This window comes from Achromobacter sp. JD417 (assembly GCF_041879325.1).
Lineage (GTDB): Bacteria > Pseudomonadota > Gammaproteobacteria > Burkholderiales > Burkholderiaceae_B > Achromobacter > Achromobacter mucicolens.
The window spans coordinates 1,475,969-1,533,267 of record NZ_CP087159.1; the positions used below are offsets into that span (position 1 = coordinate 1,475,969).

Annotated in this window: 48 protein-coding genes and 1 pseudogene (2 of these 49 running past the window's edge); 24 read left to right on the forward strand and 25 right to left on the reverse strand. The window is 65.4% G+C overall.

Annotation, left to right across the window (positions count from 1 at the left end; all coding sequences use genetic code 11):
* From LN047_RS06785 to ftsB, 4 genes are all read left to right on the forward strand, one after another.
* Window positions 1-1,164, forward strand: partial view of a CTP synthase gene (locus LN047_RS06785; protein ID WP_056322044.1) — the 3' portion only. 489 nt of this gene lie to the left of the window's left edge; the window shows 1,164 of its 1,653 coding nt (coding positions 490-1,653); the start codon falls outside the window, past its left edge; it ends in the stop codon at window positions 1,162-1,164.
* Window positions 1,165-1,367: 203 nt separating this feature from the next.
* On the forward strand, window positions 1,368-1,652 hold the full coding sequence (locus LN047_RS06790) for a DUF1330 domain-containing protein (protein WP_056322046.1): 285 nt from the start codon (window positions 1,368-1,370) through the stop codon (window positions 1,650-1,652).
* Between the two features lie 4 nt (window positions 1,653-1,656).
* Window positions 1,657-2,943, forward strand: a complete 1,287-nt coding sequence (gene eno, locus LN047_RS06795) for a phosphopyruvate hydratase (RefSeq protein ID WP_062838541.1) — start codon at window positions 1,657-1,659, stop codon at window positions 2,941-2,943.
* A gap of 66 nt (window positions 2,944-3,009) precedes the next feature.
* A complete protein-coding gene (gene ftsB, locus LN047_RS06800) occupies window positions 3,010-3,477 on the forward strand; it encodes a cell division protein FtsB (protein ID WP_062838542.1) in 468 nt (155 codons plus the stop codon).
* A gap of 41 nt (window positions 3,478-3,518) precedes the next feature.
* Here the strand turns inward: ftsB and LN047_RS06805 are convergent, their stop codons facing one another.
* The 14 genes from LN047_RS06805 to LN047_RS06870 form a co-directional block, all read right to left on the reverse strand.
* Entirely contained in the window at window positions 3,519-4,271 is a 753-nt protein-coding gene (locus tag LN047_RS06805) for a pilus assembly protein (RefSeq protein WP_373981382.1), read from the reverse strand.
* A 91-nt stretch (window positions 4,272-4,362) separates the two neighbouring features.
* Entirely contained in the window at window positions 4,363-5,295 is a 933-nt protein-coding gene (hslO, locus tag LN047_RS06810; protein WP_056322057.1) for an Hsp33 family molecular chaperone HslO, read from the reverse strand.
* A 96-nt stretch (window positions 5,296-5,391) separates the two neighbouring features.
* Window positions 5,392-5,913 carry a gamma carbonic anhydrase family protein gene (locus tag LN047_RS06815; RefSeq protein ID WP_373981383.1) on the reverse strand — a complete coding sequence of 174 codons (522 nt, stop codon included), beginning with the start codon at window positions 5,911-5,913 and terminating at the stop codon, window positions 5,392-5,394.
* Between the two features lies 1 nt (window position 5,914).
* Window positions 5,915-7,630: an acyl-CoA synthetase gene (locus LN047_RS06820; RefSeq protein ID WP_373981384.1), complete on the reverse strand. Its 1,716-nt coding sequence runs from the start codon at window positions 7,628-7,630 to the stop codon at window positions 5,915-5,917.
* A gap of 125 nt (window positions 7,631-7,755) precedes the next feature.
* A complete protein-coding gene (locus LN047_RS06825; protein WP_128827694.1) occupies window positions 7,756-8,628 on the reverse strand; it encodes a UDP-2,3-diacylglucosamine diphosphatase in 873 nt (290 codons plus the stop codon).
* A 102-nt stretch (window positions 8,629-8,730) separates the two neighbouring features.
* Window positions 8,731-9,636 carry a DUF2167 domain-containing protein gene (locus tag LN047_RS06830; RefSeq protein ID WP_373981385.1) on the reverse strand — a complete coding sequence of 302 codons (906 nt, stop codon included), beginning with the start codon at window positions 9,634-9,636 and terminating at the stop codon, window positions 8,731-8,733.
* Between the two features lie 142 nt (window positions 9,637-9,778).
* A complete protein-coding gene (locus tag LN047_RS06835) occupies window positions 9,779-10,300 on the reverse strand; it encodes an RDD family protein (protein ID WP_373981386.1) in 522 nt (173 codons plus the stop codon).
* A gap of 269 nt (window positions 10,301-10,569) precedes the next feature.
* Window positions 10,570-10,758, reverse strand: coding sequence for a hypothetical protein (locus LN047_RS06840; RefSeq protein WP_008161862.1), 189 nt, complete (start codon window positions 10,756-10,758; stop codon window positions 10,570-10,572).
* A 200-nt stretch (window positions 10,759-10,958) separates the two neighbouring features.
* The gene (locus LN047_RS06845) at window positions 10,959-12,734 is read right to left on the reverse strand and encodes a THUMP domain-containing protein (RefSeq protein ID WP_373981387.1); all 1,776 of its coding nucleotides are present in this window, start codon (window positions 12,732-12,734) and stop codon (window positions 10,959-10,961) included.
* Window positions 12,735-12,767: 33 nt separating this feature from the next.
* Window positions 12,768-13,196, reverse strand: coding sequence for a CopD family protein (locus LN047_RS06850; protein WP_172802131.1), 429 nt, complete (start codon window positions 13,194-13,196; stop codon window positions 12,768-12,770).
* Window positions 13,197-13,322: 126 nt separating this feature from the next.
* Window positions 13,323-14,774 (reverse strand): bifunctional 2-methylcitrate dehydratase/aconitate hydratase, encoded by a 1,452-nt coding sequence (locus tag LN047_RS06855; protein ID WP_373981388.1) that lies wholly within the window; start codon window positions 14,772-14,774, stop codon window positions 13,323-13,325.
* Window positions 14,775-14,832: 58 nt separating this feature from the next.
* Entirely contained in the window at window positions 14,833-16,026 is a 1,194-nt protein-coding gene (gene prpC, locus LN047_RS06860; protein ID WP_056322074.1) for a 2-methylcitrate synthase, read from the reverse strand.
* Between the two features lie 90 nt (window positions 16,027-16,116).
* Window positions 16,117-17,007: a methylisocitrate lyase gene (gene prpB / locus LN047_RS06865; protein ID WP_056322077.1), complete on the reverse strand. Its 891-nt coding sequence runs from the start codon at window positions 17,005-17,007 to the stop codon at window positions 16,117-16,119.
* Between the two features lie 211 nt (window positions 17,008-17,218).
* Window positions 17,219-18,208, reverse strand: coding sequence for a malate dehydrogenase (locus LN047_RS06870; protein ID WP_373981389.1), 990 nt, complete (start codon window positions 18,206-18,208; stop codon window positions 17,219-17,221).
* A 357-nt stretch (window positions 18,209-18,565) separates the two neighbouring features.
* Here LN047_RS06870 and LN047_RS06875 point away from each other — a divergent pair, with 357 nt between their 5' ends.
* From LN047_RS06875 to LN047_RS06905, 7 genes are all read left to right on the forward strand, one after another.
* Entirely contained in the window at window positions 18,566-19,345 is a 780-nt protein-coding gene (locus LN047_RS06875) for a GntR family transcriptional regulator (RefSeq protein WP_056322083.1), read from the forward strand.
* A gap of 120 nt (window positions 19,346-19,465) precedes the next feature.
* Window positions 19,466-19,879, forward strand: coding sequence for a succinate dehydrogenase, cytochrome b556 subunit (gene sdhC, locus LN047_RS06880; protein ID WP_056322086.1), 414 nt, complete (start codon window positions 19,466-19,468; stop codon window positions 19,877-19,879).
* Window positions 19,880-20,263, forward strand: coding sequence for a succinate dehydrogenase, hydrophobic membrane anchor protein (gene sdhD / locus LN047_RS06885; RefSeq protein WP_056567857.1), 384 nt, complete (start codon window positions 19,880-19,882; stop codon window positions 20,261-20,263).
* A 3-nt stretch (window positions 20,264-20,266) separates the two neighbouring features.
* A complete protein-coding gene (gene sdhA / locus LN047_RS06890) occupies window positions 20,267-22,045 on the forward strand; it encodes a succinate dehydrogenase flavoprotein subunit (RefSeq protein WP_056322092.1) in 1,779 nt (592 codons plus the stop codon).
* A gap of 18 nt (window positions 22,046-22,063) precedes the next feature.
* A complete protein-coding gene (locus LN047_RS06895; protein ID WP_056322095.1) occupies window positions 22,064-22,780 on the forward strand; it encodes a succinate dehydrogenase iron-sulfur subunit in 717 nt (238 codons plus the stop codon).
* Window positions 22,781-22,804: 24 nt separating this feature from the next.
* Entirely contained in the window at window positions 22,805-23,065 is a 261-nt protein-coding gene (locus LN047_RS06900) for a succinate dehydrogenase assembly factor 2 (RefSeq protein ID WP_056322097.1), read from the forward strand.
* Between the two features lie 19 nt (window positions 23,066-23,084).
* Window positions 23,085-24,395, forward strand: a complete 1,311-nt coding sequence (locus tag LN047_RS06905; protein WP_056322100.1) for a citrate synthase — start codon at window positions 23,085-23,087, stop codon at window positions 24,393-24,395.
* A 95-nt stretch (window positions 24,396-24,490) separates the two neighbouring features.
* On the opposite strand, the gene LN047_RS06910 is transcribed toward LN047_RS06905, so the two are convergent.
* The 4 genes from LN047_RS06910 to LN047_RS06925 all read right to left on the reverse strand — a co-directional run bounded on the left by LN047_RS06910 (window position 24,491) and on the right by LN047_RS06925 (window position 29,596).
* Window positions 24,491-25,531 (reverse strand): fimbrial protein, encoded by a 1,041-nt coding sequence (locus LN047_RS06910; RefSeq protein WP_373981390.1) that lies wholly within the window; start codon window positions 25,529-25,531, stop codon window positions 24,491-24,493.
* Window positions 25,531-28,101 carry a fimbria/pilus outer membrane usher protein gene (locus tag LN047_RS06915; protein ID WP_373981391.1) on the reverse strand — a complete coding sequence of 857 codons (2,571 nt, stop codon included), beginning with the start codon at window positions 28,099-28,101 and terminating at the stop codon, window positions 25,531-25,533. The genes LN047_RS06910 and LN047_RS06915 overlap by 1 nt, the downstream gene beginning before the upstream one ends.
* Window positions 28,102-28,239: 138 nt before the next feature.
* The gene (locus LN047_RS06920; protein WP_280003696.1) at window positions 28,240-28,977 is read right to left on the reverse strand and encodes a fimbria/pilus periplasmic chaperone; all 738 of its coding nucleotides are present in this window, start codon (window positions 28,975-28,977) and stop codon (window positions 28,240-28,242) included.
* 79 nt (window positions 28,978-29,056) lie between these two features.
* Window positions 29,057-29,596, reverse strand: coding sequence for a fimbrial protein (locus tag LN047_RS06925; protein ID WP_063952709.1), 540 nt, complete (start codon window positions 29,594-29,596; stop codon window positions 29,057-29,059).
* 170 nt (window positions 29,597-29,766) lie between these two features.
* On the opposite strand from LN047_RS06925, the gene LN047_RS06930 reads away from it, so the two are divergent.
* Window positions 29,767-30,879 (forward strand): hypothetical protein, encoded by a 1,113-nt coding sequence (locus LN047_RS06930; protein WP_373981392.1) that lies wholly within the window; start codon window positions 29,767-29,769, stop codon window positions 30,877-30,879.
* Window positions 30,880-30,889: 10 nt separating this feature from the next.
* On the opposite strand, the gene LN047_RS06935 is transcribed toward LN047_RS06930, so the two are convergent.
* The 3 genes from LN047_RS06935 to mdeB form a co-directional block, all read right to left on the reverse strand.
* Complete coding sequence (locus tag LN047_RS06935; protein ID WP_373981393.1) at window positions 30,890-31,342, reverse strand: DUF2214 family protein; 453 nt, start codon at window positions 31,340-31,342, stop codon at window positions 30,890-30,892.
* Between the two features lie 100 nt (window positions 31,343-31,442).
* Entirely contained in the window at window positions 31,443-33,743 is a 2,301-nt protein-coding gene (locus LN047_RS06940) for an NADP-dependent malic enzyme (protein ID WP_056322119.1), read from the reverse strand.
* Between the two features lie 215 nt (window positions 33,744-33,958).
* Window positions 33,959-36,646, reverse strand: coding sequence for an alpha-ketoglutarate dehydrogenase (gene mdeB / locus LN047_RS06945; protein WP_373981394.1), 2,688 nt, complete (start codon window positions 36,644-36,646; stop codon window positions 33,959-33,961).
* A 212-nt stretch (window positions 36,647-36,858) separates the two neighbouring features.
* Here mdeB and LN047_RS06950 point away from each other — a divergent pair, with 212 nt between their 5' ends.
* Complete coding sequence (locus tag LN047_RS06950) at window positions 36,859-38,910, forward strand: OPT family oligopeptide transporter (RefSeq protein WP_142050218.1); 2,052 nt, start codon at window positions 36,859-36,861, stop codon at window positions 38,908-38,910.
* Here the strand turns inward: LN047_RS06950 and LN047_RS06955 are convergent.
* The 4 genes and pseudogenes from LN047_RS06955 to LN047_RS06970 all read right to left on the reverse strand — a co-directional run bounded on the left by LN047_RS06955 (window position 38,907) and on the right by LN047_RS06970 (window position 43,597).
* On the reverse strand, window positions 38,907-40,133 hold the full coding sequence (locus LN047_RS06955; protein ID WP_373981395.1) for a M20/M25/M40 family metallo-hydrolase: 1,227 nt from the start codon (window positions 40,131-40,133) through the stop codon (window positions 38,907-38,909). The two genes, LN047_RS06950 and LN047_RS06955, sit on opposite strands and share 4 nt — an antisense overlap.
* 4 nt (window positions 40,134-40,137) lie before the next feature.
* Window positions 40,138-41,379 (reverse strand): annotated as a pseudogene (locus LN047_RS06960) (hydantoinase/carbamoylase family amidase); the annotation flags it as partial.
* Window positions 41,380-41,459: 80 nt separating this feature from the next.
* On the reverse strand, window positions 41,460-42,404 hold the full coding sequence (gene puuE / locus LN047_RS06965) for an allantoinase PuuE (RefSeq protein WP_062838558.1): 945 nt from the start codon (window positions 42,402-42,404) through the stop codon (window positions 41,460-41,462).
* Between the two features lie 176 nt (window positions 42,405-42,580).
* Window positions 42,581-43,597 (reverse strand): 1-aminocyclopropane-1-carboxylate deaminase, encoded by a 1,017-nt coding sequence (locus LN047_RS06970; RefSeq protein WP_373981396.1) that lies wholly within the window; start codon window positions 43,595-43,597, stop codon window positions 42,581-42,583.
* Here LN047_RS06970 and LN047_RS06975 point away from each other — a divergent pair.
* The 11 genes from LN047_RS06975 to LN047_RS07025 all read left to right on the forward strand — a co-directional run.
* Entirely contained in the window at window positions 43,596-43,793 is a 198-nt protein-coding gene (locus LN047_RS06975) for a hypothetical protein (protein WP_373981397.1), read from the forward strand. The two genes, LN047_RS06970 and LN047_RS06975, sit on opposite strands and share 2 nt — an antisense overlap.
* On the forward strand, window positions 43,790-44,260 hold the full coding sequence (locus tag LN047_RS06980; protein WP_056322133.1) for an Lrp/AsnC family transcriptional regulator: 471 nt from the start codon (window positions 43,790-43,792) through the stop codon (window positions 44,258-44,260). Before LN047_RS06975 ends, LN047_RS06980 begins: the two co-directional genes overlap by 4 nt.
* Window positions 44,261-44,587: 327 nt before the next feature.
* The gene (locus LN047_RS06985; RefSeq protein ID WP_373981398.1) at window positions 44,588-47,455 is read left to right on the forward strand and encodes a 2-oxoglutarate dehydrogenase E1 component; all 2,868 of its coding nucleotides are present in this window, start codon (window positions 44,588-44,590) and stop codon (window positions 47,453-47,455) included.
* Between the two features lie 103 nt (window positions 47,456-47,558).
* Entirely contained in the window at window positions 47,559-48,794 is a 1,236-nt protein-coding gene (odhB, locus tag LN047_RS06990; RefSeq protein ID WP_056322139.1) for a 2-oxoglutarate dehydrogenase complex dihydrolipoyllysine-residue succinyltransferase, read from the forward strand.
* A gap of 132 nt (window positions 48,795-48,926) precedes the next feature.
* A complete protein-coding gene (gene lpdA, locus LN047_RS06995; RefSeq protein ID WP_180099085.1) occupies window positions 48,927-50,354 on the forward strand; it encodes a dihydrolipoyl dehydrogenase in 1,428 nt (475 codons plus the stop codon).
* Between the two features lie 92 nt (window positions 50,355-50,446).
* Window positions 50,447-51,538: a cell division protein ZapE gene (zapE, locus tag LN047_RS07000; protein WP_142050203.1), complete on the forward strand. Its 1,092-nt coding sequence runs from the start codon at window positions 50,447-50,449 to the stop codon at window positions 51,536-51,538.
* 112 nt (window positions 51,539-51,650) lie between these two features.
* Window positions 51,651-52,184 carry a sigma-70 family RNA polymerase sigma factor gene (locus LN047_RS07005; RefSeq protein ID WP_056322146.1) on the forward strand — a complete coding sequence of 178 codons (534 nt, stop codon included), beginning with the start codon at window positions 51,651-51,653 and terminating at the stop codon, window positions 52,182-52,184.
* Complete coding sequence (locus LN047_RS07010; RefSeq protein WP_373981399.1) at window positions 52,177-53,166, forward strand: FecR domain-containing protein; 990 nt, start codon at window positions 52,177-52,179, stop codon at window positions 53,164-53,166. Before LN047_RS07005 ends, LN047_RS07010 begins: the two co-directional genes overlap by 8 nt.
* An 80-nt stretch (window positions 53,167-53,246) precedes the next feature.
* The gene (locus LN047_RS07015) at window positions 53,247-55,775 is read left to right on the forward strand and encodes a TonB-dependent siderophore receptor (RefSeq protein ID WP_373981400.1); all 2,529 of its coding nucleotides are present in this window, start codon (window positions 53,247-53,249) and stop codon (window positions 55,773-55,775) included.
* A 105-nt stretch (window positions 55,776-55,880) separates the two neighbouring features.
* Window positions 55,881-56,162 (forward strand): DUF3649 domain-containing protein, encoded by a 282-nt coding sequence (locus LN047_RS07020; protein WP_175156310.1) that lies wholly within the window; start codon window positions 55,881-55,883, stop codon window positions 56,160-56,162.
* On the forward strand, window positions 56,159-57,299 hold the 5' portion of the coding sequence (locus tag LN047_RS07025) for a PepSY-associated TM helix domain-containing protein (protein WP_373981401.1). Its footprint extends 548 nt past the window's final position; 1,141 of the gene's 1,689 nt are visible here — the first part of the coding sequence; it begins with the start codon at window positions 56,159-56,161; the stop codon falls past the right edge of the window. The genes LN047_RS07020 and LN047_RS07025 overlap by 4 nt, the downstream gene beginning before the upstream one ends.

Consider the following 57,299-nt stretch of genomic DNA (forward strand, 5'->3'; position numbering starts at 1 on the left):
ATGAGCCTGCGCATGGGCCGCAACAACGCGGCCTTCGTCCATCTGACGCTCGTGCCCTTCATCGCCTCCGCCGGCGAACTGAAGACCAAGCCCACGCAACACTCGGTGCAGAAGCTGCGCGAAATCGGCATCTACCCGAACGCGCTGCTGTGCCGCGCCGACCGCCGCATTCCGGACGACGAGCGCGCCAAGATCTCGTTGTTCTCCAACGTGCCCCTGGACGCGGTCATTTCCGTCTGGGACGCCGACTCCATCTACAAGATCCCGGCCATGCTGCACAAGCAGGGCGTGGACAACATCGTCTGCGAGGCCCTGGGCCTGACCCCGCCGCCGGCCGATCTGTCCATGTGGGACAACCTGGTCGAGGCGCTGGAACACCCCGAGCACCAGCTCACCATCGGCATGGTCGGCAAGTACGTCGACCTGACCGAGTCGTACAAGTCGCTGACCGAAGCCCTGGTTCACGCCGGCATCCACACGCGCTCGAAGATCAACATCGAGTACATCGACTCGGAAGACATCGAAACCCGCGGCACCGATCAGTTGAAGCACCTGGACGCCATTCTGGTTCCGGGCGGCTTCGGCAAGCGCGGCACCGAGGGCAAGATCGCCGCGATCCGCTACGCCCGCGAAAACGGCGTGCCGTACCTGGGCATCTGCCTGGGCATGCAGCTGGCGGTCATCGAATTCGCGCGTCACGTCGCGGGTCTGGGCGGCGCCAACAGCACGGAATTCGATCCCTCCGCGCCGCACCCGGTGGTCGCACTCATCACCGAATGGATGGACCGCGAAGGCAAGGTCGAGAAGCGCGACACGTCGTCCGACATGGGCGGCACCATGCGCAAGGGCGCGCAACGCGTGCCGATCAAGCCCGGCACCCGCGCGCAGGCCATTTATGGCGACGAGGTGAACGAACGTCACCGCCATCGCTACGAGGTCAACAACGTCTACGTGCCGCGCCTCGAAGAAGCCGGCATGGTGATCAGCGCCCGCACGCCGACCGAGAACCTGCCCGAAATGATGGAACTGCCCAATCACCCGTGGTTCGTCGGCGTCCAGTTCCACCCGGAGTTCACGTCCACCCCGCGCGACGGCCACCCGCTGTTCTCCAGCTACATCCGCGCCGCCATCGAGCAGAAGGCTCGCCGCGGCCAGGAGGCCTGATGCGTGTCCGCGGTCCTGAGTTCCGTAAGCGGATCCTCGGGGCCGCGGGCCGATTCCCCAGCGCCGCCCTATACGGCGGCGCTTCTTTCGGATACAACCGATTAGCATCGGATATGCGTCGCCCGTGCGCCTTGCGCGACACTGGCGGCGGCGCCGTATCCGGCGTCAGACCGAAACCAACGCAACTGCTCTGAAGGAACCCCATGAGTGCCTATCTGATCGCCGACGTCAAAGTGACCAAGCCCGCGCAGTACGAGGACTACAAGCGTCTGTCCACGCTCGCCATGCGCGCGTACGATGCCAAGATCCTGGTGCGCGGCGGCGAATCGAAGCACCTCGAGGGGCGTGAACCCGGCCGCACCGTCGTCATGGAATTTCCGTCCATGGCCGCGGCGCAGGCGTTCTACGATTCCTGGCAGTACCGCCGTGCCCGCAATGCCCGCGAAGGCGCGGCCGTCATGAATATGTTTATCGTTCAGGGAATGTAAAGTCATGAGTGCAATCGTCGACATCATCGGCCGCGAGATTCTGGATTCGCGCGGCAACCCCACCGTGGAATGCGATGTGCTGCTGGAATCCGGCGCCATGGGCCGTGCGGCCGTGCCGTCGGGCGCATCCACCGGCGCCCGCGAAGCCATCGAGCTGCGCGACGGCGACAAGGGCCGTTATCTGGGCAAGGGCGTGCTGCGCGCCGTTGAAAACCTCAACACCGAAATCTCCGAAGCCCTGATGGGCCTGGATGCTCAGGAACAGACGTTCGTCGATCGCACGCTGATCGAACTGGACGGCACCGAGTCCAAGGAGCGCCTGGGCGCCAACGCCATCCTGGCCGCCAGCATGGCCGTGGCCCGCGCCGCCGCCGACGAGTCGGGCCTGTCCCTGTACCGCTATTTCGGCGGCAGCGGCCCCATGAGCATGCCCGTCCCGATGATGAACGTCATCAACGGCGGCGCGCACGCCAACAACACGCTTGACCTGCAGGAACTGATGATTCTGCCGGTGGGCGCGGGCAGCTTCCGCGAAGCCCTGCGTTGGGGCGCCGAAGTCTTTCACATGCTCAAGAAGCTGATCCACAGCCAGGGCATGTCGACCGCCGTGGGCGACGAGGGCGGTTTCGCGCCCAACGTGCCCAGCCATGAAGCCGCCATCCAGCTCATCCTGAAGGCCATCACCGAAGCCGGCTACGAGCCGGGCACGCAGATCGCCCTGGGCCTGGACTGCGCCAGCTCCGAGTTCTACCGCGACGGCAAGTACACGCTGGCCGGCGAAGGCGGCATCTCGCTGTCCTCGCAAGAATTCACGAACCTCCTGGCCACGTGGTGCGACAAGTACCCGATCATCTCGATCGAAGACGGCATGGCCGAAAACGACTGGGAAGGCTGGAAGCTCCTGACCGACCAGCTCGGCAAGAAGGTCCAACTGGTGGGCGACGACCTGTTCGTCACCAACACCAAGATCCTGCGTGAAGGCATCCAGAAGGGCGTGGCCAACTCGATCCTCATCAAGATCAACCAGATCGGCACGCTGACGGAAACGTTTGCCGCCATCGAAATGGCCAAGCGCGCCGGCTACACCGCCGTCGTCTCGCACCGCTCGGGCGAAACCGAAGACTCGACCATTGCCGACATCGCCGTGGCGACCAACGCCATGCAGATCAAGACCGGCTCGCTGTCGCGCTCGGATCGCATGGCCAAGTACAACCAGTTGCTGCGCATCGAAGAAGAGCTGGCTGAAGTCGCGTCGTATCCCGGCCTGGAAGCTTTCTACAACCTGCGTTGATAAAAAGCGCGGCCCTGGCGTGTTGCCCGGGCCGCATCCACGCCACGACAGTTGAGGTTCCCGCGTATGCGCCTGTTGTTCCTGGTGCTGTTCGTGCTGTTAGGCCTGATCCAATACCCGCTGTGGCTGGGTAAGGGCGGCTGGTTCAAGGTCTGGGATCTGCAACGCCAGGTGGCTGAGCAGCGCGAGACCAATGAAGGCCTGCGCGCGCGCAATGCCGCCCTTGAGGCGGAAGTGCGCGATCTGGAAGGCGGATCGGGGGCCATCGAGGAACGGGCGCGCGGTGAACTGGGCATGATGCGCGACGGCGAAGTATTCGTGCACATCCTGCCCCAGAACACCCAGCCTCCCGCGGGCGCCTCGCTGTCCGCCGAGGCGCCGCCCAAGCCTGCCGCCACCGGCACGCCCGCACGCGCCAACGCCCCCGCCACTCGGCCGGCCTCGGCAGCAACCCCATCCCGGCCCGCAGCGGCAACGCCAGCCAGGCCCGCCGCCACCGGCGCCAACCATTCCAATTCCACCGCCCGGCAGTGATGCCCGGCGGTTTTTTTTAGCCTTGCCAGCGGCGGCCCGGCTTATCCCGGGCCGCAACGCATCTGGCGGCACGGTCCATACACCACGCCTTCGGGATAGGGGCGCCTGCGCGCCCAGTCCACCGGATGCGTGTGCATTTCCTGTTCCAGCTCCACGACAATCGGCAACACGCCCTTGGCCAGCGCGTGGCCGGCGTAGCTGCCGTCCTGCCGGCCCAGCACCGCCAGCAGGGCCCGCAACGGCGGCAGCAGCGGTTTGTGCAGATACGTCAGACGCAGCCTGAGCGTGTTGGCCAGGAAGATGTCCTGGCCGCCAGGGCGTGGCGGGCGGCGGGCGTGTTGCAGGACCTGGTAGCCGTTGTCGATGGCGCGCAAGCCGGGCGCGGCGGCCACCTGCAAGCCCGCGTGCCCGTGCTCGCGGAACGACTGGTCGTCCGGCAACAGCACTTCGATGCGCCAGGGCGCAACGCCCGTCAACGCCTTCAGATTGGCCATCGCGGTGTCCAGGCGCCGCCGCGCGCCCGACTGGCCCTCGGCGTGGGCGTGCAAGGGCAGCAACGCCCGCAGAAAGGCTGCTTGCATGCGGGCCGGGTCGCCGTGGCCCGTGGCGCCGGCGCGCGCTGCTTCTGTCAGCGCCAGATGGGCCATCTGGCGCGCGCCGTGCCACTGGACGGCTTCGATGCACAGCAGACCCAGCAGCAGCACCGCGGCGCCCGCCACGGCAAATTCAAGGGCGGCCGCGCCATGCTGTCGGCGGACGGCGCGAAACACGGCAGGAAAAATAAAGGCGGTCATGGCTGCGCAGTGTGGCGCGCCCATGACCGCCCGTCGATGAGGACAATCCGGTGTGACGAAAACGTCCCGGCGGGCTTGCCGCCGGGGGGTATCAATGCACGGTGGGAGGTTCGTCTCCGGCTGCCGGCTGGTTTGCCGAGAAAAGCGCCGCGCAGTCGACGGTGTCGAACTTGTAGGGCTTGCCGCAGAAGTCGCAGGCCACGTCGACCTGTCCACGTTCTTCCAGGATGCTGTTGACCTCGGCTTCGCCCAGCGAACGCAGCATGTTGGCCACGCGCTCGCGCGTGCACGGACAGTGCCAGCTGACGGGCTGCGGGTCGAAGGCGATGAGCGTTTCTTCCCAGAACAGGCGGTGGATCAGCGTGTCGATGTCCGTGGCCAGGATTTCGTCGCGTTTGAGCGTGCCGGCCAGGGCATTGATGCGCTCCCAGGTCTCGGCAGCCACCTGTTCGGTCAGGGCGCGGTCGGTTTCTCCGCCGCCGTGATGCGGCAGGCGTTGCAGCAGCATGCCGGCGGCGTGATCGGCATCGGCCGACAGCCACAGACGCGTGTCCAGCTGTTCGGAGGCCTTCATGTAGTGTTGCAGCGCCTCGGCGACCGTGTCGCCTTCGAGCGGCACGATGCCCTGGTAAGCCTGCTGGCCGGGCAGCTTGCGCTGCGGGTCCAGCACCACGATGAAGCGCCCGTTGCCGCCCGGGTTCAACAGGCTTTGCATGTCGCCGGCGCTGGGCACCTCGTGGCCTTCGCGCATCTTGACGGTGGCGCGCAGGCTCAGGTCCGAGCGGCATTCCACCACCAGCAGGGCGATGGGGCCATCGCCCTGGATCTGGAGCACCAGCGAGCCATCGAACTTGATGTTGGCGGCGAGCAGGGTGGATGCCGCCACCAGTTCACCCAACAGGTCGGTGATGGCGGGCGGGTAGTCGTGGTTGGCCTGGACGGCCTTCCACGTGTCAGACAGGCGCACCGCTTGGACGCGGACGCTGCGGTCTTCGGTGAGGTATTTTTTGAGCTGATCGGTCATAGCGGAATGTTAGCCGATCGCGGTGGGGTATTCCCCCTGCTGGCAGCAGGGGTTGGGACGGTTGCGAAGGCGGTGAGGGGGGCCTCGGGGGAGCCGTCAGTCGATCCGTTTCAGGGCGGTCTTGTACTGTTGGCCGCGCGCCACGTAATGGGCGGTGTTCTTGTGCATGTTGGCAATTTCGTCGGCGGAAAGCTCCCGCACGATCTTGCCGATGCCGATGACCAGCGAATTGTCCGGGATGACGCGGTCTTCGGGGATGATCGCGCCGGCGCCGATCAGGCAGTTGCGGCCGATGACGGCATTGTTCAGCACGATGGCCTGCATGCCGACCAGCGCCCCTTCATGGATGGTGCAGCCGTGCAGCATGGCCTGGTGACCGACCGTGACGTTCGGGCCGATGGTCATGGGACAGCCCTCGTCGACGTGCAGGACGCTGGATTCCTGGATATTGGTGCCTTCGCGGATCAGGATGGCGTCGTTGTCGGCGCGGATGGAGACATGCGACCAGATGCTGACGCCGGCTTCCAGCGTGACGTTGCCGATGAGATCCGCGCTGTCGGCCACGTAGGCTTGCGGGTCGATGCGGGGGATCAGGTCGCCCAGTTGGTAAATGGCCATGCTATGTCTCCGTTTGTCGCGCGGGGGCGGCAACGGGCACGCCAGCGTCGGTTTGGGGCGCGTGGGCCCGCGCACGTTCTTCTTCGCGCTGCCGCAGGATGCGCCGCTGAATCTTGCCCGTGGTGGTCATGGGCAGTTCGTCCACGTATTCGATTTCCTTGGGGTACTCGTACGGCGCCAGGCGCTCGCGCACGTGTTCCTGCAGGTTCTCGGTGATTTCGCCGTGGTCCCGCTGGGCAAATTCCGGCGTCAGCACCACGTAGGCCTTGACCAGCGCGCCGCGCTCGGCATCCGGCTTGGGCACGACCGCCGCGTTGGCTACGGCAGGATGGCCGATCAGGCAGCTTTCGATCTCGCCCGGGCCGATCCGGTATCCGGCCGACTTGAACACGTCGTCGGCGCGGCCGGCGTACCAAAGGTAGCCGTCCTCGTCGATGGTGGCGAGGTCGCCCGTCAGGCACCAGTCGCCCTTGAACTTGGCCTGCGTGGCCGCTTCGTTGCGCCAGTACCCAAGGAACATCACCGGGTCGGGAAAGCCGTGGATGTCGAGCCGGTTCACGGCGATTTCGCCGGTTCCGCCCGGGGGAACCGGCACGCCGTCGCTGTCCAGCACCGCCACGTTGTGGCCCGGGTAAGGGCGGCCCATGGAACCGGGTTTGGCGGGCCAGCGCTTGTTGCTGTTGCCCACCACGTAGTTCATCTCGGTCTGGCCGAACATCTCGTTTGGCGTGACGCCCAGGGCCGAGCGGCACCATTCGAAGACCGTATCGCCCACGCTTTCCCCGGCGCTCATGATGGAACGCAGGGCCAGCTGGTAGCGTTGGCGGGGCTCGGGCACCGCCTTCATCATCATCTTCAGGGCGGTGGGGAACAGGAACGTGTTGGTGACCTGATAGCGTTCCAGGAGCTCGAAGGCACGCTCGACCGAGAAACGCCCGCGCGTGCCGACGATGGGATGGCCGAAATACAGGGTGGGCAGCAGCGCGTCCATCATGCCGCCGGTCCAGGCCCAGTCCGCGGGCGACCAGAACACATCTGCGGGTTTGGGGAACCAGTCCTGCGAGGCGACGAAGCCCGGCAGGTTGCCGATCAGCACGCTGTGGGGCAGCAGGGCGCCCTTGGGCGCGCCGGTGGTGCCGGAGGTATAGAGCAGGATGGCCGGATCCGACGAGCGGGTCTGGACGGCCTTGAATTCGTTTGGCTGGCGGGCCAGCAGGCTGCGCCACGGCAGCACGCGTTCGTCGGCGAAACCGATGCCGATGACCTGTTGCAGGGCGGGGCAGTTTTCTGTGACGGCCAGCAGATTGGCGCTGGAGGCGTGGTCGACGATGGCAACGCGCGCTTCGGCATCGCACAGGCGGCTTTGCAGCGCCTCGGGACCGAAGAGCGCGGACAGGGGCAGGACCACCGCGCCCACGCTGTAAATGGCCATGTGGGCAACCACGGTCTCAGGGCGTTGTCCCAATACCACACCGACCCTGTCGCCCCGGCCGACGCCCATTTTCACCAGGCCGTTGGCCAGCTGATTGGCGGCTTCCGCCAGACGGGCGAAGGTCCAGACCTCGCGGTTGCCGGACTCATCTTCGTAGTAGATGGCAATGCGCCGCGCATCCGGACTACTGGATGCCCAGCGGTGGCAGCACGCTTCCGCAATGTTGAACTGGGTGGGCACCAGCCAGCGGAATGATTGGTAGAGCGCCTGATATTGGTCGTTCATGGCCCTATGTTGTGAGCATGTTGCAGCGTGAACGGGCCATGACGCCCGCTAACCAGTTGCAAGCATGACCTAGAGGGGCTTGAACTGCAATATCCGCGTTGCGTAACGGGGACGCATAAGGGTTATCACGGGTATTTGCCTTGGCGGCGCAGGGCGGACGGCAGGGCCGGCAAGGTCAGCGACCGGGGCGGGCGGTTGGCCGGGTCGCGCTGGCGTTCGGCCTGCAACACGGCCCAGTCCAGGAGCTGGAGCTGCCCGTCGTGCGTTTCGGCCAGCGCCGTGAGGCTTTCCACCCAGTCGCCGTCATTGCAATACAGGATGCCGCCGACGTCGCGCAGTTCGGCCTTGTGGATATGGCCGCAGACCACGCCGTCCAGGCCGCGGCGCCTCGCCTCGCCGGCCAACGCCTCCTCGAAGTCGGTGATGAACGACACCGCGTTCTTGACCTTGTGTTTCAGGTACTGGGACAACGACCAGTAATGCAGGCCCAGCCGGTGGCGCAGGCGGTTGAAGTGGTGGTTGATCCAGAGAGCAAGCTGGTAGAGCCCGTCGCCCAGATGCGCCAGCCAGCGGCTGTGCTGGATGACGCCGTCGAACTGGTCCCCGTGCAGCACGAGCAGCCGCAGCCCCTTGGCCGTGACATGCACGTCCTCGTCCAGGACCTCGATATCGCCGAAGGCGAAACCCGCGAACTCCCGGGCGAACTCGTCATGGTTGCCGGGGATGAACACCACGCGGGTGCCGTTGCGGGCCTTGCGCAGGATGCGCTGGATCACGTCGTTGTGCGCGCGGGGCCAATGCCAGTGCTTGCGCAACTGCCAGCCGTCGACGATGTCGCCGACCAGATAGAGGGTGTCCGAATCGTTGTGATCCAGGAAATCGAGCAGGAATTCCGCCTTGCACCCGGCAGTGCCCAGGTGAATATCGGAAATCCAGAGGGCGCGCCAATGCGCGGGTTGGATTTCGTTCACGGTCGCTTCCCTGTGGGCAGTGGTCATGCTTGAGCATGAGACCACTTCGCGATGACGTGTGCGTGACGGATCCGTGACACGGTTGTGACGGCGCGCGCGGGCAGGGGCCGCGCGCGCCGGTCCGGCGGATCAGGACTGTTCGGTGCCCTTCTTACCCTTCAGGCGCTTCCAGGCCGCGCCGCCCAGCGCGGCCGCGGCCAGGATGCCCACCTTGGCAAACTTGGCCAGGAATGCCGCGATCACCGCGAACAGCCCGAGCTTCTTGGCGGCCACGCCCGCCACGAGGGCCGCCAGACCGTACTCGGCAACCTTGTCGCTCGAGGCGTCGAAATCGGCGTAGCGCTTGCCTTGCACGTAATGCAGGTTGTCCAGCAGGGCCAGCACCGCGGCCTTGTCCGTAGGCACCTTGTTCTTTTCGGTGATCAGATCCAGCGTGATGTAGCCGTCGCGGCCCAGCGCATAGGTGTTGTAGTTGACCGTGCCGTCTTCGTCCGCGGCCGCGCCCTTGTGCTTGGCAGCCACGGACCAGACCAGGCGTTGGTTGTTGCTGTCGTACTTGGGCGTCTCCACCCAGCCGTCCACCGTCAGTTCGGGAAAGCCGCGCTTCTTGCGTTCCTCGTTGGACGCCTCGGTGCCTTCACGCAGGCTGTCCAGCAACTCGCCGACGTTCCAGTTCCGGGCGTCGTCGTCCTTGATATAGCCCGCCTTGTCGAAATTGATGGTGACGACCCAGTCCTCATCGTCGCTCTTGGGCATCACGACGCCCAGCAGCGAGGGATCCTTGCCGTTGCCGTAGGCCTGCATCAGCCGCTCGGCTTGCGGGCGGGGCACGAAAAACATGTTGTGGGGCAGCTTCAGGGTTGCCTGGTCGCCAAGCGTTACGTCGTCAGGGCCTTGCCGGGCCGCGGCAAAGGCGGCTTTGGACGCCGCTTCGATCTCCTGCTGGGCCGAGGCGTTCTGGGCGGACGCGCCTGCGTGCAGGAACAACAGCGCGCTGGCGAAGGCCAGCGGCAGGCGGGAAAGGAATGCGCGCATGGTGATGATGAAGCCGTAAAAAAATTGGGGCCTCATTGTCCCGGCGTGCGGCTGTCATCTTTCTGAACAGGGGGCACTAGATGGTCTGCGCCTTGGCCCGCATCAAACCGGGTCCAGCATGCCGGCGCAGCGGCGGCGCGGTTCAGTGGGCCTTTTTGCCCTTGGCCTGCGGCGCATTGCGCAGGCGTGTGCCCAGGATCCGGTCGTGCAGGAACTGGCCGTCGGGATCCAGCCAGGACCAGATGAAGATGGCAAAGGGGGCGGCGACGATGAACATGTCCACAGATGGCCATCCCGTGGCCAGCGCCGCCGCCCAGACCACCGCGGCGCCCGCCAGCACCAGCGGCCAGGCAAGGATGTAGCGCAGGATCAGCAGTCCGGTCGACGGGGTGTTGCCGTGGCGATCCACCAGCCGGATGTTCCACGTCTTCATGGGCAGCGTCTGGCCCCGGCGCCGCCAGCACAACACGAAATAGGCGCCGATCGCCACGAACAGCCACGCCTGGCGCGCGGCCCGCAATTCCAGCGCGTTACGGCTCTGGGTGAGCGTGTCCAGCAGGTAGCCCGCCAGAAACACGACGCCGAACAGCAGCACGGCTTCGTACATCATGCAGGCAAACCGGCGCAGCCGGTTCGGAGTCTGGTCGAGGGTGGCGTCATTCATGGACCGGTATTATCCATAAATTGTTGCTGCCCCGCCGGGGGGGGATGCCCCCACGCTGCGCACGCGATGCGTGCTTGCTGCCCCCCGAGGGGGCTGCCCCGCCTTCGGGCGGCCGGGCGGCGGGGCAGCTATTCTTGCCTAGGGGGTGAAGTGCCGCCGCTGCGCTTCGGTGTGCGCGCGAAAAAAAACCCGCCGTTGAGGGCGGGTCTATAAAAGGGGCTATGCAGCCCCCAAGGGGAAAATCGTTGGGCCAGTGGCCCAGGCCTTGCTCAGGCAGCGGAATGCGCGTTCTTGGCGCTCGTCTTGCCAGCCAGGGCCTTGATGCCGTGGGCCAGCTTGCGCAGGCCTGCAGCCAACGCCCGCATCGGATGCGGGCGGAATTGTTCTTCGATAGCCTGGAGCATCAGTTGACGCTCGAGTTCGTCGGTCAGGCGAATGGTGTTGTTCGGGTTGATCACTATAGCCTCCACGGGCTTGCACAGTTGTTTGCTACTAGGGATAACCCGGATTATAGGGGTTTACCCTGAAACTATGCAAGTGGCCGATGCAGGCTGGTGCAACTTGGCAACACCTTGGTGCTGATGATGCCCCAAAACCGCGCGGCGGGGCACCATAAGCAAAGATAGGCGCGCCATGTTGCGGCGCTTTTACAACGTGCTCAGGCGTCGCGGTAGCCGGCGGCAACCAGTTCAAAGCCGAACAGGCGGCAGTCGAGCGCCCCGTTGTGCAGCGGGATGCGCCGCTTGGGCTTGAGGCGCATCTGATTGGGCAGCGTCAGGTCGCTGGTGATGACATGCAGCTGCCAGCCCGCGAAATTACGCTTCAGGCAACTGGCCCAGTCGCGCCAGAGGTCCGCGTCCTGTTCCGCGCCCATGCGCTCGCCGTAGGGCGGGTTGGTGACGATCCAGCCATGGTCGGCGGGCGCCGTCACTTCGCGCGCATCACCCACCTCAAAGCGGATCGAATCGGCCGTCAGCCAGGCGCGCTCGGCGTTGTTGCGGGCGTATTCGATGGCCAGGGGGTTCAGGTCGTATCCGACCAGCGGCGCATCGAGCTGGGGCAGGATGCGGGCGCGGGCGTCGTCCTTCAGGTCGCGCCAGCGGTAGGCGTCGTGGCCGCGCAGGCGCTCGAACCCGAACGGGCGGGAAATGCCCGGGGGCACGCCCAGGGCAATCCAGGCCGCTTCGATCAGAATGGTGCCGGAGCCGCAGAAGGGGTCCAGCAGCGGCGCGGCCGGATCCCAGCCCGCCAGCGCCAGCATGCCCGCCGCCAGGTTTTCGCGCAGCGGGGCCTCGCCCTTGTCCAGGCGCCAGCCGCGCTTGAACAGGGATTCGCCCGACGTGTCCAGATACAGCGTCGCCGTGTGACCCGTCAGAAAGAGGTGCACGCGTGCGTCCGGGCGCACCGTGTCGATGCTGGGGCGCTCGCCTTCGAGCTCGCGCAGGCGGTCGCAGATGCCGTCCTTGGCGCGCAGATTGCAGTACTGCAGGCTTTGCACCGGACTCTTGATGGCCGACGTGTCCACGCGCAGCGTCTGCTCGGCGCCGAACCAGCGCTCCCAGGGGGTGTCGCGGGCCAGATCCAGGATGTCGTCTTCGTGCGAAATCTCGGCATGCGCCACCTGCACCAGAATGCGGGTTGCCAGCCGCGAATACAGGTTGGCGCGCTGGATGCCCGACCAGTCGGACGTGAACGAACAGCCCGCCCGGCCGGCCTTGGCGTCTTCGTAGCCAAGCGCCTGCATTTCGGCGGTCAGCGCTTCTTCCAGGCCTTGCGGGCAGGGCGCGAACACGGTGAAGGTTTCCGCCTGGCGCGGTTCGCGCGGGCGGCGGCTGCGCACGTCGACGCGGGGTGCATCGCGCTCGCTTCGTACATCCGGCTCATGAGCGAAATCGGACTCGCCCGCAAAGTCGGTGTCGTGCGCGCGTTCGGGTTCGGGCGCGAATTCGGGGGCGGGACCGTCGTCTTCGAACGGGTCGTAGAAGCGGCCCGCAGGCGTGGCTGGCGCGATGTACTGGTCGTCCAGGCGCGGCGCGCGCTGCGGCGTGCGTCCGGCGCGCGGGCTGGGGGCGTCATCGCGGCGGGCGTCGCCCGCGTGGTCGCGGTCGGGAGCGCCACGGCGCGGCGCGGGACGGTCGGACGGACCCCGGTTGGCGGGGCCGCGGTCGTACTGGCCGCGTTCAGACTGGCCGGGGCGCGAGGACGTGCCGCGGGCGGGCTTGCGGGCGCCGCGCGCTTCTTCTTCCTGACGCCGCTGGTAGCCGGCGGGGTCCTTCTGGCGTTCGGTGTTTTCGCGGGTGCGCTCGATCTGCGCCACCAGACGCGCGCGGGCGCCGGTGCGGGTGCGCTTGCCCGCGCCTTCGGCTTGGGCGTCGCGGGCCGTTTTCTTGATCGTCAGCGTCTTGCGCGGGCGGTCCTGTTCATCAGAGGACATACGAATCCTGGCGAATGTGCAAAGGTAGGGGTATCAGAAGGGTTTGACGACGACCAGCGCCACCACCACCAAGAGCAGCAAGACGGGAACTTCGTTGAACCAGCGATAGAACTTGTGCGAACGGGTGTTCTTGCCCTGTTCGAATTTGCGCAGCATGAGGCCACAGGCGTGATGGTAGCCGATGACGAGCAGCACGAAAAAGAGCTTGGCGTGCATCCAGCCATTGCCGGGGCCCACGCCAATACGGTAACCCACGTAAAGCCACATCCCGAAAATGATGGCCACGACCGCCAGAATGGTGGTGAAGCGGTACAGCCGGCGCGCCATGCCGAGCAGCGTCGTCTGCACGGCGGGATCCGACTGCTGGGCCAGGTTCACAAAGATGCGCGGCAGATAGAACAGGCCGGCAAACCAGGAGGCGATGAAGACGATGTGAAAGGTCTTGACCCAGAGCATGGCCATGGCGCGATCCAATTGAGGAAAGCCGCATTGTATGCGCGACGGTGGCCGATACCCGTGGCCGCCGGTGTCTGACACCCGCGTGCGCGCGGCGTCAGATTGGGCGGCTGTGTCGGGGGCTGGCGCCCCTTAGATCACATAGAGGTCCATGTACTCATGGACCGACATCGACTCCAGGGTTGCCTGCGCCAGCGATGCGTCCAGGATGCGCTGCTGCTGGCGCGGCGGGAATATGCGGGCCAGATTGGTGCGGAACTTGGCTTCCAGCAGCGGGATGCCGTCGGCGCGGCGGCGCTTGTGGCCGATGGGGTATTCGCAGACGATCTCGTCGAGCGCCGTGCCATCGTTGAACTGCACGGTCAGCGCATTGGCGATCGAGCGCTTGGCGGGGTTGTGATAGTCGCTGGTGAAGGCCGGATCCTCGACGCAGACGATCTTGGCACGCAGCGCGTCGATACGCGGATCCTGCGCAATCTCGTCTTCGTAGTCGCCCGCCGTCAGGCGCCCGAAAAGCAGCGGCACGGCCACCATGTACTGGATGCAGTGGTCGCGGTCAGCGGGATTGTTCAGCGGACCCTTCTTGTCGATGATGCGGATGCACGCCTCGTGCGTGCGTATCCGGATCTGCTTGATGTCGTCGGCCGTCTTGCCCAGCGACCGGAGCAGGCCGTGGATCTGCATGGCGCATTCGACGGCGGTCTGCGCATGGAATTCGGCTGGAAACGAAATCTTGAACAGCACGTTTTCCATCACGTAGCTGCCGTAGGGCCGCTGGAACTTGAACGGCTGGCCCTTGAAGAGCACGTCGTAAAAGCCCCAGGTCTTGGCGGTCAGTACCGAGGGATACCCCATTTCGCCGGTGCGGGCGATCAGCGCCAGGCGCACCGCGCGGCTGGTGGCATCGCCGGCGGCCCAGCTTTTGCGGCTGCCGGTGTTGGGGGCGTGGCGGTAAGTGCGCAGGCTCTGGCCGTCGACCCAGGCGAGCGACACGGCGTTGATGACTTCGTCGCGGGACAGCCCAAGCATTTGCGCAACGACCGCCGTGGAGGCCACCTTGACCAGCACGACGTGGTCCAGACCCACCTTGTTGAAGGAGTTCTCCAGGGCGATGCACCCCTGGATCTCGTGCGCCTTGATCATGCCGGTCAGCACGTCGCGCATCGTGAGCGGGGGCTTGCCCGACGCGACCGCCGTGCGCGAAAGCCAGTCGGCCGTGGCGAGGATGCCGCCCAGGTTGTCCGACGGGTGGCCCCATTCGGCCGCGAGCCACGTGTCGTTGAAGTCCAGCCAGCGGATCATGGCGCCGATGTTGAACGCGGCCTGGACGGGGTCGAGCTGGAACTGCGTGCCGGGCACCTTGGCGCCATGGGGCACCACGGTGCCCGGCACGACCGGGCCCAGCAGTTTGCGGCACGCTGGATACTCCAGCGCTTCCAGGCCGCAGCCCAGGGTGTCGATCAGGCAGTTGCGTGCCGTCTCGTAGGCCAGGTCGCTGCGGACTTCAAAATTCAGAACGTAGTCCGCGATATCGGCCAGGACCTGGTCGGGCTCGGGACGTACGTTCGAGATCGGGGCAGACATAGCAGTACCTCTTCGGAAAAGTGAATACAGGTGGCCATGCCGCGCCCTCGATCGCGTCTTACTTGCGCTTGTCGATGGGCACGAACTTCTGGTCTTCCGGGCCCACGTAGTTGGCGGTGGGGCGGATGATCTTGTTGTCGATGCGCTGCTCGATGATGTGGGCCGACCAGCCCGCGGTGCGCGCGATGACGAACAGCGGGGTGAACATGGCCGTGGGCACGCCCATCATGTGGTAGCTGACGGCCGAGAACCAGTCCAGGTTGGGGAACATCTTCTTGACGTCCCACATGACGGTTTCCAGGCGTTCGGCGATGTCGAACATCTTGGTCGTGCCGGCCTTCTTGGACAGCTTCTTGGCGACGTCCTTGATGACCTTGTTGCGCGGATCGGAAACCGTGTAGACCGGGTGGCCGAATCCGATGATGACTTCCTTGGCTTCCACGCGGCGGCGGATGTCGGCCTCGGCTTCGTCCGGAGTTTCATAGCGCTTCTGCACTTCGAACGCCACTTCGTTGGCGCCGCCGTGCTTGGGGCCGCGCAGCGCGCCGATGGCGCCCGAGATGGCCGAGAACATATCCGAACCCGTGCCGGCGATGACGCGGGCCGTGAACGTGGAGGCGTTGAATTCGTGCTCGGCGTACAGGTTCAGCGAAATGTGCATCGCCTTGACCCATTCGTCGCTCGGCTTTTCGCCATGCAGCAGATGCAGGAAGTGGCCGCCGATGCTGTCGTCGTCCGTCTGCACGTCGATGACGCGGCCGTTGTGGCTGTAGTGGTACCAGTAGAGCAGGGCCGAGCCCAGGTTGGCCATCAGGCGGTCGGCGATGTCGCGCGCGCCCGGGGTGTTGTGGTCGTCTTTTTCAGGCAGCACGCAGCCCAGCACCGACACGGCCGTGCGCATCACGTCCATCGGGTGGCTGGCGGCGGGCAGGGCTTCCAGGGCGACCTGCAGCTGCGCGGGCAGGCCGCGCAGGCTGCGCAGCTTTTCCTTGTAGGCCTTCAGTTCGGCCTTGTTGGGCAGCTTGCCATGGACCAGCAAGTGAGCAATTTCCTCGAACTCGCTGGTATCGGCGATGTCCAGGATGTCATAGCCGCGATAGTGCAGGTCGTTGCCGCTGCGGCCGACGGTGCACAGGGCGGTGTTGCCCGCGACCACGCCGGACAGCGCAACCGACTTCTTGGGCTTGAAACCGGCCTTTTCTTCCGGCTTGGCGTCCGATTTGGCTTCTTGCTTCTTGGGAGCCGTGCTCATGTCTCTACTCCTTTCCTTACGCGATGGAAGATGCAATGGGTGGCGGACGGCGCCGCGGGGTTGCCGCGGCGGCGCCTGGACGTTGCGGGATTACGCCTTGCCCTTCTGGAAGAGCGCATCCAGTCTGGATTCGAACTCGTGATAGCCGATGCGATCGTACAGTTCCTCGCGGGTCTGCATCAGGTCGACCACGTTCTTCTGGTGGCCGTCGCGGCGGATCGCGGTGTAGACGGCCTCGGCGGCCTTGTTCATGGCGCGGAAGGCCGACAGCGGGTACAGCACCATGCCCACGCCGACGCTCTTCAGTTCTTCGACCGAGAAGAGCGGCGTCTTGCCGAATTCGGTGATGTTGGCCAGCACCGGCACCTTGACGGCCTTCACGAAGCGGTCGTAGGTGGGCAGGTCGTAGGCGGCTTCGGCGAAGATCGCGTCGGCTCCGGCTTCCACGCAGGCCAGCGCGCGCTCGATGGCGGCGTCCACGCCGTGCGAGGCAATCGCGTCGGTGCGGGCGATCAGGTAGAAGTCGCTGTCGGTGCGCGCGTCGGCGGCGGCCTTCACGCGGTCGGCCATTTCCTCGGTCGTGACGATTTCCTTGCCGGGACGGTGACCGCAGCGCTTGGCGCCCACCTGGTCCTCGATGTGGCAGGCGGCCGCGCCGAACTTGATCAGGCTCTTGACCGTGCGGGCGATGTTGAACGCCGACGGGCCGAAGCCGGTGTCGATGTCCACCAGCAGCGGCACATCGCACACGTCGGTGATGCGGCGCACGTCGGTCAGGACGTCGTCCATGGTGTTGATGCCCAGGTCCGGCAGGCCCAGCGAACCGGCTGCGACGCCGCCGCCGGACAGGTAGATGGCGCGATAGCCGGCGCGCTTGGCCAAGAGGGCGTGGTTGGCGTTGATGGCGCCGATGATCTGCAGGGGATTTTCTTCGGCGAGCGCGCGGCGAAAGAGGGCGCCGGGCGAGTCGGGTCTGGACATGGTTGTCTCCTGTTCTTGGTAGCCCACGACGTTATCGCGGGTCCGAAAAATAAATCTGTCCCCTGCGCGACAATCCCGCGGCGCGTACCTTTGCGGCTTGGCAAAGAGACAGGTGTATTTCCCGGTGCTGCCTGCATGGCGGGCCGCGCGTGGCGGACCCGCCTAAGGAATGGGCCCGCATGAACGGGCCCAAACCTTTACTGCGCGCTGCTTACTTCAGCAGGTCCTTGACGCCGTCGCGCTCTTCGAGGAGCTCTTTCAGCGTGAAGTCCAGGCGCTCACGCGAGAAGGCGTCGATTTCCAGGCCTTCGACGCGCTTGTATTCGCCGTTTTCGGTCGTGACCGGCACGCCGTAGATGATGCCTTCGGGGATGCCGTAGGAGCCGTCCGACGGGATGCCCATCGTGACCCACTTGCCGTTGCTGCCCAGGACCCAGTCACGGACGTGGTCGATGGCGGCGTTGGCGGCCGAAGCGGCCGAGGACAGGCCACGGGCTTCGATGATGGCAGCGCCGCGCTTGCCCACGGTGGGGATGAACGTGTCGCGGTTCCAGGTGTCGTCGTTGATGAGCTTGGACAGCGATTCGCCGCCGACGGTGGCGAAGCGGTAGTCGGGGTACATCGTGGGCGAGTGGTTGCCCCAGACGATCAGGTTTTCGATGTCGGCCACGGCCTTGCCCGACTTGGCGGCCAGTTGCGACAGCGCGCGGTTGTGGTCCAGGCGCAGCATGGCGGTGAAGTTCTTGGCGGGCAGGTCCGGCGCCGACTTCATGGCGATGTAGGCGTTGGTGTTGGCGGGGTTGCCCACGACCAGCACCTTGACGTTGCGGCTGGCGACGTCGTTCAGGGCCTTGCCCTGCGCCGTGAAGATCTGCGCGTTGACGGACAGCAGGTCCTTGCGCTCCATGCCCGGGCCGCGGGGGCGGGCGCCCACCAGCAGGGCCACGTCGGCGTCCTTGAAGGCGGTGCGCGGATCGCTGTGCGCGGTCACTTCCTGCAGCAGCGGGAAGGCGCAGTCATCCAGTTCCATGATGACGCCCTTCAGGGCCTTTTGCGCTTTCTCGTCGGGGATTTCCAGCAGTTGCAGGATGACGGGTTGATCTTTACCCAGCATTTCGCCCGAGGCGATGCGGAAGAGCAGTGCGTAACCGATTTGGCCGGCGGCGCCGGTGACGGCGACACGCAAGGCAGGCTTGGACATGAACGTTCTCCGTAATGGTTTGGCGAGAAAGAAATCTCACCAATCAGTGTAATCGTTGGGCGCGGAAATTCAGGCGGCCGGCAGGGCCGCCGCGCGTCGCGCGGGCAGCTTTGAATCCTAGATCGAATTAACGTAAGCGTCAATCGCTCTTCTATCTTATATAAGACATAAGACGTTGGACAGCTCGCCTCCCGATATGCCACAATAGAGCGTTTATTCGAATGCGCCGCGGCCCCCCTCGGCCGTGCGTCTGCATCAAGCCTGAAGACCGGCGGCAGCAGCGCATGCGGATGAGTTTGCATCCCTGGCGTTGTCTTCTCATTCATCCGGATAAACATGACACTCTCAAGAAGATCCATGGCAGAGCCTCGGCCCGAAACCTCCTTACGCAATCGCGCCGCCCGTCCGACGGGCGAGGGAGCCGCTTTCAGTCCGCTCTACCGCCAGATCAAGGATCTGCTTGTTCAAAGCCTCGAACGCGGCGAATGGAAGCCCGGCGAGCTCATCCCCAGCGAAATCGATCTGGCCGCCCGTTTCCAGGTGAGCCAGGGCACGGTGCGCAAGGCGGTCGATGAGCTGGCGGCCGAGCACATGCTGCTGCGCCGTCAGGGCAAGGGCACTTTTGTCGCCACCCACCACGAAGCCCGCGTGCGCTACCGTTTCCTGCGCCTGGCCCCCGACGAAGAGGGCGAGGCCGGCCGGGCGGAAAGCCGCATCCTGGAATGCCGCCGCACGCGCGCGCCCGCCGAGATCGCCCGCGCGCTCGATCTGCGCGCCGGCGAAACCGTCGTCATGATCCGCCGCCTGCTGTCCATGGGGCAGACACCGACCGTGCTGGACGACATCTGGCTGCCCGGTTCCATCTTCCGTGGTCTCACCCTGGAGCTGCTGACCGCCAACAAGGCGCCGCTCTATGGCCTTTTTGAATCCGAGTTCGGCGTCAGCATGGTGCGCGCGGACGAGAAGCTGCGCGCGGTCGCCGCGCCGGCCGAAGTCTGTACGCTGCTTAATGTTGCCGCCGGAACGCCGTTGTTGCAGGTAGACCGGGTGTCTTACACGTACGGTGACCGCCCCATGGAAATCCGCCGGGGGTTGTACTTGACCGATCGATACCACTACCGCAATAGTCTGAATTGATGAGCTTTTTACCTACGATTTGATACCAACCCGTCTCTGGGCGAAAATACCGCGTTTGCCCGCAAGGGCCGCGGCAATTTTGCCGTAACGATTCCCTAGTTCCGAAACACCGAGGCCGTCATGTCCGACACCGCTGCCAAGCCACGTCCGCAGTTTCGCAATATTGGTATTGCGCAACTTGCCAGTTACCGCCTGCCCCTGGCCGGCAAGCTGTCCATTCTGCACCGCGTCAGCGGCGCGTTGTTGTTCCTCTGTCTTCCGTTGGTCATCCTGCCGCTGTTCGCGGCCAGCGTGGCCGCGCCCCAGACGTTCGCCGCCGTGGCCGCGTACGCCGGCAACCCGATCGTCAAGCTCGTTTTCCTCGTCCTCGTGTGGGGCTACCTGCACCACTTCTGTGCGGGCATCCGTTACCTGATGCTGGATCTGCACATCGGCATCGACAAGCAATCGTCCAAGAAGAGCGCCGGCGTGGTGTTCGGCGTCAGCCTCGCGCTGACCCTGGTGTTTGCTCTCAAACTGTTCGGAGTGCTGTAAATGGCCGCCGCTAAAAACTACGGACCCAAGCGCCTGGTCGTCGGCGCGCACTATGGCGTCATGGACTTCATCATCCAGCGCATCACCGCCGTCATCATGGCCGTGTACACGCTGGTGCTGCTCATCGGCATCCTCATGATGCCTGCCTTCACGTACGAGCACTGGACCGCGCTGTTCAATTTCTACGTGGGCGTTCTTCCGGTTGGCCAGATCCTGGCCACCCTTGCATTCATTGCGCTGGCCTGGCATGCCTGGATTGGCGTGCGCGACATCTGGATGGACTACGTCAAGTCGGTGGGCGTGCGCCTGCTGCTGCAAGTGCTGACGATCCTCTGGCTGGTCGGTTCGGTCGTTTACTTCGCGCAAATCCTCTGGAGCATTTAAGCCGTGGTCTCTGTCATGAAATCCCTGCCGCGCCGCCAGTTTGATGTGGTGGTCGTTGGCGCCGGCGGAGCCGGCATGCGTTGTTCGCTGCAACTGTCCCAAGCGGGGCTGTCCGTTGCGGTGCTCTCCAAAGTGTTCCCCACGCGCTCGCACACCGTTGCCGCGCAGGGCGGCGTCAGCGCCTCCCTGGGCAACATGAGCGAAGACAACTGGTACTGGCACATGTACGACACCGTCAAGGGTTCGGACTGGCTGGGCGACCAGGACGCCATCGAATTCATGTGCCGTGAAGCCCCGAATGCCGTTTACGAGCTCGAGCACTTCGGCATGCCGTTCGACCGCAACCCCGACGGCACGATCTATCAGCGTCCGTTCGGCGGCCATACCGCGAACTTCGGCGAAAAGCCCGTCCAGCGCGCCTGTGCCGCTGCCGACCGTACCGGCCACGCCCTGCTGCACACGCTCTATCAGCGCAACGTTGCCGCGCGTACCCAGTTCTTCGTCGAATGGATGGCGCTGGACCTGCTGCGCAACGAAGCCGGCGACGTCGTGGGCGTGACCGCCCTCGAAATGGAAACGGGCGAGATCTACATCCTGGAAGCCAAGACCACGGTGCTGGCCACCGGCGGCGCGGGCCGCATCTGGGCCGCTTCCACCAATGCGTTCATCAACACCGGCGACGGCCTGGGCATGGCTGCCCGTGCCGGCATCCCGCTGCAAGACATGGAATTCTGGCAGTTCCACCCGACCGGCGTGGCCGGCGCGGGCGTGCTGATCACGGAAGGCGTGCGTGGCGAAGGCGGCATCCTCTTGAACAAGGATGGCGAGCGCTTCATGGAGCGCTATGCGCCCACCCTGAAGGATCTGGCACCGCGTGACTTCGTGTCGCGCTCGATGGACCAGGAAATCAAGGAAGGCCGCGGTTGCGGTCCGGACGGCAGCTACGTGGTGCTCAAGCTTGACCACCTGGGCGCCGACGTCATCAACAAGCGCCTGCCCTCGATCCGCGAAATCGCCATCAAGTTCGGCAACGTGGACCCGATCAAGGAACCGATCCCCGTCGTTCCGACCATCCACTACCAGATGGGCGGCATTCCGGCCAACTACCACGGCCAGGTGCTGACGCGCGAAAACGGCGAGAACAAGATCGTCAACGGCCTGTACGCCATCGGCGAATGCGCCGCGGTGTCGGTCCACGGCGCGAACCGCCTGGGCACGAACTCGCTGCTGGACCTGATCGTGTTCGGCCGCGCGACCGGCAACCACATCGTGAATTCGCATCCTGAGCGCCAGCGCGCGCACCAGGACCTGCCGCAGCAGGCCGTCGAATTCTCGCTGGACCGCATCAACAAGCTGGAATCGCGCACGTCCGGCGAAAAGACGCAAGACATCGGCAACGCCATCCGCTTCTCGATGCAGCGCCACTGCGGCGTGTTCCGCACGCTGGAGCTGCTGAACGAAGGCGTGACCCAGATCGAAGATCTGGCCAAGCAAGCCGACAGCATCTACTTCAAGGACAAGTCCAAGGTGTTCAACACCGCCCGCGTCGAGGCGCTGGAACTGGCGAACATGACCGAAGTGGCCCGCGCCACCATCAAGTCGGCCGCCGCCCGCACCGAAAGCCGCGGCGCGCATGCGCTTGACGACCACCCGACCCGCGACGACGAGAACTGGCTGAAGCACACGCTTTGGTACTCCGAAGGCAGCCGCCTGGATTACAAGCCTGTTCAGATGAAGCCGCTGACGGTCGAGTCCTTCCCGCCCAAGGCGCGTACCTTCTAAGTCCGGATTGAGCCTACTATGAGCACCAAGAGAATCGTCAAGTTCGAAATCTACCGCTACGATCCGGACAAGGACGAGCGTCCCTACATGCAGAAGCTGGACGTCGAACTCCAGCCCACCGACAAGATGCTGCTTGATGCGCTGGTGCGCATCAAGAACGACGTCGATGACAGCCTGGCCCTGCGCCGCTCGTGCCGTGAAGGCGTGTGCGGTTCCGACGCCATGAACATCAACGGCAAGAACGGCCTGGCCTGCACCACGAACCTGCGCGAACTGAAGGAACCGATCGTCCTGCGTCCGCTGCCTGGCCTGCCGGTCATCCGCGACCTGATCGTGGACATGACGCACTTCTTCAACCAGTACCACTCGATCCGCCCGTACCTCATCAACGACACGCCGCCGCCCGAAAAAGAGCGCCTGCAGTCGCCCGAGGCGCGCGAGGAACTCGATGGCCTGTACGAGTGCATCCTGTGCGCGTGCTGTTCCACTTCCTGCCCGTCGTTCTGGTGGAATCCCGACAAGTTCGTCGGCCCGGCCGGCCTGCTGCAAGCCTACCGCTTCATCGCCGACAGCCGCGACGAAGCCACCGGCGAGCGCCTGGACAACCTGGAAGACCCGTACCGCCTGTTCCGTTGCCACACGATCATGAATTGCGTCGACGTCTGTCCCAAGGGACTGAACCCGACCAAGGCGATCGGCAAGATCAAGGAACTGATGGTCCGCCGCACGGTCTAGTTTTTGTGTATTTGAGGTGTACGAATGAGCAGGCTGACTGAACTGGAGCGGGCGCGACTGCGTTGGCGGGCGCGCCGCGGCCTGCTCGAAAACGACTTGATCATCACCCGGTATCTGGATGCCCACGAAGCTGAGCTTACCGATGATGACGTGGCCGCATTGACCCAGCTTTTCGAGATGGGAGACAACGATCTTCTCGATCTGCTGCTGGCCAGAAAGGAACTCGAAGGCGAATTGGACACCCCCAAGCTTCGGGCGATTATTGGCCAGATGCGCTCGCTCTGATTAATTGAGAGGAATAAACATGAACCTGTCTGACAAAAAAGCCACTCTATCCTTCTCGGATGGCAGCGCACCCATTGAGTTCCCTGTCTACAAGGGCACGGTCGGTCCGGATGTGATCGACATCCGCAAGCTGTACGGCCAGACGGGCATGTTCACGTTTGACCCCGGCTTCATGTCGACGGCCGCGTGCGAATCCGGCATCACGTACATCGACGGCGACAAGGGCGAACTGCTGTACCGCGGCTACCCGATCGAACAGCTGGCCGTGAACTGCGACTTCATGGACATCTGCTACCTGATCCTGAACGGCGAACTGCCGAACCAGGAACAAAAGGCCGATTTCGACTCGCAAGTGACCCATCACACGATGGTCAACGAGCAACTGCACTTCTTCCTGCGTGGCTTCCGCCGCGACGCTCACCCGATGGCCGTCCTGACGGGCCTGGTGGGTGCGCTGTCCGCGTTCTACCACGACTCGACCGACATCACGAATCCGCAGCATCGTCACATCTCGGCCATCCGCCTGATCGCCAAGATGCCGACGCTGGTTGCGATGGCGTACAAGTACTCGCAAGGCCAACCGTTCATCTACCCGCAAAACGATCTGTCCTACACGGGCAACTTCCTGCGCATGATGTTCGCCACGCCTTGCGAAGACTACAAGGTCAATGAAGTCGTCGAGCGCGCGCTGGACCGCATCTTCATCCTGCACGCCGACCACGAGCAAAACGCGTCGACCTCGACCGTCCGCCTGTGCGGCTCGTCGGGCACCAACCCGTTCGCGGCTATCTCGGCTGGCGTGGCTTGCCTGTGGGGTCCGGCTCATGGCGGCGCCAACGAAGCTTGCCTGCAGATGCTCGAAGAACTGCAAGCCAACGGCGGCATCGACAAGGTCGGCGAGTTCATGGAGAAGGTCAAGGACAAGAACTCGGGCGTGCGCCTGATGGGCTTTGGCCACCGCGTCTACAAGAACTACGACCCGCGCGCAAAGCTGATGCAGGAAACCTGCAAGGAAGTGCTGGCTGCCCTCGGTCTGGAAAACGACCCGCTGTTCAAGCTGGCCATGGAACTGGAACGCATCGCCCTGGAAGATCCGTACTTCGTGCAGCGCAAGCTGTACCCGAACGTGGACTTCTACTCGGGTATCGTCCAGCGCGCCATCGGCATCCCGACCTCGCTGTTCACGGCCATCTTCGCGCTGGCCCGCACGGTGGGCTGGATCGCCCAATGGAACGAAATGCTGTCGGATCCCGATTACAAGATCGGCCGTCCGCGCCAGCTGTTCACCGGTTCGGTCACGCGCGACGTGCCCCCGATGGACAAGCGTTAATTCGCAATGCGCATCCGGAAGGCAACGCCTTCCGGCAAAACGCCAGTCAGCCCTGCGCCGACTGGCGTTTTTATTTGGCGGCTACGGGTGGGAGGCTACAGGTAGTTCATCGTGAAGGTGACTGCCGAGTTGGCCGAGCCTGGCGTGACCGTGGCGCCGGTTTGGCGGTATCGGGCGCGCAAGGGGATTTTGAAGCTGCCGCCCGTTGCGCTGTTGTAGCCGGCAAACGGCAGTTTCGTTCCCAGCACGGCCGGATTTCCGTCGGCGTCCAGCAACTGCACGCCGACGCCCGTCGCCGTTGAAGTCGCGTCCAGGCCAATGACTGCGTTTGCGGCGTCCACGATGGGCGTGGCGGCATCGATCTGGTAGTGAATGGCGCTCATGCCTGCTGGGCAGCCGTTGAGCGAAATATCGAACCTGACAAGCTGACTGGAAGCGCCCGCGCCCGTGAATACCGAAGCCTGGGGCGTCCCGAGGGATACGGAAACGTCGGGCGTGGTGCAGGCCTGCGACATCAGCAGCACCGCCATGGTGACAAACTGGATCTCCAGGCCGGGATCCTGGCTGAGCATGCTGCCGGTTTCATTCGAGAACGATGCCGCGCTTGCAATGGTTGTCGGCGGAACGACGCCGGTGGCGACGGGGCCGGTCTTGACGAACATCGCACGTAGCTGCCCGCCGTTGGTGGCCGTGCCTTGCATGTTGCATCCGCGGGATCTCCAGGTCCGGTTGAGGGCCTGGAATGCCGCCCATCCGCAGCCGTTGACGTAGGTGCGGCCGCCGATGATGATGCCCAGGCCGTCGACCCCTGTCGCATGGACGTCGTAGGTGATTCCGTCAACCACCTTCGTCTGACCTGCGCTGGGAATAAGGGTGTGCAGTCCTGTCCCCGTGCCACTGTTTCCGGAGACGCTGCAGGTGAACCAATCGGTAGTGGCTCCGGTTGTCAGCCAGTCGGTAAGGGCCGTGCCGATGGCCGCATCCCGGGGTATCGTGATGTGCGGCGGCGTGTTCACGGAAACCGCGCTTATCGTCTGGGTGCAGTTCGCGACGGCCCACGAGGTCGTGGAGCCCAGCAAGGCAAGCAGCCCGAACGCCGCGCGCAATATGGTTTTGTTCATCAGTATTTCCATCATCAGTTTTTGGCGATCCGGCTTGGCGCCGTCTTTTCGCAGAGCAGTCCGCTCGCCTGGGGCAGCGAGGCATCCTTGAGACGCTGCTCGGGCAGGGCATAGCCAAACGAGCAAGCTTCGCCGTTGTTCGCGCCCCATTTCACGGTCAGGATGCCCTGCGTGTCCTTCAACCCGCGCGCAAGCACGCGGCCGCCCTGCGCCACGACACCCACGCTGTTTCCGTCGGCGTCCTGCACGTCGGCGCCAAAGGGAAGGGGCTCTCCGCCGCGCGTGGCCACCGTCAGCAGCGCCGCGCTTCCCACGTTTTCGGTTTCGAAGGTCAGCCGAACCACCGCGCCGGCGGTGGGGGCCACCTGTTGTTCGGTCGCCTTGAGCTCGACATTCAGCGGCAGCCCCTTGGGATCGAGCTCGATGCCGTTCCTGGCATAGGGCGTCAAGGTCGATACGATCGCGCGGCCTTTGGAATCCAGGCGCACCCCGGTGCTGTTGAGCACCCGCGCGCCCGCCGCGTCTTTCGCCTCGACGATTGCAACCGTTTCGCCGGTGACCGGCGTCATGACGACGCCGCCACCGTAGGCCACGACGCCGCCGGAAATGCCGCCGCCGTATTGGGTGTAGTTCGAACTGGTGCTGGCGCTGGCCGACACGGCCGTGACGGGCGTGATGTAGGAGGCGTTTGCTGCAATGCTGGTGTTGGCCGGACCGTTGGACGACACGGCGCGCCCGGCGCTGACGCCGTAGTTGAACGCGTTATCCGCGCCGAGCGAGCCCGCCACGGATTGCTGGACGCTGCTGGATCCATCCGAACCCTTTTGCATGCTGGTCGACGCATAGACCGGATTCTGATTGCGGCCGAGCGGAATGCCCAGGTTGAGCATGACCTGGTTGTCCCACTTCTGCGTTCCCACGTTGAGTTGGCGGGTGGCCGAGACGCTGTAGTTCACGCGCTTGTAGCTGTTGCTGTAGGCCGCCTGGATCTGCGTGTCGCGGCCGGGCCTGTCCCAGTAATCCTGGGTCGATCCCGTGAAGTGCAGGGATCCATAGCCGGCCGGCAGGTTCTGGTTGATCGTCGCCTGCAGACGGCCTCGCTGCGTGCCATATTGGCCCGCACCTTGCCCCTGTTCTTGCCGGGATCTCAGTTCCATGGCGTCGGCCATGCTCAGGTAGCCGCGGGTGGAGTAGCGGTAGGCGGCGAGCGTGAGGCTTGTGCGAGTGGGCTCCAGAAACTTGGAGTAGCTCAGTTTGACGCTTTGCCCAGTGCGGTTTTTTTCTTTTGGCAGGCGCGTGGCCGCCTGGGTGACGTCCAGGCCAAACGCGCCGAAATCGGTGTTCAGCGCCGCGCCGCCCAATACGGCGCCGTAGCCCTGGGCCCCGGTCAGGCCGCCATAGGCGGTCACAAGATTGTTGATGCCGTGCTGCACGGTCGCTTGCGCCATCAGGGGGCGATCGGCCGTCTGCGGCGTGCGGTACTGGCCTGCGGTGACGCTGTAGCGGGTCACGCCCGGGCGCAATGAATTCACCGCGCCGGAGAAAGGCACCCGGGACACCAGCACGCGGCCGTCGGCTTCGTTGACCACCATTTCCAGGTCGCCGCCGTAGCCGGTGGCGTACAGGTCGTCGATGATGAAAGGACCGGGCGCGACGGTGGTTTCGTAAATGATGTTGCCGTTCTGGCGCACCTGGACGCGCGCGTTCGTGTTGGCGATGCCGCGCAAGGTCGGGGCGAAGCCGCGCTGCGATTCGGGAGACATGCGATCGTCGCTGGACATCTGCACGCCGCGAAACCCGACGCTGTCGAAAGTCGATCCGTCCGTGAACGCATCGCCAATCACCAGCTGGCTCTTCATGCCCGTGATGTTGCGCCGCAGATTGGTCTGCACGCTTTGATATTGCAGGCCGCTCTTGCTGCCATGGGTTGCGCTGCCGGAGTGGCGCAAGCGCCAGGGACCCACGTTAGCGCCGGCATTCAGGCCCGCAAAGCTCTGGGTCGACGCCTTGCCATCGGCGCGAGAGGTGTAGAAGTTGGCGTTGTAATTCAACAGCGCGGCGGGCACGCCTTCGTCCCAATGCTTGGGGTCCACGAAACCGCGGCCCTGCCGGACCAACGAGGCCTGCGGCACCGTCACGTTCAGCCGCTGTTCGCCCGCATCGAACTGCGCGCGCGCTTCCTTCACCAGGTCGGTCAGCGCGACGCACTGGGTGCCGTTCAGCAGTTCGGCACGCGCCGCGTCGATCTTGGCAAGGTCGATGCCCACCAATTCCACCAGCGCCGAGTCGAAACAGGCCTGAAGCGGCGCGTTCGCGGACGAAGGTTTGCCGATGCGCACGTCGGCGCGCCCCAGCCAGCGGTCGTTCACCTGCACATCGAGGCGATAGGTGCCGGGGATGGCGCTGTTCGAGCGCGAGAACTGACTGACGTCCACGTCCGCACCGCTCAGGAAGGCATCGTTGAACTCAACGTCCGCATTCAGGGCGGCGAGTTCGGTGGCGCCGTCGGCCCAGGCAGTTGCGCTGAGCAGGCTTAGCGTGATCGCGGCAAGCGCGAAATGCGGCGTGGTGGCGAGACGTTCCATGATGGGCAGGTGCGTGTTCAGGCGCGGCGCTGCCGGCAGGCGGATGCCGGCCGATCGCGCCGCCCTGCAGGCGTCGGGTGATGGGTTGGTGAGCGGACAGCCGGCCGGTCGGTGCGGGCCGGTAATGCTTAGGTCGCGCTAGGCGGGGCTGAGGGCGCGGGCGCCTTTGACTGCGCCGCCGTGGTCATTCAGGAAGCGGTACGAGACTTCGGCATTGGCGCCCTGGATCACGTCTCCTGCCAGAGGCAGGATCTTTTTTTCGCCGGGGGCAAGCATGTCGCCGTCGGTGAACTTGGCGCGCTTGCCGTTACTGGCCACGTTCACTTCGATGAAGGTGACGTGGTACGGCGTGGGGTTGGTGGCTTCGATAGCGTTGCGATTGCCGGACCGGACCAGGCGCCAGCTGACTTGCGAGGGCGCGTCCTCGGCCTTGCCTTTGAGTCCCGCGGGGCGATAGAACAGTTTGATCCGCGACCGGAATGCCATCTGCAGGAGGTTCTGGCTGGCTTTGTCCTTGGGCGGAATTTCCAGCACGTTGAGCCAGAACACGGACTCCTTGTCCTGAGGCATCGGTTCGCCCGTGTGCATCAGGCGCAGGGTCTGGCCCTTGCCCTGGTCGATGCGGGACACGGGCGGGGTCACGATAAAGGGCACCTGGATGGACCCCGGCGCCGCCTTGGCGTCGCCCGTGTCGATCCAGGTCTGGGTGAGCGCGGGCTGGTCGCCCTCGTTCTTGAGCTTGACGTTGACTTCCGCCTGGCCGGCCTCATAGACGATTCGCGTGCTGCCAATGACGACGGATGCGGTTGCCGGCGCGGCGGCGAAGATACAGCCTGCCAATGCTCCGGCTGCAAGAGCTACGTTGAATGGGTTCATCGGTTTCCTCGGACTGTAAATGGGGGCTTGACTACTGATCCGGGCGGCTGCAATCGAGCGCAAGGCCAAGCCGGGCGGCTTATTGATAAATGATGGTGTATTTGGCAGTGGCGTTCACGTTGCCCGCGCCTGCCTGGCCGAGCGCGAAATACTGAGCCTGGTAATGAAGCGTGGCCTCGCCGTTGGCCAGGGAGACGGCCTTGGAGTTCTGGGCCTCGTCGGCGACGGTGACGCTGATGGGCGTTGCGTCGCCATTCAGGAGGCGGATCTCGACGTTGGCTGCACCCCCTGCGGCGATCGTCAGGTTGCCGGTGGCGGCATTGCCGTTGGCGCCGGGTTCGAACAGGGTGTGGACCATGCCCGTACCCGGGGTGCATGCGGTCAGGCGGATGGTGAAGGGCGTGGTGCCGGCCGTTTGGCCCGCGGCCGTCAGTGAATCGACGCCGACCGTGGGCATGAGCACGTTGAAGTTCTTGCTGCCGGTGCCGTTGCCGTCGATGGTGCACGTGTTGGCGGATATGGCGCCCGTGAAATTGATCGTGCCGTCCGAGGCAAAGGCCAGCTGCGACGTGGAAGCGAGGGCGCCGATGGCCAGCGCGATGATTACTTTGGATTTCATAAGTTGATGTCTGTCAAATGGGCTGAAATGCAATGCGCCGACGGTGCTTTTCAGAGGTTTATGGCGTACTTCTCGGCGACATGTGTGATTACAGTCGGTCCGAGAAGTGGTGTCTTTAATAAAATTCTGATAATTCGCCAGAGAGTAATTTTGCGGATAGCATCACCGCCATGATTCCGATAGCACTTCCCAGCGCCAGTTTTTTCATTCTGCTCACGGCCGGCTTTTTCGCCGGCCTGTTGTTGTTGGGCTGGGGCGTCGCCCTGGCGGCCAGCGGCCGCGCCCGGCACACCGTTCGCAAGTACTGGAAGACGTCCATCGTGCTTTGCCTGGCGCTGGCCGCGCCGTTCAGCTTCTATGCGTGGTTCCAGGCAGTGATGTGGCAGGTGGGCCGGGACATCGATCGCAAGCAGGCGGCGCTGCGCGTCACGTTGCAGGAGCCCGCCGTGGTTGGCGGCGTGGAGATGCCGGCGGGCACGCGCCTGACGCTGAAGGACGAGGGCAAGCTCGACACCTACGTCGAGGCCAGTTTTCCGCAAGCGGTGCAGATGCTGGGCGTGCAGGCAACGTCTGCACGACGCTACCTGGACACCGAGTACGAACCGCAAACCTATGCCACGCTTGGCCGGCACCCGCGCACGGTCATCCTGCGGGGCGCGGGCGTGCAGACCGTGCAAGGTTGGGGGTGCGACGGCGCACACGACATCGAGTTCGCCGTCGAACCGGACGGCGCCATGAAGGCGTTCGAACAATGCGTGCTGGCGCCGGGCAACGAGGCCGCGGGCCTGGCCATCGCGGCAGGCACGGCGTTGCGCGGATCAAGCGGCACGGTCTACACGGATGGTTCGCGCGACGCCGACCGCTGGCGGCTCGAGGTGGAAAGCGAGGCAGCCGTGCCGCTGTACGGGCTGTTTCTCAGCCGGCCCACGCTCTATCTGGATGCGTCGCGCAACGTATTGCGCGTCACGGACGCGGAGCTGGCGTGCCGCACGCAGTTCGGCGGCCTGACGTACCCCGCCGGCACGCAGTTCAAGACCGCGCGGCGGGGCACGGGGGAGGATCGTGAACCGTACCCGGGCGTCCTGGTCTTCAGTCCTTGGAACGGGCAGGCCGCGGTGCGGCCCGGCCACGAGGACGTGCCCGAAGGCATGTCCGTGATGCATACGCCGCAAGGCGAGTTCATCAAGATCGTCAGCAACGAAGCGGCGGGTGTGTTCCGCTTTGACACATTCGTCGTCGACGGCAAGGAGCCGGCGCGCCCGGCGCGCGCCCGCTGCCCATAGCCCCCGGGCATCAGTAGCCGATGCCGCGCGCCATCAGCACCGCGAAGAGCGGCAGGAAGACGAACAGGTGCGAAGAAATCATCACCCAGCGGCGCGCGCGCTTGATCTCGGGCAGGGCCGGGACGAACTCCGGCTGCTGGCGCCGTTGTTTTGCCCAGCGCAGGAAGGACAGCGTGGGCGGAATGGAACAGAGCGCGATGACGACAAAGAGCGAAATCTTGGCGTGGAACCAGGGATTGCCCATGTAGAACGCGGCGCCCTTGGCGCCGGCGGTCAGCCGCAGCACCCCGGTGACGAGGACGAGGACTGCGCTCACGCCATAGAGGCGGTCGTAGACGATAAGACGCTTGACGCCGGCGGGCGTCAGGTCGGGCCGCAGCAATACGGCTTCGGCGGTCAGCACCACCACCAGAACGAAGATCGCCAGGTAGTGGAACCAGGCATACATTGCATCGGCCAGCATGTCGTCTCCAGGTAAAGGTCAAGCTAGGTTTTACCATCCAAAAAAGAAAACGGGCGCCCCGTTTGAGGGGCGCCCGTGAGCGTGCAGCCAGAGGGTGCGATCAGCGGCGGCGCTTCTTGGCTTCTTCCGCGGCTTCCTGCTGCGCATCCACCACGGCCAGGGCCGTCATGTTGACGATGCGGCGCACGGTGGCGCTGGTGGTCAGGATGTGCACGGGACGCGCGGCGCCCAGCAGGATCGGGCCCATCGCGACGCCATTGCTGCCGGTCATCTTCAGCATGTTGTACGTGATGTTGCCGGTGTCCAGATTGGGCATGACCAGAAGGTTGGCCGGGCCCTTCAGCGTGCTGTCCGGGTAGGCCAGGACGCGGATCTTTTCGGACAGGGCGGCGTCGGCGTGCATTTCGCCGTCGACTTCCAGGTCAGGGGCACGGTCTTGCACGATCTGGCGCGCGGCGGCCATCTTGCGCGACGATTCCGTGATGCGGCTGCCGAAGTTCGAGTGCGACAGCAGCGCGATCTTGGGCACCACGCCGAAACGCAGCATTTCGTCGGCAGCCTGGATCGTGATGCTGGCGACTTCCTCGGCCGTCGGGTTTTCGTTGACGTGGGTGTCGGTGACGAACAGCGTCTGGTCGGGCAGCATCAGCACGTTCAGGGCGGCGTAGGTCTGGCCTTCCTTCTTGCCGATGATTTCGTCGATGTACTTGAGCTGGTTGTCGTACTTGCTGGCCACGCCGCACAGCAGTGCGTCGGCATCGCCACGGCGCAGCAGCATCGCGCCGATCAGCGTGTTGTGCTTGCGGATCATCGCCTTGGCGATGGCCGGCGTCACGCCTTCACGGCCCTTCAGCTGGTAATACGCGTTCCAGGTTTCGTTGAAGCGGCTGTCGTCTTCGGGATCCACGATCTCGAAGTGCTGGCCGGCGATGAGGCGCAGGCCGGCCTTCTGGATGCGCATCTCGATGACGGCGGGGCGGCCGATCAGGATCGGGAACGCCAGCTTTTCGTCGGCAACGGTCTGCACGGCGCGCAGGACGCGCTCGTCTTCGCCGTCGGCGTAGATGACGCGCTTGGGCGCCTTCTTGGCCTGGGCGAACAGCGGGCGCATCAGCTGGCCCGAGTGGTACACGAAGCCCATCAGCTTCTGGCGGTAGGCCTCGATGTCTTCGATGGGACGGGCGGCAACGCCGGAGTCGGCGGCGGCCTGCGCGACGGCCGGCGCGATCTGGACGATCAGGCGCGGGTCGAACGGCTTGGGGATGATGTACTCGGGACCGAACGACAGTTCCTGGCCAGCGTAGGCGCGGGCCACTTCATCGTTCTGCTCGGCCTGGGCGAGGTCGGCGATGGCCTTGACGCACGCCAGCTTCATTTCCTCGGTGATGCGCGAAGCGCCGGCATCCATGGCGCCGCGGAAGATGAAGGGGAAGCACAGGACGTTGTTGACCTGGTTCGGGTAGTCCGAACGGCCCGTCGCGATAATGCAGTCGGGGCGCGCGGCCTTGGCGACTTCGGGGCGGATTTCGGGTTCCGGGTTGGCCAGGGCCAGGATCAGCGGACGGTCGGCCATGGTCTTGACCATGTCGGCGGTCAGCACGCCGGCGGTCGAGCAGCCCAGGAACACGTCGGCGCCATTGACCACGTCGGCCAGCGTGCGCGCGTCGGTCTTTTGCGCGTAGCGCTTCTTGTTGGCTTCCATGTTCTCGTCGCGGCCGTCCCAGATGACGCCGCGCGAGTCGACCACGAAGATGTTTTCGCGTTTGATGCCCAGGTGAACCAGCAGGTCCAGGCAGGCGATGGCCGCGGCGCCGGCGCCGGAGCAGGCCAGCTTGACCGAGCCGATGTCCTTGTTCACGACCTTCAGGCCGTTCAGGATGGCGGCCGACGAGATGATGGCGGTGCCGTGCTGGTCGTCGTGGAAGACGGGGATCTTCATGCGCTCGCGCAGCTTCTTCTCGATGTAGAAGCACTCGGGCGCCTTGATGTCTTCAAGGTTGACGCCGCCCAGCGTGGGCTCGAGCGCGGCAATGATGTCCACCAGCTTGTCCGGATCGTTTTCCGCGAGTTCGATGTCGAACACGTCGATGCCGGCGAATTTCTTGAACAGGCAACCCTTGCCTTCCATCACGGGCTTGGCGGCCAGCGGACCGATGTTGCCCAGGCCCAGCACAGCGGTGCCGTTGGTGATCACGCCCACGAGGTTGCCGCGCGACGTGTACTTGGAGGCGGCGTCGTCGCCCTGGTCGAAAATGGCCATGCAAGCCGCAGCCACGCCGGGGGAGTAGGCCAGGGACAGGTCGTCCTGGTTGGCCAGGGTCTTGGTCGGGGTGACCGAGATTTTGCCGGGAGTGGGATAGGCGTGGTAGTCCAACGCCAGTTTGGTGAGAGTTTCGTCCATGGGATCGGGGCCTGAAAGGGCTAACGGAAAAAAAAATAGGGATGCAAAAGGCGGGCTCGCGGCCCGCCGTATTCGTTGCGAAATGCTTAGGGAACACCCGTATTTCACCAGAAAGCGCGGGTGCTTGGTTGCTGCACTGCAGCGAGCGTTCGCTTTTGATCAAGCAAACGCGTGCGCGGCGCCGCCCCGATGGGCGAGGCGGAATGGATGATCCCCTAGATTTCCCACGGTGGCGCCTGGCGGCTGCCGACGCTCAAGGCGCGGCGCAAGGTGCGCGCATCGTCCTGCCTGTCCAGGCTGTCCAGCGCATGCAGCACGATCCAGTCGGCGCCGACCTCGAAGAAATCGCGCAAGCGCGCCCGCGTGTCGCTGCGCCCGAAACCGTCCGTGCCCAACGTGCGGTAGGGCGCTTTTACGTAGGCGCGGATCTGTTCGGGCACGGCGCGCACGTAGTCGCTGGCCGCGATCACCGGGGCGTCGCTGCCGGCCAGGCAGGTGTGCACCCAGTCCTGGTCCTGCGGCGCTTCCAGGCCCAGCACGCGTGCGCGCTCGGCCTGGCGGCCGCTGCGGGCCAGCTCCGAAAAGCTGGTCACGCTCCAGACTTCCGCATCCACGCCGAATTCGTCCTGCAGGCGGGCGGCGGCCAGCTCGGCTTCGCGCAGCATGGGGCCGGCGCCGAGCAGGCGGACCTGCGCCTTGCCGCGCGCGGGCCGCAGCCGGTACAGGCCGCGCAGGATGCCTTCGCGCGTCGCGGGATCCTGGGGCATGTCGGGCTGCGCCAGGTTCTCGTTCGTGACGGTCAGGTAGAAGAATTCATCGCATTGCTCGTCCAGCATGCGCCGCATGCCATGTTCGACGATGACGGCGACCTCAAAGGCGTAGGCCGGGTCATACGCGCGGCAATTGGGCACGGTGGCGGCCATGATGTGGCTGGAGCCGTCCTGGTGCTGCAGGCCTTCGCCGCCCAGTGTCGTGCGGCCCGACGTGGCGCCGATCAGAAAGCCCCGGGCGCGCTGGTCGGCGGCGGCCCAGATCAGGTCCCCGATGCGCTGGAATCCGAACATCGAGTAATAGATATAGAACGGCAGCATCGGCAGGCCGTTGACCGAGTAACTGGTGCCGGCCGCCGTCCAGGACGAGATGGCGCCGGCCTCGGTGATGCCTTCTTCGAGGATCTGGCCGTCGCGGGCCTCGCGGTAGTACAGCACCGAGCCGATGTCCTCGGGCTCATAGAGCTGGCCTTGCGCCGAATAGATGCCGATCTGCCGGAACAGGTTGGCCATGCCGAAGGTGCGCGCCTCGTCCGCGACGATGGGCACGATGCGCGGGCCCACGGTCGCGTCCTTGAGCAGCGCGGTCAGCATGCGCACGATGGCCATCGTGGACGACATCTCCTTGCCGTCGGCCGCCAGCGCAAAGCGCGCCCATTGGTCGGCGTCCGGGGGCGCGAGCCGCGGGGCCTCGGCGTTGCGGCGCGGGATATAGCCGCCCAGCGCGGCGCGGCGCGCCTGCAGGTGGCGCATTTCGGCGCTGTCTTCGGCGGGGCGGTAGAACTTGAGCGCCAGGCAGTCGGCGTCGGAAATCGGCAGCGCGAAGCGGTCGCGGAACGCGAGCAGCGCTTCGTCGTCCAGCTTCTTTTGCTGATGGGTGGTCATCTTGCCCTGGCCGGCCGTCCCCATGCCAAACCCCTTCTTGGTCTGCGCGAGGATGACGGTGGGCTGGCCGCGATGGTTCGCGGCGCGGTGATAGGCGGCGTGGATCTTCACCATGTCATGGCCGCCCCGGTGCAGGCGGTCGATGGCGTCGTCGGACCAGTCGGCCACCAGCGCCGCCAGCTCGGGATTCTGGTTGAAGAAATGGGCGCGGTTGAATGCGCCATCGTTGGCCGCGAAGGTCTGGAACTGGCCGTCCACGGTGTTGGCGAAGGCGCGGGCGAGCGCGCCGCCGGTGTCCCGGCGCAGCAGCGCGTCCCAGTCGCTGCCCCAGACGAGCTTGATGACGTTCCAGCCCGCGCCGGCGTACAGGGTTTCGAGTTCGTCGATGATGCGGCCGTTGCCGCGCACCGGGCCGTCCAGGCGCTGCAGGTTGCAGTTGACGACGAAGATCAGGTTGTCGAGCTTTTCGCGCGCGGCCAGCGTGAGCGCCGCGATGGATTCGGGCTCGTCCATTTCGCCGTCGCCAAAGATGCCCCACACCTTGCGGTCGGCGCCGGGCACCAGCGAGCGATGTTCCAGATAGCGCATGAAGCGCGCCTGGTAGATGGCGTTGATGGGACCGATGCCCATCGAGCCGGTGGGGAACTGCCAGAAATCCGGCATCAGCCACGGATGGGGGTACGAGGACAGGCCGCGCAAGCCGCGCGTGGTGGCGGTGATTTCCTGGCGGAAATGCGCCAGGTCGTCTTCGCCCAGAAAGCCTTCGAGGAAGGCGCGCGCGTAGACGCCGGGCGCCGAGTGCGGCTGCATGTAGACGATGTCGCCCGGGCTGCCGTCCGTGCGGGCGCGAAAGAAATGGTTGAAGCCGACTTCGAACAGGTCGGCGGCCGACGCGTAGCTGGCGATGTGGCCGCCCAGCTCGCCATGCGCCTGATTGGCGCGCACCACCATCGCCAGCGCGTTCCAGCGGTTGATGCGGGCGATGCGCTCTTCGACGGCCAGGTTGCCGGGAAAGGGCGGTTCCTGGTCGGCGGGAATGGTGTTCAGGTAGGCGGTGCGGGTCTGGCTGTTGGCGCGCAGCCCGAGCGAGGCGGCGTGGCCCAGGACGCTGTCCAGCACGTAGCCCGCGCGCTCGGCCCCGTCGGCCTGCAGCAGGGACTGCAACGCTTCGCGCCATTCGGCGGTTTCGGCGGGGTCGGCGTCGTCCTGGAGGGCCGATCCGGGAAGGGGCTGGCGAGGGTCGAGCATGGTGAGTCGTCTCCTGTTTTTACTGCTCATGCTAGACCCATGCCCGAGGCATGAGTCATCAAATTCCGCAAGGAAATCCGGCGCTTTCAGCATAATCTTTCGCCAGGATCCTGCGGCACGGCAGGTTCCACTGCCCGATCGCGCTTACCGCTGGTGACCACGGGGTGGACGGTCTGGCGCTAGAATGCGCGGCTATCAATAGGGAGAAACCCATGACCCAGCCCATCCGCGTTCCGCCGGAGGTCACGCTGCCCGAGCTGACCGTCCGGGGCGTCCTGCTCGGCGCGCTGATCACCGTCATCTTCACCGCCTCGAACGTGTTCCTGGGGCTCAAAGTGGGCCTGACGTTCTCGTCGGCCATTCCGGCGGCCGTGATCTCGATGTCGGTCCTTCGCATGTTCAAGGACGCCAACATCCTTGAAAACAACATGGTGCAGACGCAGGCCTCGGCGGCCGGCACACTGTCGGCCATCATCTTCATCCTGCCGGCGCTGGTCATGATGGGCCACTGGCAGGGCTTCCCGTTCTGGCAGACGCTGGGCATCTGCGCGGCCGGCGGCATGCTGGGCGTGATGTTCACGATTCCGCTGCGCCACGTGATGGTGGTGCAGAGCAACCTGCCGTATCCGGAAGGCGTGGCGGCGGCGGAGATTCTGCGGGTGGGCAGCGCCGAGCGCGCGCAGGACGCGCCGCAGACCGGCGCGCACGCGTCGGCCAAACCCGCCGCCACCGGCATGGGCGACATCGTCGCCGGGGGCGTCGCGGCGGCCGTGGTCAGTTTTGCCGCCAGCGGGCTGCGCGTGCTGGGCGACAGCGTCAGCGGCTGGTTTGCATTGGGCGGCGCCGTGTTCCGGCTGCCGATGGGCTTTTCGCTGGCGCTGCTGGGCGCGGGCTACCTGATCGGCATCGTCGCCGGGCTGGCGATGTTGACCGGGCTGGTCATTGCGTGGGGCATCGCGGTGCCCATCCTGACGGCCATGGGCGACATGCCCGCGGGCGCGACGCTGGCGTCCTATGCCACGGGCCTGTGGTCCTCGCAGGTGCGCTTCATTGGCGCGGGCGTGATCGGCGTGGGCGCGATCTGGACGCTGGCGACGCTGTTCGTGCCGATGGCGCGCGGCGTGAAGGCCTCGTTTTCGGCCTTGACCAAGGAGGGCGCGGCCCGAGCGGGCACCGCGCCGCGCACCGAACGCGACCTGTCGGCTGGATGGATCTCGGCCGTGACGCTGGTGCTGGTGGCGATCCTGGTCTTCACGTTCCAGGTGTTCCTGTCGGGCACGCCGCTGTCGGCCGGCGCCATCTGGAAGCTGGTCGCCTACGCGGTCCTCTTCGCCTTTGTGTTCGGTTTCCTGGTGGCCGCGGCTTGCGGCTACATGGCCGGCCTGGTGGGGTCGTCGACCAGTCCGATCTCCGGCGTGGGCATCGTCGCCATCGTCCTGGTCTCCGTGCTGATGCTGGGCGTGGGCGGCGAGCTGATGGCGCTGGAAAACGGCGTGCAGATGGCGATTGCCCTGGCGATCTTCAGCACCTCGGCCGTGGTGGCGGTGGCGTCGATTTCGAACGACAACCTGCAGGACCTGAAGACCGGCTGGCTGGTGGGGGCCACCCCGTGGCGTCAGCAGGTCGCGCTGCTGATCGGCTGCGTCGTCGGCGCGGCGGTGATTTCGCCGGTGCTGGAGCTGCTGTACAACGCGTACGGGTTTGCGGACGCGATGCCGCGCGAGGGCATGGACGCCTCGCAGGCGCTGTCCGCGCCGCAGGCCACGCTGATGCTGGCGATCACGCGCGGCATCTTCACCCACCAGTTGAACTGGACGATGATCCTGATCGGCATGGCGGTGGGCGTGGGGCTGATCGTGGTGGACGAGATCATGAAGCGCACCTGCAAGGTGGCGCGCATTCCCGTGCTGGCGGTCGGCATCGGCATCTACCTGCCGCCGACCGTCGCCGCGCCCATCGTGGCGGGCGCGCTGCTGGCCTGGCTGCTTGAGCGCGCCCTGCGCCGCCGCGCCGCCGCCGCCAACCAGCCCTACGACCGCTTTGCCGAGGCGGCCAACCGCCGCGGCGTGCTGATCGCCTCGGGCCTGATCGTGGGCGAGAGCCTGGTGGGCGTGCTGATGGCGGCCATCATCGGCGGCACGGGCTCCGAGGCGCCGCTGGCGATCGCAGGCGAGGACTTCGCCGGCATGGCGTCCTACCTCGGGTTGGCCGTCTTCGTGCTGGTGGCCGTGCTGTTCTGGCGCCGGGTGATGCGGCTGGCTTAGTGCAGCAAATCCGCCAGCGTGCGTGCAATGACCTTCGTCGCGCGGCGCAGGTCTTCCAGATTGATGCGCTCGTCGTTGCGCTTGGCGTGCGATTCCAGCACCGTGCGCGGGCCCGCGCCGTAGATCACGCCGGGGATGCCGGCTTCGGCGTACAGGCGCACGTCGGTGTAGAGCGGTGTGCCCATCGCGGGGATGGGTTCCCCGAACACCGCCTCGCCATGTTGCTGGATGGCCTGCACCAGCGGCTGCGCGCCGGGCAGCGGGCGCATCGAATTGGCCAGCAGCAGCCGCTTGATCTCGACACGGATACCGGGACATGAAGCCGCGGTTTCTTCGATGATGCGCCGGATGTCGGCCTCGACCTCCGTGGCGTTTTCTTCGGGAATCATGCGGCGGTCCAGCTTGAAGCTGACCTTGCCGGGCACCACGTTCGTGTTCGTGCCGCCTTCGATCCGCCCCACGTTCAGGTACGGATGCGAAATGCCCGGGACCTGCGACGTGATCGCCCGGTATTGCGCGTTCTGCGCATACAGCGCATTCAGAATCGCGACGGCGCCTTGCAAGGCGTCCACGCCGCTGCTTGGGATGGCCGCGTGGGCCATCTTGCCGTGCACCGTCACTTCCATCTGCAGGCAGCCGTTGTGCGCGGTGACGACTTCATAGCTGAAGCCGGCCGCGATCATCAGGTCGGGGCGGGTCAATCCCTGCTCCAGGAGCCAGCCCGGACCCAGCAGACCGCCGAATTCCTCGTCATACGTAAAGTGCAGCTCCACCGCGCCGCGCGACGGCATGGCGACGGCTTCCAGCGCCCGCAGCGCAAACGTGAAGCTGGCGAAGTCGCTCTTGCTGACGGCTGCGGCGCGGCCGTACAGGCAGCCGTCCTCGATCTCGGCGCCGTAGGGATCGTGCTTCCAGCCGTCGCCGGGCGGCACCACATCGCCGTGCGCGTTGAGCGCGATGCGCGGGCCTGCGCCGCTGTATTCGCGGCGCACGATGAGGTTGGTGATGGACTGCATGCCGTAGTCCGCGACGGCCTGGGCCGGCACGGGGTGGGCTTCGGCGTGCAGGCCAAAATCCTGCAGCAGTTGCGCGGTGCGCTCGGCGTGCGGGGCGTTGTTGCCGGGCGGCGTGTCGGTGGGCACGCGCACCAGTTCTTGCAGGAAGCGGACTTCTTCGTCGAAATGGGCGTCCACCCAGGCGTCGAGTCGGGCGTAATCGGTCATGGCGTTATGTCGGGGTTTCGTTGGCCAGCGCGTCGAGCAGGCCCAGCATGGCTTGCGCGGCAAGTTCGATATCGTCGCTGGTGGTGGATTCGCGGGGGTTGTGGCTGATGCCGTTGTTCTGGCCGCGCACGAAGAGCATTGCCTGCGGCATGATCTCGTGCAGCTTCATGGCGTCGTGGCCGGCGCCGCTGGGCATGCGGTGCACGGGGACGCCCAGCGCGTCGACCGCGCGCTCCCAGCGCTGCTGCCAGCGCGGATCGCTGGGCGCGGCGGCGGCGCGCATGGTTTCTTCAATCGAATAGCGCAGGCCGCGCCGCGCGCAGATGGCGGCCAGCTCGGCCAGCACGTCATCGACCAGCGCGTCGCGCTGCGCATCGCTGGGGGCGCGCAGGTCCAGGCTGAAGCGGCACTCGCCCGGCACGACGTTGATCGATCCGCTGGGCACCTCGAACATGCCTACCGTGCCGACCGAATCGCCATCGCGGGCGGCGCGGCTTTCAACATAGAGCGCCAGCTCGGCGGCCGCGACGGCCGCGTCGCGCCGCCGGTTCATGGGCGTGGTGCCGGCATGGCTGGCCAGGCCCAGGATCTGCACCTGATGGCGCACGCAGCCGTTGATGGACGTGACGACGCCAAGCGGCAGCCCCATTTCATACAGGACCGGACCCTGCTCGATGTGCACCTCGACAAAGCCCAGGTAATTGGCCGGATCGCGCCGCAGGCCGGCAATCCCGTCGATGTCCAGGCCCGCGTGCGTCATGGCCTCACGCATGGTGATGCCGTCGGCATCCTTCTGCGCCAGCCAGTCGGGATTGAAGCTGCCAATCAACGCGCCCGAGCCCAGGAACGTGGCCCGGTAGCGCTGGCCTTCTTCCTCGGCGAAGGCGATCACCTCCACGTCGAACGGCAGGCGCCGGTTCTCTCGATGCAGCGCGCGCACGCAGGCCATGGGCACGAAGATGCCAAGCCGGCCGTCGTACTTGCCGGCGTTGCGCACCGTGTCGAAGTGGCTGCCGGTCATGAGGACCGGCGCGCCGGCGCGGGCGGCGCGATAGCGTCCCACCACATTGCCGACGGCGTCGATGCCGACCTCGTCAAAGCCGCAGTCTCGCATCCATTGCGAGATGCGCGCGGCGCAGGCGCGGTGCGCGTCGGTCAGGTAGGTGACCGTGAGCTGGCCTTTTTCGGCGTAGCCCGGATCGCTGTAGACGCTGAGCGCCTCGTGCCAGTCCCAGATGTCGCTGCCCATGCCGGTTTCGCCGTGGCGGCTGTGCGGGCGCGGCTCGACGTTCGGCTCGTTCAGATTGTTGGTCATGGTCGTCCTGTTCAACGGTCGGAGAGGTAGGGGTGGGTGGCTTTCCAGTGTCGCGCGATGTCCAGGCGGCGGCACACCCAGACGCGATCATGGCGCGCGATGTGATCCAGGAAACGCTGCAGGGCAACGATGCGGCCGGGCCGGCCCAACAGGCGGCAGTGCATGCCGATGCTGAGCATCTTGGGCGCCTCGTCGCCTTCGGCATACAACGCGTCGAAGCTGTCCTTCAGGTACTGGAAAAAGGGATCGGCGTGGGAAAAGCCCTGCGGCAGCGCGAAGCGCATGTCGTTGCAGTCCAGCGTGTAAGGCACGATGAGCTGCGGCGCCGTGGCGCCATCCGATTTGCGCACTTGCATCCAGAAGGGCAGGTCGTCGCCGTAATAGTCGCTGTCGTACTCGAATCCGCCATCGTCGGCGACCAGCGTGCGGGTGCGCGGGCTGTCGCGGCCGGTGTACCAGCCCAGCGGCCGTGTGCCCGTCAGCGTGGTGATGGCGTCGATGGCCAGGCGCATGTGCTCGCGCTCGGTGGCTTCATCCACGTTCTGGTAGTGGATCCAGCGCCAGCCGTGGCAGGCAATTTCATGCCCCAATTCCACGAACGCCGCGGTCAGGTCCGGATGGCGTTGCAGCGCCATGCCGACGCCGAACACCGTCAGCGGCAGCTGGCGCTTTTCGAATTCCCGCAGGATTCGCCACACGCCCGCCCGCGAGCCGTATTCATAGATGCCTTCCATGCTGAGATGCCGGTCCGGATAGCTGGCGGGGCTGAACATCTCGGACAGGAACTGCTCGGAGCCGGCGTCGCCATGCAGCACGCTGTTTTCGCCGCCTTCCTCGTAATTCAGGACGAACTGCACCGCAATCCGCGCGTTGCCTGGCCATTGCGCGTGAGGCGGATTGCGGCCGTAGCCGACGAGGTCGCGGGGGTAAGGCTTGGTGGAATCGTAGGCGGGCATGGGCGGGCGGGGGAACGCGAAACCGTGGCAAGGCAACACAGGATTCGCGTGTGGATTTGTGTATACAAAGTATGTACATCAATTGCCCCTCCCGCGCCATCCTGGGTTGCCCCTACGGGGAGGCTTGGCGTCACCGCAAGTCCCCGCAAGGCCACCCCATGACGCCGAAGCCGCCGCTATCCGTTGCGGTAGAGAAAGCTGTAGGCGTTGATCGCCGGCACCCCTCCCAGGTGCGCATACAGGACCTTCGAACCGGCGGGAATCTCGCCTTTGCGGATGATGTCCATCATCCCCTGCATGGATTTCCCTTCGTACACGGGGTCGGTCATCATGCCTTCCAGGCGGGCGCAGGTACGGATGGCATCGTTGGTTTCGGCTGACGGCAGGCCATACGCGGGATAGGCGTAACGCGTGTCGAGCACCACGTCCTTGTCTTCGATGGGTCTGTCCAGCCCGACGAGGTCGGCGGTGCGCCGCGCGATGCGCAGGACTTGGGCGCGCGTCTGCTCCGGCGTGGCGGAGGCGTCGATGCCGATGACGCGGTCGGCGCGGCCGTCGGCGGCAAAGCCCACGACCATGCCGGCCTGCGTGCTGCCCGTGACCGCGCAGACGACGATGTAGTCGAACTTGAATCCCAGATCGGCTTCCTGGCGGCGCACCTCTTCGGCAAAGCCCACGTAGCCCAGCCCGCCCAGCTCGTGGTCGGATGCGCCCGCGGGAATCGCATAGGGCTTGCCGCCGCGGCGTTTCACTTCTTCAAGCGCCTCTTCCCAACTGCGGCGAAAGCCGATGTCGAAACCCTGGTCGACCAGCCGCACGTCCGCGCCCATGAGGCGGCTCATCATGATGTTGCCGACGCGGTCGTAGACCGCATCCGAATAATTCACCCAGTTTTCCTGCACCAGCACGCAGGCCAATCCCAGCTTGGCGGCCACCGCCGCGACCATGCGCGTGTGGTTGGACTGAATGCCGCCGATGGTGACGAGCGTGTCGCAACCTTGTTCCAGCGCCTGCGGGATCAGGTATTCAAGCTTGCGCAGCTTGTTGCCGCCAAACGCCAGGCCGCTGTTGCAGTCCTCGCGCTTGGCGTAGATCTCGACCTTGCCGCCCAGATGCTGTGAAAGGCGGTCCAGCTTTTCGATTGGGGTATCGCCGAAGGTCAGGCGATGACGGGGAAAGCGTTGCAGATCCATGGTGGCTCCTGATGATTCGGGCGGCCTGCGCTTTTTGGCAGGGTTCGCAAAAATCATAGAAATCATGGGCTTGAGGGGTCAATTGCGTATTTTTTCAATCCGCCAAATCGAAACCTCGTTTATTGGTGTTTATGCAATTAATATTTCAAAATTAAAAACCGCGACCAAATTTAATTTTCAGGGACGCATTCCATGACCGCCGTGTTCACGCTGGACCGCATCGACCGCCAGATCCTGCGCATTCTTCAGGACGACGCGCAGATCACCAATCTGGACCTGAGCGCGCGCGTGCATCTCAGTCCGGCGGCGTGTCTGCGGCGCGTCGAGCGGCTCAAAAGCGAAGGCATCATCCGAAAGACGGTCGCGCTGCTGGAACCTGCCGACGTGGATATGGCCACGCTAGTCATCGTGGGCGTGGTGCTTGACCGTTCCACACCCGACTCGTTCACCGACTTCGAGGAAGCGGCCAAGAGCATCAGCGGCTGCCTGGAATGCCACCTGGTGGCAGGCGAATTCGACTACTTCCTGATGCTGCGCATCCGCGATCTGGAAAGATTCAACAAGCTGCATGCGGGCGAGATCATCAAGCTGCCTGGCGTACGCCAAATTCGCACCTTTTTCGTACTGAAAGAGATCATGTCGACCACTGCGCTGCCGGTTTGACGCGGCGTAAATGCAACACTTGCCTTTTCTGTTATTCAAAATGACGCGCTGCGGCATTTTGCATTGACAGATTTTGGTGGCGCGTAGACGGCGCATTGGAAGGGGTTGGACGGACATTCCGTTGCTGCATGACGGCATTCCGAAAGGGCTTTCGCGTCACGGAAATGCGGGAAGACGCCCGTAAACTCAAAGGGTTATACTTCTCGACCATAGGCTTTCAAGGCTTGTACGCGCCTTCTGCCCCTGCTATCCGCCTAACGGGAAGCCCGTGTCGCGGAAGGTTTTCCTGCATCGTCTCGAGTGAAGCACTCGTAAAGGTGAAGCGATATGTCTTCGGAAATAGAATCTCTATCCACGTCTTACCTCTTTGGGGGTAATGCCCCGTATGTCGAGGAGCTTTACGAAGCCTACCTCGATAACCCCGGTTCGGTACCTGACAACTGGCGCGAATATTTCGACCAATTGCAGCACGCTCCCGCAACCGACGGCCAGGAATCCACTCGCGACCAGGCCCACGCTCCCATCGTCGAATCGTTCGCCCAGCGCGCCAAGGCCAATGCCTTCGTGCAACGCGCCGCCGAACCCGACCTGAGCGTGGCCAGCAAGCAGGTTTCGGTGCAATCGCTGATTGCCGCCTACCGTTCGCTGGGTTCGCGCTGGGCCGACCTCGATCCGCTCAAGCGCCAGGAACGTCCGCCGATCCCCGAGCTCGATCCCGCCTTCTATGGCCTGACCGAAGCCGATCTGGACCAGACGTACTCGGCCACCAACACCTACTTCACGACCGCCAGCACGATGACGCTGCGCGACATCCTGAAGGCGCTGCGCGACACCTACTGCCGCAGCATCGGTGCAGAATTCACCCACATCTCCGACCCCGCCGCCAAGCGCTGGATCCAGGAACGCCTGGAAACCACGCTGGGCGCGCCCACGTACACCGCGGAAGAAAAGCGCCACATCCTTCAGCAGCTCACCGAGTCCGAAGGCCTGGAACGCTTCCTGCACACCAAGTACGTCGGCCAGAAGCGCTTCTCGCTGGAAGGCGGCGAAAGCTTCATCGCCTCGATGGACGAAGTGGTCAACCACGCCGGTGAAAACGGCGTCCAGGAAATCGTGGTCGGCATGGCCCACCGCGGCCGCCTGAACCTGCTCGTGAACATCATGGGCAAGATGCCCGGCGACCTGTTCGCCGAGTTCGAAGGCAAGCACGCCGAAGGCCTGACCGACGGCGACGTGAAGTACCACAACGGCTTCTCGAGCGACCTGTCCACGCGCGGCGGCCCCGTCCACCTGTCGCTGGCGTTCAACCCGTCGCACCTTGAAATCGTCAACCCCGTCGTCGAAGGCAGCGCACGCGCCCGCCAGGAACGCCGCGGCGATGCCGAAGGCAAGCAAGTGCTGCCGGTGCTGGTGCACGGCGACGCGGCCTTTGCCGGCCAGGGCGTCGTGATGGAAACCCTGAACCTGGCGCAGACGCGCGGCTACGGTACGGGCGGCACGCTGCACATCGTCATCAACAACCAGATCGGCTTCACCACGTCCGACCCGCGTGACTCGCGTTCGACGCTGTATTGCACCGACGTGGTCAAGATGATCGAAGCCCCGGTGTTCCACGTCAACGGCGACGATCCCGAAGCCGTGGTGTTCGTCACCAAGCTGGCGCTGGACTACCGTCTGCAGTTCCGCCACGACGTCGTCGTGGACATCGTCTGCTTCCGCAAGCTGGGCCACAACGAGCAGGACACCCCGTCGCTGACGCAGCCCCTGATGTACAAGCGCATCGGCCACCACCCCGGCACGCGCAAGCTGTACGCCGACAAGCTGACCACGCAAGGCGTGCTGGCCGACGGCGAAGCCGATCAGCTGGTCAAGGACTACCGCCAGCTCATGGAAGACGGCCAACGCACCATCGAACCGGTGCTGACCGACTACAAGAGCAAGTACGCCATCGACTGGTCGCCGTTCCTGGGCGCCAAGTGGACCGACCAGGCCGACACCGCCGTGCCGCTGGCTGAACTCAAGCGCATCGGCGAACGCATCACCACCGTGCCGGAAGGCTTCACGGTGCACCCGCTGGTCGCCAAGCTGCTGAACGACCGCCGCACGATGGCCAAGGGCGAAATGAACCTGGACTGGGGCATGGGCGAACACCTCGCCTTCGCGACCCTGGTGTCCTCGGGCTACGCCATCCGCATCACCGGCCAGGATTCGGGCCGCGGCACGTTCACGCACCGCCACGCCGTGCTGCACGACCAGAACCGCGAACGCTGGAACGACGGCACCTACATTCCGCTGCAGAACGTGTCGGAAGGCCAGGCGCCGTTCACCGTCATCGACTCCGTGCTGTCCGAAGAGGCGGTGCTGGGCTTTGAATACGGCTTCTCCAGCGCCGAACCCAACACGCTGGTCATCTGGGAAGGCCAGTTCGGCGACTTCGTCAACGGCGCCCAGGTCGTGATCGACCAGTTCATCAGCTCCGGCGAAGCCAAGTGGGGCCGCCAGTCGGGCCTGACGCTGATGCTGCCGCACGGCTACGAAGGCCAGGGTCCCGAGCACTCGTCGGGCCGCATCGAGCGCTTCCTGCAGCTGTGCGCCGACAACAACATGCAAGTGGTTCAGCCGACCTCGGCTTCGCAGATCTTCCACGTTCTGCGCCGCCAGATGATCCGTCCGTTCCGCAAGCCGCTGGTGCTGTTCACGCCGAAGTCGCTGCTGCGCAACAAGGACGCCGGTTCGCCCCTGACCGATCTGGCCGGCGGCAGCTTCCGCCCGGTCATCGGCGAGGTCGACGAGGCCATCGACGCCAGCAAGGTCAAGCGCGTGCTGGCTTGCTCGGGCAAGGTGTACTACGACCTGGTCAACGCCCGCCGCGAGCGTGGCGCCGACAACGTCGCCATCGTCCGCGTCGAGCAGCTGTATCCGTTTGCGCACAAGTCGTTCGAAGCCGAACTGCGCAAGTACCCCAAGGCAACCGAAGTGATCTGGGTGCAAGACGAACCCCAGAACCAAGGCGCCTGGTTCTACGTTCAGCATCACGTGTACGAGAACATGGTCGAAGGCCAGAAGCTTGGCTACGCAGGCCGTGCCGCGTCGGCATCGCCGGCCGTGGGCTACCTGGCCAAGCACCAGGAGCAGCAGAAGGCCCTGATCGAAACGGCCTTCGCGCCCAAGTTCAAGGTCATGTTGACGAAGTAACCCTTACTTGATGCACGCGCCGCGGGCGGCAAGCGTTCCGGAACCCCGTTTCGAACCTTGCCGCGCCGCGTGACAAGAACACACTCTCTACGGAATAAACAAAATGGCTATTACCGACGTCGTCGTTCCCCAACTTTCCGAATCCGTTTCCGAAGCGACCCTGCTGACCTGGAAGAAGCAGCCGGGCGCTGCCGTTGAAGCCGACGAAATCCTGATCGAAGTCGAAACCGACAAGGTCGTGCTGGAAGTGCCGGCCCCCGCCTCGGGCGTGCTGTCCGAAATCGTCAAGGGCGATGGCAGCACCGTGACCTCCGGCGAAGTGCTGGCCCGCATCGACACCGCCGCCAAGGCTGCCGCCGCCGCCACCGCGCCGGCCGAAGCCCCCAAGGCCGCTGAGCAAGCCGCCGCCGCGCCGGCGCCCGCCGCTGCCGCCCCGGCCTCGACCGCCGCTGCCGGCGTCGCTTCGCCCGCCGCCTCGAAGATCCTGGCCGAGAAGGGCGTTGACGCCGCTTCCGTGTCGGGCACCGGCCGCGATGGCCGCGTGACCAAGGGCGACGCCCTGGCCGCCAGCGCCCAGCCCAAGGCCGCGCCGGCCAAGGCTGCCGCCGCGCCCGCCCCGACCACGCTGTCGCTGGACGGCCGTCCGGAACAGCGCGTGCCGATGAGCCGCCTGCGCGCCCGCATCGCCGAGCGCCTGCTGCAATCGCAGCAGGAAAACGCGATCCTGACCACGTTCAACGAAGTCAACATGCAGGCCGTCATCGACCTGCGCGCCAAGTACAAGGACAAGTTCGAAAAGGAACACGGCATCAAGCTGGGCTTCATGTCGTTCTTCGTCAAGGCCGCCGTTGCCGCGCTGAAGAAGTACCCGCTGATCAACGCCTCGATCGACGGCAAGGACATCATCTACCACGGCTACTTCGACATCGGCATCGCTGTCGGCAGCCCGCGTGGCCTGGTGGTGCCGATCCTGCGCAACGCCGACCAGCTGTCGATCGCCGACATCGAGAAGACCATTGCCGACTTCGGCCGCCGCGCCGCTGACGGCAAGCTGGGCATCGAAGAAATGACCGGCGGCACGTTCTCGATCTCCAACGGCGGCGTGTTCGGCTCGATGCTGTCGACCCCGATCATCAACCCGCCGCAATCGGCCATCCTGGGCGTGCACGCCACGAAGGATCGCGCCGTCGTCGAAAACGGCCAGATCGTCATCCGCCCGATGAACTACCTGGCCCTGTCCTACGACCACCGCATCATCGACGGCCGCGAAGCCGTGCTGGGCCTGGTCGCCATGAAGGACGCCCTGGAAGATCCGCAGCGCCTGTTGCTGGACCTGTAATCTCGACGCCCCTGGCCGGCGCCGAACGCGACCTGCAAGTCGCGCGGCGCCCGGGCCGGCTCCCCGCCGGCCCGCAGCACGACCACGCTGGGCAGGGAGTGCGCTTCTTCACCCCTCATTCGCGAGAACACTATGTCCAAACAATTTGACGTCGTCGTGATCGGCGCAGGCCCCGGCGGCTACATCGCCGCCATCCGCGCCGCGCAGCTCGGCATGTCGGTCGCCTGCATCGACGCCTGGCAGAACGGCCAAGGCGGCCCGGCTCCCGGCGGCACCTGCACCAACGTCGGCTGCATCCCGTCCAAGGCGCTGCTGCAATCGTCGGAACACTACGAGCAAGCCAACCACCACTTCGCCGAGCACGGCATCGAAGTCAAGGGCGTCAGCCTGAAGCTCGACACGCTGATCGGCCGCAAGAACACGGTGGTCAAGCAGAACAACGACGGCATCCTGTACCTGTTCAAGAAGAACAAGGTCACGTTCTTCCACGGCAAGGGCGCGTTCAGCGGCCAGGTGGAAGGCGGCTGGGCCATCAAGGTCACCGGCACCACCGAGGAAGACCTGGTTGCCAAGCACGTCGTGGTCGCCACCGGCTCGTCGGCGCGTGAACTGCCCGGCCTGCCGTTCGACGAAAAGGTCGTGCTGTCCAACGACGGCGCACTGAACATCGGCGCCGTGCCCAAGACGCTGGGCGTCATCGGCGCTGGCGTGATCGGTCTGGAAATGGGCAGCGTGTGGCGCCGCCTGGGTTCGGAAGTCACCATCCTGGAAGCGATGCCGGAATTCCTGGCCGCCGCCGACGGGCAAGTGGCCAAGGAAGCCCTGAAGGCTTTCACCAAGCAAGGCCTGAACATCCAGATGGGCGTCAAGATCGGCGAGATCAAGGCGACCGCCAAGTCCGTGACCGTGCCTTATGTCGACGCCAAGGGCGCCGAGCAGAAGCTGGTCGTGGACAAGCTGATCGTCTCGATCGGCCGCGTGCCCTACACCGGCGGCCTGAACGCCGACGCCGTGGGCCTGAAGCTGGACGAACGCGGCTTCGTGGCCGTGGACGGCGACTGCAAGACCAACCTGCCGAACGTCTGGGCAGTGGGCGACGTGGTGCGCGGCCCGATGCTGGCGCACAAGGCTGAAGAAGAAGGCGTGGCGGTTGCCGAGCGTATCGCCGGCCAGCATGGCCACGTCAACTTCGACACCGTGCCGTGGGTCATCTACACCTCGCCGGAAATCGCCTGGGTCGGCAAGACCGAACAGCAGCTCAAGGCCGAAGGCCGCGAGTACAAGGCCGGCAGCTTCCCGTTCCTGGCCAACGGCCGCGCCCGCGCGCTGGGCGACACCACCGGCTTTGCCAAGGTGATCGCCGATGCCAAGACCGATGAAGTCCTGGGCGTGCACATCGTGGGCCCGATGGCCTCGGAACTGATCTCGGAAGCCGTGACCATCATGGAATTCCGCGGCGCCGCCGAAGACATCGCCCGCATCTGCCACGCGCACCCGACCCTGTCGGAAGCCGTGAAGGAAGCCGCGCTGGCCGTGGACAAGCGTGCGCTGAACTTCTAAGCCGCGTCTGACTGCTGCAAGACCGGGGGCGGGTTCCAGGACCCGCCCTTTTCTTTACCGCCATTACCATTTCAGCCTGATCCGGTTCCCCTATGAACGTCAGCGACTACTACGAACACGCATTGGCCGAACGCGGCTACAAGCCCGATGACGCGCAGAAGAAGGCGATCGACCGCTTGCAGCGCTATTACGACGAATGGGTCAAGTTCAAGTCGATGCGCTCGAACGCGCTGAAAAAGCTGCTGAACCGTCCCGACGTGCCGCGCGGCGTGTATCTGTGGGGCGGTGTGGGCCGCGGCAAGAGCTTCCTGATGGATGCGTTCTACGCCACCGTGCCGGTGGTGCGCAAGACGCGCCTGCACTTTCACGAATTCATGCGCGGTGTGCATCGCGAGCTCGAGGAAGTCAAGGGCATGCAGGATCCGCTGGACGAGGTCGCCAAGCGCGTGGCCAAGCGCTACCGGCTGATCTGCTTTGACGAATTCCATGTGTCCGACGTGGCGGACGCAATGATCTTGCACCGCCTGCTGCTCAAGCTGTTCGAATACGGCACGTCGTTCGTGATGACGTCCAACTACGAACCCTCCACGCTGTACACCGACGGCCTGCACCGGGACCGTGTGCTGCCCGCCATCGCGCTGATCCAGTCGCGCATGGACGTGATGAACGTGGATGCGGGCATCGATTACCGCCGCCGCTCGCTGGAGCAGGTGCAGAGCTATCACACGCCGCTGGACGAGCATGCGCAGAAGGCGCTGCAGGCGGCCTTCGACGCGCTGGCCGACACCCCCCCGCAAGAGCCCGTGCTGCACATCGAGCATCGCGAGATCCGCGCGTTGGCGCTGGGCGGCTCGGTGGTGTGGTTCGACTTCGCCACGTTGTGCGGCGGTCCGCGCTCGCAGAACGACTACCTGGAACTGGCCAATCGCTTCCACGCCGTGATCCTGTCGGGCGTGCCGCGCATGGGCCCGCGCCAGGCGTCCGAGGCGCGCCGCTTCACCTGGCTGATCGACGTGTTCTACGACCATCGCGTCAAGCTCATCATGTCGGCCGAGTGCGAGCCCGAAGAGATCTACACGGAAGGCGCGCTGGCCAACGAGTTCCACCGGACCGTCTCGCGCATCCTGGAAATGCAGTCGCGCGAATACCTTGAATCGGAGCGCCGCCTGGCCGCGACGTTGTAGTAATGCGTCACCCGGCCCGCAATTTCAGGGCCGGGTGAGGTCAATCATTGTTAATGCAAGTCATTATCAATTAAGATTTTGAGACTTTTGGTCCCGCGCCGCAGTCTCATCCGTGTCTTCCACCTTGCTTTCCTCATCGGCCCCGTGCGTCGACGCCCAGGTCGCGCCTGTCGATGGCCTGTACCGCGATCACCGCCCGTGGCTGTTCGGATGGCTGCGCCGCAAGCTGGGTTGCGAACATCGCGCCGAGGATCTGGCGCAGGACGTCTTCGTCAGGGTGATCCAGGGCCGCAAGCAGGTGCGGGCCAACGAGGCCCGGGCGCTCCTCACCACCATCGCAAAGGGATTGGTCGTCGACCACCAGCGCCACGCCGCGCTGGAACACGCGTACCTTGCCTATCTGGCCAGCGTGCCCGAAACCTATGCGCCGTCGCCCGAGGCGCAGGCCGAGCAATTGCAGGCGCTGGTGCAGCTGGATCGCCTGCTGGACGGGTTGCCGCCGAAGGCGCGCGCCGCGTTCCTGCTGTCGCAGCTTGACGGCCTGACGTATCCCGAGATCGCCGAACGCCTCGATGTGTCGTTGAGCTCCGTGCAGCAATACATGGTGCGCGCGATGTCCGCGTGCTATGCGGCGATCCATGCCTGACGCGCTGAACCTCATGCCCGCCGCAGGCAGGTCCTCGGATGCCGCCCCTTCGGAAGCCGTCGTGCGCGAGGCCATTGTCTGGTGGAGCCGGTTGCAATCGGGCGTGGCGGACGCGCAAACGCGCGAATCGTGCCGCGCCTGGATTGCGCAGGATCCCGCGCATCGCGTGGCGTGGGACCGGCTGCAGGACATCGGCCGCGACACGCGCCGGGTGCCGGCGGCGTTGGCGCACACCGCGCTGAATGCGCCCGCCTCGCGTGGCCGGCGCGCCGCGCTGCGCAGCCTGTTGACGGTGGCCGGCGTGGCCGCCACCGGCTGGGCCGGCTACCGTCATGCGCCCTGGCAGCGGCTGGTCGCCGACTACAGCACCCGCGTGGGCGAGCGCCAGGCCCTTGCGCTGGCGGACGGGCTGCGCGTCACCTTGAACAGCGATTCTGCCGTGCGCGTCAATGTCAGCGGCAACGTACGTGATATCGCGCTCTTGCGCGGCGAGATGCTGGTGCACGCCGAGCCGCATCCGGGCGCACGGACGCTGCGCGTGGACACCGGCGACGGCCAAGTGCAGGCCGAGCGCGCGCGGTTCGACCTGCGGCGAACGGCGCAAGGCGCGCGCGTGGGCGTATACGAAGGCAGCGTGGCGCTGCTGCGCGATGGCATCCTGACGCAGCTTGCCGCCGGTGAACGGCTGTTTCCTGCCGAAGACGGAAAACTTCAGCGCGGCGCGACGGACCCGGACCGGCTCGCCTGGGTGGACGGCATGGTGGTGGCCAAGGAATGGCGGCTGGACGACTTTGCCGAATACCTGGCCCGCCAGCGCGTGGGCGTCATCCGCGTCGATCCCGCGGTGGCGGCCTTGCGGCTTTCCGGGGTGTTTCCGCTGGACGACGCCGAGCGCGCGCTCAAGGCGCTGGAACATTCCCTGCCGATCACCGTCACGCGCCACACGCACTATTGGCTTCAGGTCGGACCGCGCGACGCCTGAGCGTTACAAATTTTCTTGCCGGCGCATTGCAGGTTTTGCATCCCCGTACGGAAAGCAGAAAGAAACCACCGTACAGGGAGATGTTTGTGTCCGCTTCAATCCACACCCGCCTGCGCGCACCGCTGACCGCCGGCCGTCAAGCCGTGCTGGCCGTGTCGTGCGCCGGGGCGCTGGCCGTCGGCGCGCCCGCGGCCTGGGCGCAGTCCACGCCAGCCGCAGACGCGGCGGCAGCCGCCAATGGTCAGCGCAGTTTCCAGATTCCGGCAGGGCCGCTGGCCGATGCGCTGACGCAGTTTGCGCGCAGCGCGGGCGTGGTGCTGTCGTTCGATCCGGCGCTGGTCCGTGGCCGGCGCTCGGACGGGTTGAACGGCGCATATACGGTGGGCGCGGGCTTCTCGCGCATCCTGGCGGGCAGCGGCCTGCAGGCGCGCGCGCAATCGGGCAACACCTGGACGCTGGCGCCCGCCCCGGCCTCCGCGGGCGATACGCACACGCTGGCGCCCGTGACGGTCACGGGCATGCCGGACAGCGCCTATGCGCCCACGGTGGGCTACGTCGCCACCGCCAGCGCCAGCGCCACCAAGACGGACACGCCGCTGATCGAGACGCCGCAGTCGGTGTCCGTGGTCACGCGCGAGCAGATCACCGAGCAGGGCGCGCAGACGCTGAATCAGGTGCTGCGCTACACGGCGGGCGTGGCCACCGAGTCGCGCGGCGCCACGGCGACCCGCCTGGACCAGTTCAACGTGCGCGGGTTCTCGGCGTCCACGTACCTTGATGGGCTGCGCGTGTTCGGCGGCCGCGACGCGCTGCCGCAGGTCGATGCCTTCCGCCTTGAGCGTGTAGACGTGCTCAAGGGGCCGGCGTCGGTCATGTACGGGCAGGGCGGTCCGGGCGGCGTGGTGAATCAGGTCAGCAAGCGGCCGCTGGACGAGCCGCTGCGCGAGGTGGAACTGCAGGTTGGCAATTACGACTTCCGCCGCGCCAACTTCGATTTCGGCGGCCCCATCGACGAAGAGGGCAAGTACCTGTATCGCCTAGTGGGATCGGGCTACATGTCGGACGGCCAGGTGCAGGACACCAAGGAACGCCGCTACTTCGTGTCGCCCGCGTTCGCCTGGAAACCCAATGCCGATACCTCGCTGACGATCCTGACCAATTTCCAGCGTGATCCCGACATGGGGTCGTACGGCGCGGTGCCGGCCATGCGCACCTTGTTGCGCGCGCCCGACGGCTTCCGGCTGCCCGCCGACTACTACGACGGCGACGCCAATTTCGAAAAGAGCGACCGCAAGAGCTACTCGCTGGGCTACATCCTGGACCATCGCTTCAACGACACGTTCAAGGCCTCGCAAAGCCTGCGCTGGACGCATTCGGACGCCAAGTACCGCAGCGTCTATGGCGCGATGACCAACTACTACGGCTATACGGACAGGACCTACCTGTACCACCAGCGCGCCTCGATCGCGACTGACGTGGATGTGGGGGCGCTGACCATCGACAACAACCTGCAGGCTCGCTTCAACACCGGCAAGATCGGCCACAACGTCCTGGTGGGATTCGACTACCAGCACGTCAAGACCGACACGCTGTCGGGATTTGGTTCCGCGCCTGCGCTCTACGTGAAGAATCCGGACAATTTCCAGAATATTCCCGTGCCGGCGTTCTCCAGCGACGCGACCACCACGCAGTACCAGACCGGCGTGTATTTCCAGGACCAGATCAAGATCGACCGTCTGTCGTTCCTCTTGGGCGGGCGCTACGACTGGTCGCGCAATGTGGGCGAGACGACGGCGATCGCCTCGGGCCGCGTCACCCCGTCCAAGCTGAGCGCCGAAGCGTTTTCGGGCCGGTTCGGCGCCATCTACAACTTCGACAACGGCGTGGCGCCGTACTTCAGTTACTCGGAATCCTTCGAGCCGCAGTCCGGCACGGGCTGGAACAACACGCCGTTCAAGCCGATCGAGGGCAAGCAGTACGAAGTGGGCATCAAGTACCAGCCGCCGGGCTCGGCCACGATGCTGACCTTCGCGGCCTTCGACATCCGCCGCGAGAACATGACGACCACCGACCCGGACCCGACGCACCTGTGCGGCACGGCGGGTGGACGTTGCTCGATCCAGGCGGGCGAGCTGCGCACGCAGGGCATCGAACTCGAGGCCAAGACCGAGCCGATGCGCGGCCTGTCGCTGATTGCCGCCTACTCGGTCATGAACAACGAATACACCAAGGCCTATCCGAATGCGGCGGGCTTTGACCTGACCGGCAAGACCCCCGCCGCGCTGCCGTCGCAGCAGGCGTCGGCCTGGGCGCGCTACCAGCTTCAGGAAGGCCCGCTGGCCGGCCTTGGCGTGGGCGGTGGCGTGCGGTACATCGGTTCGTCGTACGCCAACGAGGCCAACACGCTGAAGGTGCCGAAAGTCACGCTGGTGGACCTGATGCTGGACTACGACCTGGGCCGCGCCTCGCCGGCGCTCAAGGGCATGCAGGTTGCGCTGAACGTGCAGAACCTGTTCGACAAGGAGTACATCGCGTCGTGCTCTGGCGAGTCCTGGTGCTGGTTCGGCTACCAGCGCTCCATCAAGGCGAGCCTGCGATATCGCTGGTAAGCAGGTTGGCCGTTCCTGTATTAACGAGAATCGTTATAATTCAGGCCGGCCACGTCCCCGCAACCACCTAGAACTCCCGTGAAAGCTCCCGCAGCCGGCGCAGGCATGATGCGCTACCGATTGGCCGTATTCTCCCGCGCGACGGCCGCCATCCTGGGCGGCTATGCCCTGGCCTCGGCGGCGGCCGCCTGCCTGGCGGTCTGGCTGCCGTTGGGGCGGCCCGATGCCGTGACCGCGGCGCAGCTGCTGTCCTTCGTGGTCTATGCCTGCGGCGTGATCTGGGTGTTTGCCACGCGCAACGCCTGGCGCGCCTGGGCGGGCATCCTGGTCCCCGCCGCGCTGCTGGGCGGCATGTTTCTCGCGCACCGGCTCGTGGGGGCGGCATGAAGGCGGCCAAGACCAAGCATCCCGGCGAAGAGGGCCTGCGCCAGTCGATGTCGTGGCTGCATACGTGGGCTGGCCTGATTTTCGGCTGGGTGCTGTTCGCGATGTTCCTGACCGGCTCGCTGGCCTTCTTCCGGCCCGAGATCACGCGCTGGATGCAGCCCGAGATCCAGGTGCAGCCCGCGCCCGCCGTCCAGGCCGTCGCCACGGCGCAGCGCTATCTGGCGGAAAACGCGCCTGACGCCAAGCGCTGGTTCATCACGCCGCCGTCCGACCGCGAGCCTCTCATCCAGCTGCTGTACCAGACCCCCAAGCCCAAGCCGGGCGAGCGCGGATTCGTGCGCGTCAAGCTGGACGCGGCCACCGGCCAGGCCGTGACGCCGCGCCAGACCCGCGGCGGCGACTTCTTCTACCGCTTCCATTTCGAGCTGGAAACCGCGTTTCCGTGGGGACGCTGGCTGGCCAGCATCGCGGGCATGTTCATGCTGGTGGCGATCATCAGCGGCATCATCACGCACAAGAAGATCTTTGCTGATTTCTTTACCTTCCGGCCCGGAAAGGGCGGCCAGCGTGCCTGGATGGACGGCCACAACGTGCTGTCCGTGCTGGGCCTGCCGTTTCACCTGATGATCACCTTCAGCGGCCTGGTGCTGTTCATGGTGATGCTGATGCCGGCCGGCATCCAGGCCGTGTACGACAATCCGCGCGATTACACCAACGAGGTCTTCAAGGCCTTCAAGGTCACGCCGCCGCTGAACCAGCCCGCGCCGCTGGTACCGATTGCCCCGTTGGTGGCGCAGGCTGAGCAGCAGTGGCAAGGCCGCGTCGGCCGCGTGACCGTCAACAATCCCAATGACGCGGGCGCCACCATCACCATCAGCCGCCACGTCGGCGACGGTGTGTCGTACGGGCTGATGGCGCCGTTCATGCGTTTTGACGGGGTGACGGGCGCGCTGCAGGAGTCCGAGGCCGGCCGCAGCGCGACCGCCCTGACCGCGGGCGTGATCACCGGCCTGCACCTGGGCCTGTTCGCCGAACCGGTGCTGCGCTGGCTGTATTTCATCGTCAGCCTGGCCGGCACGGCCATGGTGGCCACGGGCCTGGTGCTGTGGATCGCCAAGCGCCGCCAGAAGGCCCGGC

Excerpts from the sequence above, each read along its gene's own strand:
- LN047_RS06850 (WP_172802131.1), bottom strand. The coding sequence starts at position 13,196 with ATGGCCATGCTCTGGGTCAAGACCTTTCACATCGTCTTCATCGCCTCC.
- LN047_RS06835 (WP_373981386.1), bottom strand. The coding sequence starts at position 10,300 with ATGAATGACGCCACCCTCGACCAGACTCCGAACCGGCTGCGCCGGTTT.
- odhB (WP_056322139.1), top strand. The coding sequence starts at position 47,559 with ATGGCTATTACCGACGTCGTCGTTCCCCAACTTTCCGAATCCGTTTCC.
- LN047_RS06910 (WP_373981390.1), bottom strand. The coding sequence starts at position 25,531 with ATGATGGAAATACTGATGAACAAAACCATATTGCGCGCGGCGTTCGGG.
- sdhD (WP_056567857.1), top strand. The coding sequence starts at position 19,880 with ATGGCCGCCGCTAAAAACTACGGACCCAAGCGCCTGGTCGTCGGCGCG.
- LN047_RS06815 (WP_373981383.1), bottom strand. The coding sequence starts at position 5,913 with ATGGCCATTTACCAACTGGGCGACCTGATCCCCCGCATCGACCCGCAA.
- LN047_RS06955 (WP_373981395.1), bottom strand. The coding sequence starts at position 40,133 with ATGACCGATTACGCCCGACTCGACGCCTGGGTGGACGCCCATTTCGAC.
- eno (WP_062838541.1), top strand. The coding sequence starts at position 1,657 with ATGAGTGCAATCGTCGACATCATCGGCCGCGAGATTCTGGATTCGCGC.
- LN047_RS06905 (WP_056322100.1), top strand. The coding sequence starts at position 23,085 with ATGAACCTGTCTGACAAAAAAGCCACTCTATCCTTCTCGGATGGCAGC.
- LN047_RS06830 (WP_373981385.1), bottom strand. The coding sequence starts at position 9,636 with ATGCGCGCATTCCTTTCCCGCCTGCCGCTGGCCTTCGCCAGCGCGCTG.
- LN047_RS06820 (WP_373981384.1), bottom strand. The coding sequence starts at position 7,630 with ATGAACGACCAATATCAGGCGCTCTACCAATCATTCCGCTGGCTGGTG.
- sdhC (WP_056322086.1), top strand. The coding sequence starts at position 19,466 with ATGTCCGACACCGCTGCCAAGCCACGTCCGCAGTTTCGCAATATTGGT.
- LN047_RS06925 (WP_063952709.1), bottom strand. The coding sequence starts at position 29,596 with ATGAAATCCAAAGTAATCATCGCGCTGGCCATCGGCGCCCTCGCTTCC.
- LN047_RS06970 (WP_373981396.1), bottom strand. The coding sequence starts at position 43,597 with ATGGATCTGCAACGCTTTCCCCGTCATCGCCTGACCTTCGGCGATACC.
- LN047_RS07015 (WP_373981400.1), top strand. The coding sequence starts at position 53,247 with ATGTTTGTGTCCGCTTCAATCCACACCCGCCTGCGCGCACCGCTGACC.
- lpdA (WP_180099085.1), top strand. The coding sequence starts at position 48,927 with ATGTCCAAACAATTTGACGTCGTCGTGATCGGCGCAGGCCCCGGCGGC.
- LN047_RS06950 (WP_142050218.1), top strand. The coding sequence starts at position 36,859 with ATGACCCAGCCCATCCGCGTTCCGCCGGAGGTCACGCTGCCCGAGCTG.
- LN047_RS06920 (WP_280003696.1), bottom strand. The coding sequence starts at position 28,977 with ATGAACCCATTCAACGTAGCTCTTGCAGCCGGAGCATTGGCAGGCTGT.
- prpC (WP_056322074.1), bottom strand. The coding sequence starts at position 16,026 with ATGAGCACGGCTCCCAAGAAGCAAGAAGCCAAATCGGACGCCAAGCCG.
- LN047_RS06935 (WP_373981393.1), bottom strand. The coding sequence starts at position 31,342 with ATGCTGGCCGATGCAATGTATGCCTGGTTCCACTACCTGGCGATCTTC.
- LN047_RS06975 (WP_373981397.1), top strand. The coding sequence starts at position 43,596 with ATGGTGGCTCCTGATGATTCGGGCGGCCTGCGCTTTTTGGCAGGGTTC.
- mdeB (WP_373981394.1), bottom strand. The coding sequence starts at position 36,646 with ATGCTCGACCCTCGCCAGCCCCTTCCCGGATCGGCCCTCCAGGACGAC.
- prpB (WP_056322077.1), bottom strand. The coding sequence starts at position 17,007 with ATGTCCAGACCCGACTCGCCCGGCGCCCTCTTTCGCCGCGCGCTCGCC.
- LN047_RS06825 (WP_128827694.1), bottom strand. The coding sequence starts at position 8,628 with ATGACCACTGCCCACAGGGAAGCGACCGTGAACGAAATCCAACCCGCG.
- LN047_RS07010 (WP_373981399.1), top strand. The coding sequence starts at position 52,177 with ATGCCTGACGCGCTGAACCTCATGCCCGCCGCAGGCAGGTCCTCGGAT.
- LN047_RS06900 (WP_056322097.1), top strand. The coding sequence starts at position 22,805 with ATGAGCAGGCTGACTGAACTGGAGCGGGCGCGACTGCGTTGGCGGGCG.
- puuE (WP_062838558.1), bottom strand. The coding sequence starts at position 42,404 with ATGCCCGCCTACGATTCCACCAAGCCTTACCCCCGCGACCTCGTCGGC.
- LN047_RS06870 (WP_373981389.1), bottom strand. The coding sequence starts at position 18,208 with ATGTCCAAGCCTGCCTTGCGTGTCGCCGTCACCGGCGCCGCCGGCCAA.
- LN047_RS07020 (WP_175156310.1), top strand. The coding sequence starts at position 55,881 with ATGATGCGCTACCGATTGGCCGTATTCTCCCGCGCGACGGCCGCCATC.
- LN047_RS06895 (WP_056322095.1), top strand. The coding sequence starts at position 22,064 with ATGAGCACCAAGAGAATCGTCAAGTTCGAAATCTACCGCTACGATCCG.
- LN047_RS06805 (WP_373981382.1), bottom strand. The coding sequence starts at position 4,271 with ATGACCGCCTTTATTTTTCCTGCCGTGTTTCGCGCCGTCCGCCGACAG.
- LN047_RS06930 (WP_373981392.1), top strand. The coding sequence starts at position 29,767 with ATGATTCCGATAGCACTTCCCAGCGCCAGTTTTTTCATTCTGCTCACG.
- zapE (WP_142050203.1), top strand. The coding sequence starts at position 50,447 with ATGAACGTCAGCGACTACTACGAACACGCATTGGCCGAACGCGGCTAC.
- ftsB (WP_062838542.1), top strand. The coding sequence starts at position 3,010 with ATGCGCCTGTTGTTCCTGGTGCTGTTCGTGCTGTTAGGCCTGATCCAA.
- LN047_RS06875 (WP_056322083.1), top strand. The coding sequence starts at position 18,566 with ATGGCAGAGCCTCGGCCCGAAACCTCCTTACGCAATCGCGCCGCCCGT.
- LN047_RS06855 (WP_373981388.1), bottom strand. The coding sequence starts at position 14,774 with ATGTCTGCCCCGATCTCGAACGTACGTCCCGAGCCCGACCAGGTCCTG.
- LN047_RS06985 (WP_373981398.1), top strand. The coding sequence starts at position 44,588 with ATGTCTTCGGAAATAGAATCTCTATCCACGTCTTACCTCTTTGGGGGT.
- LN047_RS06845 (WP_373981387.1), bottom strand. The coding sequence starts at position 12,734 with ATGTCCTCTGATGAACAGGACCGCCCGCGCAAGACGCTGACGATCAAG.
- LN047_RS06980 (WP_056322133.1), top strand. The coding sequence starts at position 43,790 with ATGACCGCCGTGTTCACGCTGGACCGCATCGACCGCCAGATCCTGCGC.
- LN047_RS06915 (WP_373981391.1), bottom strand. The coding sequence starts at position 28,101 with ATGGAACGTCTCGCCACCACGCCGCATTTCGCGCTTGCCGCGATCACG.
- LN047_RS06790 (WP_056322046.1), top strand. The coding sequence starts at position 1,368 with ATGAGTGCCTATCTGATCGCCGACGTCAAAGTGACCAAGCCCGCGCAG.
- LN047_RS06940 (WP_056322119.1), bottom strand. The coding sequence starts at position 33,743 with ATGGACGAAACTCTCACCAAACTGGCGTTGGACTACCACGCCTATCCC.
- hslO (WP_056322057.1), bottom strand. The coding sequence starts at position 5,295 with ATGACCGATCAGCTCAAAAAATACCTCACCGAAGACCGCAGCGTCCGC.